This is a genomic window from Marisediminitalea oceani, from assembly GCF_003731635.1.
Classification (GTDB): domain Bacteria; phylum Pseudomonadota; class Gammaproteobacteria; order Enterobacterales; family Alteromonadaceae; genus Alteromonas; species Alteromonas oceani.
The window spans coordinates 6,232-63,902 of record NZ_RCUA01000073.1; the positions used below are offsets into that span (position 1 = coordinate 6,232).

Consider the following 57,671-nt stretch of genomic DNA (forward strand, 5'->3'; position numbering starts at 1 on the left):
GTCGTTTTCGACTAGCCCTCAGGGATCACTCTGAGAGGGTAAACTTCTATGCGGATTGGTATAAGACTGAAATGGGATTTATTGCAGGCACAGGGGCAGTGTTGAACCCGTCTGAACCTGGTACATCGGGCGGTGTTATCACTATCACTAGTCAAATAGAGGCGATTAACTAGGCGTCGCTTTGTCTTTCAAGCTCTATGGCATACTCCACTAATTCGGCATTGGAGAGATTGGCATCAAAGCTGTCTTTATCCTGAGCGAGAATTTTATCGATGAATTTCTCAACTATCTGTTGATGACCTTCATCCAGCAGGCGGTATTTTGTGAGGAGCCTTGTCTCTGTATCATTCATATCCAAGTTGTTCTTCCTCTTTCGTTGTTATTTACAACCCGCTTGTTGGCTGCCAGCACCTGTAATAGTGACAGGGGCATAAGCAACAAGCACTACTGAGTATAGTAGACAGCTAGGGCAGGAATTGCCAATCCGAGCCGCTCAGCAAAACGGCTTGTTAGCCGCAACGACCACGATTACAAAATGATACAGAGAAAAGGTTTCCGGTCCTTAGGACTTTGCGTACTATTGGCCTGCATTTTAATAACAATGAGCAGATTACCGGCATGATAAAACCAATTCTTGCACTCAGCACTGCTGCCCTGTTCAGCCTGCAGGCTGCGGCGACAGTGGTGGAAATTCGCACCAATATGGGCAACATCAGCGTTAACCTTTTTGACGAAGAAACCCCCGAAACCGTTGAAAACTTTCTTGAGTACGTTAACTCAGGGGCGTATGCCAATAACGTAGTGCATCGTTCTGAGCCAGACTTTGTTATTCAGGCTGGCGGCTTTACCTACAACAACACCCTGCCTCTCGACACTGTCGCTACCGGTGTTGCGGTGGTTAATGAGCCGGAGCTTTCTAATGTTCGTGGCACTATTGCTATGGCCAAACAAGCCGGCGATCCGAACAGCGCTACATCACAATGGTTTATCAATTTATCGGACAACAGCCAGAATCTGGATGTGCAGAATGGCGGCTTTACCGTATTTGGCCAGGTGATTGAAAACGGCATGGATGTCGCAGATGCGATTAGCGAGCTTCCTCGCTTTAATCTGGGCGGGGCAGCCAACTCTATTCCGCTGCAGGATTACACCAACGACGATGCCACCAACGGCCGTGAACCGGACGGTGATAACTTTGTGTTAATTACCGATATTGTGGTAACCGACGCAGCTACGGTGACCAACCCGGACTTAACGCCTGTTCCCAACACCCTGATCGACAATGGCAGCGAACCTACACCACCTTCAGGCGGCGGCTCCTCCGGTGGTGCAATGCATCCGCTGGCGTTGTTGGTTATTGCCGTAACTACCATTGTGTTCCGGCGCAGAACTAAACGCTAAGTCGTTAATAAGCCCTTTTTCCAGGCGAAAACAAAAAAGCCGCTCAGATGAGCGGCTTTTTGGCTTAAGGCAGCAACGTTTTTACGCTATGCGGATCACCACGGCTTGCCAGGGCTCAAGAGTGTAACCTGAGTCATCTGACTGCAGCGATGCATAGTTATTGATCATGACATTATCGCCAATCAGTGCCGGCTCCAATGGGCAATGCTGTTGACTGCCTGAGTAGTTAAGCAATACCAGAATCACTTCATCATCAAGTTTGCGGGTGTAGGCATAAATATGCTCATCATCTGGTAACAGCAATTCATAAGCACCGTATACCAAGGTCAAATTTTCCTTGCGTAAGCGGGTAAGCTGACGGAAGTAATTCAGTGGTGAGTCCGGGTCGTCTTCCTGGGCAGCAACATTGATCTCCGGGTAGTTACCAGTAATCTTCAACCAGGGTTTACCGGTTGTAAAACCAGCGTTGGCCGAATCGTCCCACTGGATAGGCGTTCGGGCATTGTCGCGACCACTTAATTTGTGTGACTCCAGCAACATCTCGGCATCGCCGCCCTCATTTTTAGTGAGGTTATACCAATTAATGGTCATGAGATCGTTGTAGTCATCAATGCTGTCGAATTTGGCGTTAGTCATGCCAATTTCGTCGCCCATGTAATAGTAGGGCGTACCGCGCATGGTAAGCAAAAAGGTACTGAGTAACTTGGATGACTGCACCCGGTGGGCGGGAGAATCATCGCCAAACCAGGTCACCTGACGCGGGAAGTCATGGTTGGTATGCCATTGGGTGCCCCAGCCTTTTTCGTCGAAGGTGGTTGCCCAGGCGCTCATGATCTCTTTGTACTTCACCAGGTTCTGGAAATCAGCGTTAACGATCTTACGTTGATCAACGCCCAGCTCCACATGCTCAAAGTGATAATTCATGTTTAGTTCCTGACGGTCTTCGTCCACCAGGTCATGAATATTATCCAGGTTTGTGCCCGGCCCTTCCGCTACGGTCATAATATCGTAATGCTGCAGCACCTCGCGGTTCATTTCGTGCAGATACTGATGTAAACGTGGGCCCTGGGCATAAACATCGATCATGGCATCGCCGTGCACGCCCTCGAATACCGGGTAGTCATCATGCTTGGAAATAAAGGTAATCACGTCCATCCGGAAACCATCGATGCCCTTTTTAAACCAGAAATGCATCATGTCGAAGATCTCTTCGCGCACTTTCGGGTTTTCCCAGTTTAAGTCTGGCTGGGTTTTATCAAAGTAATGCAAATAGTAAGCGTCGGTAGGCTGATGATAAGCCCACGCGCTGCCTTCTTCGTCGAAGAACGACCAGCGCTCCGGCGGCGTGCCTTTTTCGGCCGGCCACCAGTGGTAATAATCACGATAGGGGTTATCGCGCGATGAACAGGCCAGTTTAAACCATTCATGCTCGCTGCTGGAGTGGTTTACCACCAAATCCATCACCACCTTGATACCACGGGCATGGAAACCGGCCAGCAACTCCTCAAAGTCGGCCATGGTGCCAAACTCATCCATAATGTCCCGATAATCAGAAATATCGTAGCCATTATCGTTGTTGGGCGATTTATAAATCGGGTTTAACCAGACTATGTCCACGCCCAGCGAAGCGATGTAATCAAGGCGCTTAATAATGCCCTGCAGATCGCCCACCCCGTCACCGTTGGAGTCCTGAAAACTGCGGGGATAAATCTGATAAACAACGCCCTCTTTCCACCACTGGCGGTACATCTGTTTTAGTTGCATGATTGCTTCTCCTGATTAGCCAGGTGATCAGGTTTGGTGTTAATACGCAATGCCAAACCGGCACCGACCACAAATAAAATACCGGCCAGAGCCAACGCATTTCGCGGGTCCCCGCCAAGCAAAGAATCGTAGAAATAACCGACAGACAGCATTTCCATAATCTGCGGCAAACAAATCATGGCGTTAAGCAGACCCATATAAACCCCTACTCTGGCGGCAGGTGTTACGTCGGCAGCAATGATAAATGGCACAGTGATAACGGCTGACCAGCCAATCCCTACCAGCGCCATGCAGGCAAAAGTGGTATACAGGTCGGTAGTCAGCTGCATCGACAAGTAACCCACACCACCAATTAGCAAAAACAGCGCATAGGTTTTAGCATCGCCGATTTTGGTGACGACCTTAGCAATAACCAGCGCCATGATAAGCGTAGTCACGTTCATTACTGTAAACGCCATACCTACCTGCGCGGTGCCTTCCACAAAGCCGGGGCTGTCCGGATTAGGGGCATCGTAAACGTGACGGGCAATCGAAAGCGCCAGGTACTGCCACATCATAGGTAAACCAAACCAGGTAACCAGCTTCACCCACCACACAGCGCGCAACGACTTAGGCATATCCACCAGCGCACTCCACAACTCGGTAAACACGTGACCAATGCTTTTGTGCTCACGTTTAGCATGAAATGCTTCCATATCTTCAGGCGGGTATTCTTCGGTTTTAACAAATGACCAGGCCATGGAAATCAGAATAACCACTACGCCAATGGCAAAGGAATATTTCACAATTTCCGGAATTTGCTTACCGTCAGTCTCGGCTGAAACGCCAACAGAAATCATAATTAATGGCATTAGCCCGGCCAGCATCTGGCCGGCGGCAATCATGAAAGACTGCAAGGCGTAACCGGTAGGGCGCTGCTCATGGTTAAGCTTATCGCCCACCAGCGCACGGTAGGGTTCCATGGCGGTATTCATAGCAGCATCAAGGATCCAGAACAGCCCTACTACCATCCATAACTCAGGCACATAAGGCATAAACATCACGGCAATGGAGCCAACCAGCGCACCAATCATAAAAAACGGTTTCCGGCGACCAAAGCGGGTCCAGGTACCATCACTGATGGCCCCGATTAGCGGTTGGATGAGTAACCCTGTTACCGGACCGGCCAGCCACAGAATAGGCAGTTCGTGCTCTGCCGCACCGTGATAGCGGAAAATCGGACTCAGGTTAGCCTGTTGCAAACCAAAGCCGTACTGGATGCCAAAAAAGCCAAAGCACATGTTCCATATCTGCCAAAAGCTTAAGTTCGGTTTTAGTGAATCTTTCATATCAAGATCTCTGTTTGTAGTAAATGTTAGCGTAACAAACATGCTCCTGATTCTCACAAACTCGAAACATAAACATGTAACACGCTGATACTAGTGCAAGGTTTGATGTTGTGCGCGACTTTTAGCAGCCTTTCTGCGCAACATAAAACACACAAAAAATTAACTTCGCAAACTGAATCTTAAACGATTAAGAAGATTACGCAAGTTTTCTCCACACTTTCTTAAAGTTAAGTGTGTAACTCGTTATCCTGCAAACGAAAATATTAAAATTGGGGGGTAAGCATCCAAGCTTGTCGTTTCAAACGTTTGTCATATCAATAAAATAGAATGAGTGTTTATCAAACACAGCGGAATAGCCTTTCGATGAGCTCAGCCATATCCAGACGTTTATTCTACGGGCTGACCGGCACTTTTATTCTCCTTGCTTTGCTCGGTCAGCTTTCAACGGGTATTTATACGCCCTTTTTTGCAGAGCTAGCCCAGTTGCACGGCACAAAAATTTCTCTGATTGAAAAAAGCATAGCTATTTTTCTCATCGCGTTTGCCCTATCACAGTTGTTATCCGGCATCGCCTGCGACTACCTGAGTAAACCTCGTCTGCTGCAGTCAGGATTACTGTTATTTATACTGGGCACACTGCTTGTTGCCTATGCAAATAGTCCACTGCTCTTTCTGACAGGGCGGGTTATTCAGGGGCTTGGCGGCGGAGTTGGTGTGTCGGTAACTCGAGCCTTATCGAAACAGTTATTTAATCCACAACAACTGAATGTATCTCTTTCACTCACCAATATCGCCTTTGCCATTGCCCCGGCTATAGCACCAATGCTGGGGAATTTAACCGGTGAGTGGCTGGGGATCAGGTCGATATTTCTCGCAGTATTGGTTGTTGCGCTACTGGCTTTTGGGTTACTTTTGGCTTTTACCCCAACGCTGCACTTGCGGCGTACTCACGGCTCTTTACATGTAATGCGGGAAACCGTAACCCTGCTAAAAAACTGTCTGAACCCTATTGTATTAATCGGAACTGCCAGTGGATTACTTTATGGCATCGTATTCGGCTTTGTGACTATCAGTCCGTCACTGATTATCAATGTGCACGGTTACAGCAAAGGTGCTTTTTCGTTGTTTTCGCTGCTGGCTACCATGTGCTTTGTGCTGGGTAGCGTGGTAAATATTAAATTATCGGGCGTTTCTGCGCTGCGTAAATTCACCGCGTCCACATGGATGATACTGGGATTGTCTTGTACCACCCTGTTGTGGATTACAATAATGGGCACTAACAGCCTATGGCTCATTATAAGCTTTAGTTACCTCGTTTTCTTTCTGGCCGGGATTGCCATGCCCTGCAGCGTACTCCTGATGCTGGATTTTTCTGCCACCTCGGCGGGACTGCTGGCCGCACTAACAGGCTTTTTCCACCTGACCGGCGCTTCAGTTGGCGCATACCTGGTGGCTACAATACATCAACCACCCGCTTACGCCTTTTTACTGACAACCACGGCCTTAAGTCTTGGTAGTGTGATTACCTGTGCTTTTATCAGAGTTCAGCAATCAGACTAACGCAACTACTTACCGGGCTTAACTATCATGCCCAAAGGTAATCGGTGCCTGCTTATAGAAGACATTTAATAAATCATTGAAGGCTTTTATCTCTTCCACTGCCAGATACCGGGACGGCATCGATAATGTGGTGCTCACATACAGCGTATCCAGCTCATCACCCTCTTCAAACCGGTAAGAGCGGGTTAGCTTTCCATACTGATGTTCCAGGTTCAGATCCGGCGGAAAGCGGTTGAGCGCCCATTCATGAGGTACCTGAATTTTGTACTCAGACTCAACCAAAAAACCGGGATAGTACTGGCCATAAACTTCGTTGTTGAGCCATGATGATGAGAGTTCTCCGCGTAACCACGAGTCATTTTCAGCCAGAGAAATGCCCTGCTGAGGATTAAAATAAGGCTCGTAGGTGGTGTCAGAATGTGTGGTTAAACGGCTCGACATGGTATCAACGCCGGAGATCTCAAACACCGGCTCAGCATCTTCATTCGCTACTTCATGATAAACATCCACCATGTATTCAAGGCGTTTTGGCTGCGAAAGACCAGCCATGTTCTGACGCATTAACGATGCATACTCATTCAGAAAAGTGAGGGTAACGAGCTCTTGCTGGCCCCCCTCTGGCGTAATGGTAATATCCGACTGCGCTTGCAACTGCCAGCGATACCGGGGGCGTGGGATGGTTGTTAACGACGCATCGTTGGATAGGTTTAGTGCTACCCGCCCCTGGATCCAGTCTGACGTGCTCTGCCATTGCGTATATGGATCGGTTGGATCGAGGCAATATTGCTGGCCTGCAAAACTAAAACAAACCACTACGTGATCAAATAAACCGACGGCGGCCGCGCCTGCCATACCCGGCCGCTCTCGCTTGGTTGCCACCAATACCGGCTCAGCATCAATGTTAATGGCGCGGAGCATGGCTATCAGCAAGGCTGATTTGTCTTTACAATCACCAAAGCGGTTGTCGATGGTTTCGTCCACGTTATGGGGCACTATGTCATAGCCAGCTTCAGAACGAGAGACATAGCGAATATCGCGGGCAACAAACTCAAAAATACGCTGGATCAGCGCCTGCTTACCATCAGCACTATCAGCAAACTCATCAACCAGCGGCTGTACGCCCTGATTATTTTCGATAGCGTTGACAAAGCCAGGGCGCACTTGCGCTTTAACCGCCTGCCAGTCCGGCTCTGTAGAAAGGGTGATCTGGCCTAATTGATCGCCCCAGTTCACTACACTGTCAGACTCTGCCGCCACGAGATTAACGGCGTAACAGAACACTCGCGCGGGCTGCTGCTCACAACTTACAAGCTCACTGGTATTATCAAAATACAACCGGGCGCTGTCGTCCCACTGCGCCACAAAACTGTAATTCAGCATATCAGCAGTTTGCTGAGGGTAGGAACGAATACTCCAGAAGGGTCGCTCCGCTGTGAGAGTTTCCTCAATCTTATATGCAATCAGCGTGATGCCTCCCACTTCCACCGCCGGAAAAGACACTATCATCTTTTCTGTTTCCGTGAAGGTATTGTAAGTATCTTCTGCTATGACTTTCTGGTGAGATTCATTGACATAATTCACCTTACCAGCCGGTGAAATACTCGCTGCCGTCAGCACCGTGAGCTGTTCATTTAGCTGATTAAAGTAAATGCTTTCGTAAGCATTGTTCTGCACGGATGCCGTGGTAGGATAAAACCAGATTTTATGACCGTAAACGGTTACTTTGTTGTCCTTCACTTCAACTTTGTAGGTACGCTCCAGGCCGGTTAACGCACTGTGGGCATCGGGTTCCAGTTCACTGGCAAGCTGTTTGGCCCGCGCAATCAATGCATCCCCCTGCAGAAATTCAGCCGATACCGGCAGCGTTAATAACAAACTGAGTAATAGGAATAGCTTACTTCTCATCTGCGATCAGCCCTTTTACATCCCTTATAAATTGTGGCTTGTATTGCGTATATTTACGCGGAGCCACCCACATGTATCCCACCAGCTCGACCAGGCCCTTCTCCCGTTCTATAAGGTGTGAGATATACAGCTGCTTATCACCAGCCTCGGTATTTTCGCAGCTTACTACCGAACGCAGCAGCTCGGTGCCCTCTTGCAGTGAACGTGAAGCCGTACATTGTGCACCGGGCAGCACTTCAAGGTAAGTTGCATAGCGATTTTGCGCGACTTCCCTAAAGTCGTCATGTTCGGTGTAGGTAAATACGGCGTACCACATATTGTTTAATGAGGCAGGCCCTCGTAATTCGTATTCAGCCGTGCCATCGGTAACCGTACCAATCGGTACATTTTCCCAGCCTTCCTGATTCACCGTAAAGCGCACGCCAGCCTCAGGCACCACAATTTCGCTTCCCGGCTCAATACGGGTAGTCTCTACATTTACCAGCTTCAATTGCCCAAGCGCCCAGAACAGCCCGGCCCAAAGGGCTAAGAACAGCAAGCCTACTCCCCACTCGAGAGCGTTGAATCCGGCAAACCGGTGCATCATTGGTTCGCTCTCAAATGCTTGCCTGATGCGATTTAAACGATGATGTAGTAGCAAAAATAAAATAAACGCCACAGCCCATAAGACAAATTGCAGCGTCTGACTGTCAATGAGTTCGGCAACAACATAAGCACCAATATAAGCACCGCTGAACAGGCCGTTCCAGACTATGTTCTGCATTTTGCTCCAGCCCGGCAGTTGCCGCTGGGCTTCAATATCACTAAACGTTTTAAGCAGGATGTGCGAGGCGAAAGGTAACGGCAAACAAACCACCGGCGCAAAAAACCACAGGATCGGCGTAAACGGGCGACCGGTTATGCGCTTACAATCGCGGGCGGCCAGGGCAAACCATACAAACAGGTAACACCCCATGGTGACGATGGTCAGCAGACCTTCCAGACATACGGCACGATAGGGAGCTACCTTATGATAGGTACGGGGGGAGTCTGTCACATCCATGTCCTCTACTGCATGGGTAGTCCTCTACCCGATAAAAAAGGCGGCGCTATTTTTCGCCATGGTTAGTATTCTTTGTACAGCAATACATTAAACATCGCAGTTCAACCGCACAAAGCTGATTTTATTAAAGAAATAATAAAAAAGTTGCAGCCGAACGATTGCTTTAGTTTAGCAATCAGTTTACTCAAGGAGTAAGAGACCCGCAATCAAAAGCTGTAGAAGAGGTATAGGCAGAACAAAGAAAATGTTAAGTGGATGTCTGGATAGAAGGGTGTTAAAGGTTAATCTACAGGGAGCTAAGATCTTCTGCTGTCGGCAATGAAAGCAGAAGATCCAGGCACATATTACTGCTCTAAAAACTCATCGCTTAAGTAAAGTTCGTCGTTGCTGTTGATACCTACTTTGCGGTTGAGTACCGTTTGGGCAATTTCCTGCGCTTCTTTCAGAGAGTGCATCTTGTACGTGCCGCACTGGTACTCGTTCAGTTCCGGAATATCAGATTCGGCTTGTACATTCAGTACATCATTCATGGCCGCCAGCCAGGCTTTAGCTACGCGCTCTTCGTCTGGTGTACCAATCAGGCTCATGTAAAAACCAGTACGGCAACCCATTGGAGAAATGTCGATGATTTCAACGTCATCCGCATTCAGATGCTCACGCATGAAGCCAGCAAAAAGGTGCTCAAGGGTATGAATGCCTTTTTCAGACAACGCTTCCTGATTTGGTACCGTAAAGCGCAGATCATAAACGGTGATGGGATCGCCCTTTGGCGTCGTCATTTTTTTCGCAATGCGAACAGCCGGGGCTTGCATGCGGGTGTGATCAACACGGAAGCTGTCGAGTAATGGCATGATTAAATTCCTTGATTGATATCGGTAATGCGACCTTTGGTACGCACACAACCGTAAATAAGTTTAACGTCGGTCATTGTACATCAACTATCAGGGATAAACATACCGAAGCATCGCCGATGGGTGTACCCTGTAACCAAACCGGCAACTGTTAAAAGGAATGTTATGAAAAAGCTGATGATCGCACTAACGGGCGTTTTACTGCTAACCGCCTGCGACCGCAATGAAGTAGGCGATGTCTCATTAGGGCTGTTTACCACCAAGGACATTAAAATAGACATGTTCACCGACCCGTTGATCCCGGGGGTAACCTGCCATGTGGCCAGCATTGAGGCTGACCTGAGCCTTGCCGATCCCTCTGATAGCTCGATTGCCTGCCGCCAGACTGGCGAAATTACTGCTGCCATGATAGCGGCTATCGATAAATCCAAATCAGGTGACGTGGTGTTCAAAAAATCGAAAAGCGTACTGTTTAAAAATATGAAAATTCGCCGCATTTTCGATGCGCAAAACCAAACGCTGATGTACCTGGCCTATTCCACTAAGGAAACCTCGGGTAGTTTTAAGCACAGCTTATCGACCGTACCATTGTGGGGTACAGACGCCTATCAGACTGCGCCTGCTCCAACCAACTAAAACTAAGGGGACAAAAGCCCCCTTTATAATCACGGCGTAGTATTTTTAAGTGAAATGGCGTCTTCGTTAATGACCCGTACTTCGCGTTGCGGGAATGGGATCTCGATATCGTGTGCCCGCAATGTTTCAAAGACAATCAGCAGCAGGTCGCCGCCGACCCGGTTTTTACCGTCATCCACGCCTTCCATCCAGAACTCCACAAACATATTAACGCCGGAGTCGCCAAAACTGTCAATTTCACAATCAGGGCGTTCTTCAAAGGGAATATCCGGGCCGCTTATTACCTGAGGGTGTTCGCTTACAGCCTCTTTGATAATTTCGACCATGGCGCGAATGTCGGTTTTATAAGCTACCGAAAAATCGATACGGTATCGCTGTTTAGGATCTTTATGCGTCCAGTTAATTAATAACGAACTGATAAACTTCTCGTTAGGAACGAGGATATCTTTACCGTCATAGGTTTCAAGCACCGCATAGCGCATTTTAAATTCGCGCACAAACCCCTTGCTACCATCATCAAGCTCAACAAAATCACCAACGGTAAGGGAACGGTCCAGCAGAATAATAATGCCCGATATAAAGTTGGAGGCGATGGATTGCAAGCCCAGGCCAAGCCCTACCCCCAGAGCTCCACCAAACACGGCAAGAGCGGTTAGGTTGATGCCCATAATATTCAGCAATAACAGGAAAATAACGCAGAACAGCACCACCTCGAAAAGCTTGGAAAACACCTCTTTGGTGGTCACATCGAGCTTTTCGTGATTACGAATAATGTCTTTACCCATCACGCTGGATGCACGGCCAAGCCAGAACAATAACACCCCGAAAATAGTGACTCTGGCGACGCCGTAGGCTGACACGCTGACGTTACCCACATTTATCGAGATTGACTCCAAGGCTGCAATAACAGCAGGCAGCACATCAATCATGTGCAGAAAGACAATGGGTAAACCTACCCAGCGCAGAAAGTTCGCTATGCCCCGACTTTCAACAAACGCCCGAATGAATGAGTTGAGGAAAATCATAATCGCCACAACTACCGCGACTTCCAGCAGCCAGGCATCTAACTGATACTGTTTTCCCAGAATGGAGGTAAGCTTGAGCAGGGTAATAGTGAAAATGGGGAACAGCGTACCACCCAGACGGTACATTTTGAGTCGGATTATGTGTGTACCGTCAGCCGGTGCTTCCCTCGTCCAGCTAAATTGCCGACGCAAGCTTGAGGATATCAGCCAGGCAACACCATAAATCGAGACTATGACAATAACCTGGTACAAGAACGTTGGACTAAGAACGGCGTCCTGAGCAACCAAAAAGGCTTTCTTCAGCTCAGCGATAAAGGCTTCCATAATTTACCCTGCAGAGGATGTGCTTCGGGCAAGTTTTATCGTTAATCACTCTGCGGGTAAAGAAATATATTTAGAATTTGTATAAATAACTCTCTATGTGCGTACTTGTGGTATTGGCTAGTAAACTAACCGATACCACAAGCTGCCTGTTTAGATAAATTCACCTCAGCGAGGTTTTACATTCTTTAATTCATATTGTTGAATCAGGCTGTTCAGGCGCACAAACGAAGCAGGCTGCGAAAAGCGCATACGCTCAAGTTTACGCTGAGCTATCGCTTTACTGCCTTGTTTTAACAGCGTCTCAACGTAATTCAGGCGGATGTGTTCGGCAACGCCGGGCTGCTCAATGATTGTCTCATAAAGTACGATGGCTTCATCTGCCTCACCCTGTTTGGTTAAAATTTCGGCATAAGTATCAACAACCCCGTCGTTGGTGGGCACAAATTGGTAGGCTTGCTCAATCAACGCTCTCGCTTCGTCAAGTTCGGCCTGATTCATTTTAAGATACGCGAGATTATTCAATGCTACGTAATTGTAAGGGTCTGCTGCTATAGCTTCTTTATAGCTCGCTACTGCCTTATCCGGGGCTAATAGCATCTGATACTCTGCCATCAGCATTAGCGAGCGGATGTCTTTTTCATGCGTAGCGTTGTGTTCCTGTAGCAACGCTAACGCCTCGCTACGCTGATCCTGTGCCGCGTATATTCGGGTGATTAATGCGAGGTTATCAAAGCTTCGGTTCGCCTTATAGGCTACCAACGCATCATCGAGGGCTTCTGCAGGGCGTCTTTCCAGCAAACTGATGTGGGCGCTTATCCCCCGTACTTCTGGTTCATCGTAAAGTCGTTCGTCAATTTTACTCCAGGCCGCTTTGGCGTCCTCAAGATTACCCAGTCTGGCATTAAACAACGCCTGAAGGATGCGAATTTCCTGATTATCTTCCAATTGTAAAAAGCGGTTAGCTTCGGCCAGTGCCGCCGGATAATTGCCACGGATATTATTCACTGCAATGACACCTATAGCCGCTTTTTCCTGATTTGGAAAAAATTCGGACCATTGCCGGAAGTGTTCCTCTGCTGCGGAGACCTGATTGGTTTGTACCAATACATTACCTTTTAATTGCCACAGCGTTTGAGGGCTGTCAGCAGAGGGTGAAATATCCTTTATAAGCTTAAGGGCCTGCTCCTTTTGATCGAACTCAAGGGCCTTTTGGGCAGCCAGCATTCTTAGTGGCGGATTAGTCAGGCCCGACTCAAGAGAATTAATGAGTGCGGATAGATCCTGTTGGGCCTGATCTTTGTCCTGCGTGAGTAGAAATTGCCACGCTTTAAAAGCATTTGGGCTATCAGTCACAATTTTTCGTGCCGTGGCCAATGCGTTTTCCTGTTGCCCTTGTTTTTCGAGCAATCGCATCTTTAAAACCTTTGCTGGCACTGCGTTTGGCTGCTCACTAAGCGCCTCATCAATGGGCACCTTTGCACCCGTCAAATCACCTTCCGCCAGCGCAACCTCAGCGTCAATTATGAAGCTGCTGAAAGCCGTGTCCTGATTATTTTTTAACTCTTTGGCAATGGCTTTTGCTTCGTCATACTTACCATGTTTGATAAGCGCCATAGCAATCATCTGTTTAGCTTGTACCGGAACTTCCTGATCTTCCACAAGCTCGTCCACGCCAATTAAACCGTCGATATCATCTACCGATAAGCGCAACAAATTCAGTTGCACAATTTGCTCAGCGCTTTGCGACAAACTTTCCATTTGCTCAATCATTTCAATGGCTGCCGCCTCATCATCCGCTTTTAACATTTCAAGTGCCGCTTTGGATAACAAAGGAACATCCGTTGATTTAAAGTTATCGAGGCGTTCAATTACCGATTTTACCTGAGCACTGGTGCTCGAATTTACCTGACTTGCCGCCAGTAAACGCAACACACTGTGGTCGTCGGGCAGCAAGCTGGCAACCGTTGATAAATGCTCCACGGATTTATCGTAATTTTCGGTTTTGTACGCGGCAAAGCCGGCCACCACTCTTAACGTTGGGTCCAGTCGCCCGGTATTAATGGCGATCTCGGCATACTTCAGAGCCGACTCGTAATCATTATCGACAGCTCGCGCTATACTTTTCAGCTGATTCAGATACGGGCTCTTACTGTTGACCGCCAATAACTCATCCACGAGAGGTTCCGCCTGTTTAGCATCCCGTTGTTGAATCAGCAAACTGGCCAGAATAAATTTCACCCGTATATCAGTCGGCTCAACGCGAAGGTAATCTTTAAACGAATCAACAGCTTTAGCCCCCTGACCGGTAGACGTATACAGTCGCCCCAGTATTAACAGGGCATCACTATTAAGTGGCGAGCGATCTCTGGCTTTTTCAGCCTTACTCACCGCCTCCTCATATTTTTCGGCTGCCAGTAATGGAATAAGCTGAATGAGATCGTGGTAAACGCTGTTTACATTTAGCGCTGTGAAATTTTCTGACAGCAGCACGGCCTGCTTATTTTCTCCGATTGTCAGCAGTGATAAAGCTTTGCGGTAACCCACAGTCACTTTATCAACATTCGATAAACCACTGCTCTCCAGGGGTAATTCTGTCATCGCCACATCAGCGCGGGTTTGCTGAAATGCCTTAGATAAAAGGGGCAATACATCGGCCGGTTTATAGCCATAATCCAGTGCCCGGGAAAGCTCTTTTTCCGCCGACTCGTAATCCTTTTCCTGCAAATAAATTTTGCCCAGTTCAAATCGTGGCTGTGCTGCTTGTGGATCCAGTTGAATGGCATTCTTGAGCGCAATAATAGCGGCTTTATTATCGCCTTGTTCTAAATGCTGTTTTGCTTCACTAATATGCTCATCAGTGGTTTTCTGGCCGCAGCCAGAAACGAGTAGCAGTAGCGCAGAAATTGCAGCAATTCGGGTGACTGTAGACTTTTTCATATCGTTAGAATAGTTACCGAGTGTTTTTATTATATCCAGTTTTCAGCATACCACCTTAATGTCAGTTTTTTTAACAGAATTGTTTTACCGAATGATATATGCAGTTTTAAATATACACATAATCTTTTAATTTCAACAACTTAAAAAAAACTTAACGAAGGATCGATATTTGCATAACAAAATCTCGAAAAAAACCATGTGGAAAAGCAAAATGAAAATAAAAAACAAAGTGTTACAAACAGGGACTCTACTTTGTAGTCTTCTGGCGGCAGGTCTGGTTAATGCATCACCAGTAACGATGGAAGGTCAGGCTGTAAAGCCTATGATCGGTGCTGGCACTTCCAGTGATTACGGTTCTGGTGGAGCTCCGTTTGTACAGGCGGGCGAGTTTACCGGCGTAGTGAGCATTGAAATCGTCCGCGACGGTGGCGTTTACATTTGTACCGGTAGTGCCATCTCTTCTCGACACATTATTACTGCAGCGCACTGTATTGAACGTAATGACGGTTCAATTATGGATTTGTCTGCAGGCACAGTGAGTGCGGTCTTCTCTGACGGCGGTAATTTTGTTGATTATATTCCTAGCTCAAGCGTAGTCGCCCACCCTGATTATCTGGGTTTTGCTGTTTGTTCAGCATCCGATGGCGCTGGTTTCTCTGGAGTCTGCCTTAACGATGACATCGCTATTTTAACGCTTGAAGAAGATATCCCTGCTGGTGTTGAAATTTATGACTTTTACACTGGTGATGTCGACAGTGGCGATATATTCACGATGGTAGGTTATGGTACCACTGGTAACGGCTATGATGGCTACACTGGTAGTCCAGACTGGACTAATAAGCGTTACGGATTCAATATCCCTGAGATTTTCGACTGTGACGACGCCAGTATTGCTCCGGACCGTTCAGGTGGTTACGCTTCTTCTGCTGCTTGCCCTGCTGTATTTGGCTCAGAAGCTGAAGTTTGGTACGCAGACTTCGATGGTTATTTCACGGGTGAAATTAATGGCACCATGTACACAGATGTTTTGGTGGATCGTTTCTGTGCATTATACGGAATTGGCTGCGGTGCTTTCTTCGACTCAGATACTACTACTGGTTTATTTGAAGCAACTATAGGTGGTGGTGACTCCGGCGGCCCTTCATTCATATACGACTCAACGAATGACAAATTTTTGTTGGCCGCGAATAATACTTTTGGAGCTAACACTTCTCCTATCGCGGATGGCGCCTTTGGCGACCGGTTTGGTGGTAACCTGTACGCGCCTTATCTTGATTGGATTAACAGCATCACAAACGCAAATGCGCCTGCTACGCTGGCAATTTTGTTAAGTGGTCTGGGTATCATGGTTGTACGCCGCAGAAAAGCAAAATAATATTTCAGATAAAATTAATAGAGGGAGTTCAGTAACAACTGAACTCCCTTTTTATTTACCTCAACAAAACGCCCGTTTTTGCAGTTTGCCTTATCGGCGCCTCATACTGTCGCCACCGCCATTGATTGAAATAAACGTGACAACAGGTATTAGTATTGGCTAACAAGGATCCACTATGTGGAACAAGCAAACTCTGCACAGTATTGTCGAAACCGACGATCTGAAAGTCGCACCACAACGACAAAACGGCGAATGCGGCACGCCAACATGGATTTAGTGTGTACAGGTAAACGGGCAACTCTATGTTCGTGCATACAGCGGAGTATGCTCCAGTTGGTATCAATCTGCCGTCCAACAACAAAAAGGCCGGATTCAGGCTGCCGGTAATACTTTCGAAGTGCATTTTGAAGCAGTGGAAAGCACTATCAATGACGCCATCGACCAGGCAAACAGGAAAAAATATGCCAACAGTCGCTACTTGTCCTCAATGATCAGCGAGCGAGCCCGTGCTGCCACGGTTTGCATATCGCCTATTGCCTGATGTTAGTCAGGCTGAGCTAAGCCGTCGATACTCCGCACAATGGCTCTTTCAATGGTGTGCTGTTGTAATCTGATTGGCCAGTCCGCTGTTTTAGAGGAAGAGTTTTCATGCAGCAGTACTTTCAGCACCTCATCGCCTAATTTGGGCCGGTAATGAGCCGGCTCCCAGTACCAGGTCATTAATTGCCTGTCCTGCTCATAATTGAGTGGCTCCAAGGTTTGCTCGCCGGGCAGGCTGAAATCATAGACAGCATATTCCGGGTAACGCTCTCCTATGCCGGCTAAATCCCGCTTCCATTGTAAATAGCTTCCCCAGTGGCCGCTCTTGTAAATAACCTGCCAGTAAGACTGATGGTAAGGGTTTATAAAGAAGTGTAGTTCAACCTTTGGGTGCGCTTTCTTCATTTCCTCCAGAAAACTGGTTAGTAAGGCAATAGAATAAACCTCCCCGCCGGCCTGATAAGTCAGATGTTTGCGGCCAAAGCGCATAAACAATCCACCGAACTGATGCCTGAAGAAGCGTTTTTTACCTTCGGCCTTAATCGCATCGAGATAATAACCACCAGTATTACTGCCCAGACGGGTGATGTTGTTATATGTACCTCCTTGCTGGGCAATGGTCCTCACCGAATCGAACAGTGTATCGAGTGAAAACACCGCGGGATAGATACGCATGAATCTTTCGACAGCATCCTCCGGGCGCTGAGTAATTGTGTCGAGTAATTCCTCCTGAGACCACAGCCCGGGACTTTGCGAGTAATTATGCAGGAAATACCGGTAATCCAGGGCAATAATCAGTGTTGTCAGGTTGGGATTATAGCGAGCCTGACTCAAGGCATGACGCAGCGTTTCCGCCAGACCAGCGCCGGGGAGCGAGAGGTTATAGGCGTGACGCCCTTTGAGCACCTTAGATTCAGCAGCAATGCCAAGCTGAACCCTTGAATTACCTATTAATACAGTATCAGGCTGCAGGGCCAGTGCGCGGTAGGGAGTGACTTCTCTTACTCTTTCATCGGCCCGGGTCTTCTGCTGATTGAATCCTTTCAGCGCCGGGCTCCAATAAAAGCCGTAGGGATCCACGAGAAAGTTGAATCCGCCGACCAGTGCGAAGACAAGAACGATAAGTAGTGCTAATCGCGTTAGATAATTCATAGGCTAAAACTGAAAATACAGAAATTCACTCACCTGTGACAAAGTGAGTACCCCAGCCACAAACAATATCGCTGAAATAAGCGCCCAGCGCGTATTTGCTTTCCAGCCAATCCCACTGACCAGCTTAAACCCGGGCCAAAAAGTATCGCGTCGGTCATAAGATAACTTGCTCAACGAGCCAGCCACCCGACTAAAAATATCCTGAGTATTCGGCATCATCAGCACCACTATTAATAGACAGAAATTCCACACCCACACTTCAACAAAAGCGCTGCTTCCGGCGGAAGACTCGGTTATCCCGATCTGCGATAAAATCCCTGTTACGGATTCGCCTAAGCGGGTCCAGACCCCTTGGGGAATAGATACGCCGTAACCGCCAAACATTCCCTTTAACATAGTCATAGCGCCGTCAAAAGTAACCGCACGGAAAAAGACCCACCCAACGACCACACCCACAAAAGTTACGGCCCAACCTAGCATACGGGCCAAGCCATTCTGCAACGCATGCAACGCGGGACACAGGTAACGCCAGGCATGAAAAATAATCAGATAAGAACCATGCAGAGCCCCCCAGATTAAAAAGTTCCAACCCGCACCATGCCAGATCCCGCCAATGACCATAGTTAGAAACAAATTGCGGTATCGATTGAAATTACCGGCCCGGTTTCCTCCCAGGGCAATGTACAAATAGTCACGAAGAAAACGGGATAACGTCATATGCCAACGGCGCCAGAACTCAGAAATATTGACGGACTTATAAGGCGAATAGAAATTTAATGGCAAAATGATGCCAAACATTCTGGCCAATCCGATGGCCATATCGGAATACCCGGAAAAATCAAAATAGAGCTGGAAGGTATAGGCCAGGGCGCCGGCCCAGGCGGCAAAAAAGTCCAGTGTTACGCCATTATCCACATTAATAAAAGCAACGTTGGCATAGCCTGCTACACCATCGGCAAGTACCGCCTTCTTAAATAACCCCAGCGCAAATATCGACAATCCCAGTCCCAGATTTCTGGCTGTGATAGAGGCATGGCCATTGGCAAATTGAGGCAACATTTCTTTATGGTGGACTATGGGGCCCGCTATCAGTTGCGGAAAAAACGTCACAAACAACGCATAGTCCAACGGATGTTTTTCTACAGTTTCGCCACGATAAGAGTCCACCAGATAAGCAATTTGCTGGAAGGTAAAAAACGATATGGCCAGAGGCAATACCACACCGGGAAGCGGTAAAGGAGTGTCCAACAATAAGTTAACGTTCTCCAGAACAAAATCGGTGTATTTAAAGTAACCCAGCGACAATAAGTTCAGGAAAACGCCGAGATACAAGGTTACTTTTTCGCGGCTTTTACTGAGGCGTTTACCTAACTGGTAGTTGAGTACCATGGAGACCAGAATGATCGCCAGGTAAGCCGGATTCCACCAGCCATAGAAAAATAATGAGGCCAGCACCAGCACACAAACAACGGCTTGAAATGAAGCATACCGTCCAAACAACCACACCAGTAAAATGGTCAGCGGCAAAAACGCAAAGATAAATTCGTAGGAGTTAAACAGCATGCAATATCGCTTTTAGTTCTGTTTTTATAGGGTTACTGTTTGGTTAAGACATTACCCCAACTGGAAAAAGAGTTGAAGCCTTAATTGCATACTTTGCGTACACCGCCCCTTCTAAGCCATTGGCTTATTTGAGGTAATCCCAAGTCGCGTTACACTGGTGCGGTGAAAAAAGGACTTGCTGATGCATATTATAATTATTGATGATCACGAATTAGTCAGGGACGGCATTAAAAACCTGGTTGAGCAGGAATTTGGCTGGCATGTTTTGTTTGATGTTGCAGCGATAGAAGAGCTGCCGAATGCAGATGTTCTGGCAGATGTGGACGTAGCAATCATTGATATTTCACTGCAGGAAGCCTCCGGTTTTGACGTGCTGAATACCATTAAAACCAACTACCCTGATGTTCGCTGCCTGATGGTAAGCATGTATGAACACGTCGGCTATATTTCTAAAGCGCTGGAACTTGGTGCCGACGGCTACGTCACTAAAACTGCGGCAACCAAAGAGCTGATGTGCGCGTTGGATGTACTGGAAAACGGCGATAATTATCTCAGCACCGATTTAAGTAACAAGCTTGCTTTTGGCCACAACAACGCCTTTTCGGAACTCACTGAACGGGAAAGAGAAGTGTTTTTATTGCTAGCCAGGGGGTTGCAACCTAAACGAATTTCCAGTCAGCTTAATACTATGCCAAAAACCATCATGGTGCACCGGACAAACATTTATCATAAGCTGGGAGTAACATCACAGTTCGAACTACTGCGGATCGCGCTGAATGAAGGTATTCTGAGCCTGGATGATTTTATTCATGCACCCGGCGCATAAACTTTTCACCAGGACCTTTGTGGTACCAGCGCCATTGTCCAGGATGTCGTCTTTTACTTCATCCTTACAAAGCCTGTTCAGCTGTCGCTATTTGTTGATGGGACTGGTCTATACCTGTGTATTTCAAGCCTTCTGGCTGGTGAGCAGCGAATTTGAAACCGTAACCGCAACCGTCAGTTGGTATCTTCCCGCCGGCATCAGGCTTGCCGCCTTTTTAGTTTGCCCTTACCGGGCCTGGCCGGCATTGGTTATCGCAGAAAAGCTTGTTTTCTTTGCTTTGTTTTCACCCGGTGCGGCGCTTGACGAAAGTGCTTTTATGAGCGGTAGCTATGGCTGGCTGATTGTACATTTAGTGCTGTCGCCAGCCGCTGTAATGGTATGCGTATGGCTGTTCAGAAAGTATAACCGCCGGCCTTTTTTCGATAACGTCAATTCAGTGATGAGCTTCTTGCTCTCAGGGGTTACCTTAAGTGCTCTGCTGGGGCTGATTTTTCTGGGCCGGCGAGCAATAGAGAACAGCGAATTCAGGGACATATTCTGGCCTGTCTGGTTTGACTTTATCCTCGGAGATTTTGTTGGCATCCTGGTCCTGACGCCCATTATAATTATCCTGCTCCAGAGTAAACTAACCACTATACGAAGCAAACCACTTTTGCTATTAACGCTGTTGTGGGTAACTACCCTATTTTCAGTAATTCTGTCATTTCGCTCCGGTTTGGATTTTACCTATCAGCTAAAATACATCGCCATATTACCGGCCTTGTATCTCTCCTACCGCTTTGGCCTGCATGGCGGCGCGCTGGCCACACTGCTGATAGGATTAACCGCTTTCGTTGCTTCCTTAAATTCAGGTGAGTCCCCCCTGGAGCATCAGTTTTACATTGTTGCCATGTCTATTACCGTATTAATCTTGGGAGCTGCTGTAGAACAGTCGCAACAGATGACAGACCAATTACTGGCAGCCAACAAGGAAATGGAAGAGAAAAACCGACTGCTACAGGAAGCTATTAATGATATCCAGGCGCTGTCTAATCAATTGGTTGCCACCCAGGAGGCTGAACGCAAACGGCTGTCGCGGGATCTGCACGATGACTTTGGCCATCGAATCGTGGATTTACAACTTCAGCTTGGCCTGGTCGCATCTCGCATGCCAGCACAAAATAATTCTCTTAGTACCATCTCCTGCAAGCTTGATGAACTGTATAGCGCCATGAAACAGAGTATCGGCAGATTGCGTCCAGCCGGTATCGACACCCTGCCTTTGGAACACGTGCTGCGCAATAGCGACACCCTTAAATCAATGCAGCGGTCAGGTATTCACTGTCAGTTACATAGTCAGGGAACGTCACCATCGCTAAGCGATGAAGTGCGTATTAATATTTACCGAATTATTCAGGAGGCCCTCTCCAACATCGCTAAACATGCCGGTGCCACAGCGGTTGAAATCGATATTACTTATGCTGAAGAAGCTATTCACATTGAGGTTACCGACAACGGCATTGGCCTTACACAAACCCAACCAAAACCTTCATCACTTGGGCTTATTTCCATGCGGGAAAGAGCTCGATTTATCGGCGCTCAGCTCACCATCGATTCAGGCCAACAGCAAGGCACGCGAGTCATAATCGACCTTCCTTTAACGGTGTAGCCTAAGCAACCGGCTTAGTCTTGCTAAGAGTAATACCAATAGCGGCCTGAGCAGAAACGGTTAATAACTATCTTCGAGGTATAATTAAGGAGGTAGTATGAAAAGTAACATCATTTTATCCGGCCTGACGCTCTCGGCCGTACTGCTGGCTGGGTGCTGCACCACTGAACACGCGCAAACACAACCACCCCATCAGCATAGCGCAAGCTCTGAAGCCTATGCGGTAGCGCCCGAACAACCGGCCCCCGCCGCTATAACCGACTATTCTAAGCCACCACGTCAGCAAGTTCAGTACCGGCCGCATCAGGATCGCCTGCAGGGCGTGGATCCCTACATTCCCAGAGCCACGCCGGTTTCAGGATGGGCGCCACCGGCTCATACTTACCGGCCAGTGTTTACCCATAAATTACTCGGCGATTATGCTGAGCAAATGACTATGAAGTTAATTGAGAATATGCGCTATGTCTCAACTAATACACCGGTTGCAGTCACCTCTCTGGTAGATCTGGATAGTTCACTTTCCCACACCAACATTCTGGGCAACCAAATGGCGGAAAGCTTCATTACTGAGTTGCAGGAGTTTGGCATCCCTGTTGTCGATTATAAAACCACAGGTGTGATCCATGTTGGCGGTAGTGGCGACTTTGTATTCAGCCGCAACTTAGGCGAACTGGAGCGTAATCCCTACATAAAATAGATTTTATCCGGCACCATGACCTACAATGACCGCGGCATCATTCTTAACATCCGCATGGTCGACATTAACTCAAAAGTGGTGGTTGCCTCCTCGAAGGGCTTCATCCCTCAATTTGTGGTTGATTCACTTTACCCGCGTAATTACGTCGACGGCATAGTGCTTGACACCACCAGCTAACATCTGCTGTTATCATCGCAACAAACCAGGCTCCGGCAACGGAGCCTGTTCAGGCTTAACCTGCCCGCTCAGCCAATGGTTTACTCGCGCCGCTAAGGATGTGCTTTACCCACGTTTTTTTAACTATCAATTCAAACAAGACAAAGGCGGTAGCCAGGGTAAGAACCGTAATACTGATTAGCTTAACTATCCAGTACAGCGGCATTTCAGCAAAGGCCACCTGCAACCACACAACCAGTGGCAAGTGAATCAGATAAAGCCAGTAGGCCCGCGCCGACAAAAAACGAATGGCCGTATTTGGCTGACTAAATAGCCGCTTACAAACGGTCATTAATACTGCAATCAACAGCCACATCATGCTGGCATAACAGACTACAAACCCGGCTTTGAAGTAAAGATAGTATTCCTGTCCGGGATGCATTTCGTAAGCAGACAGATAAATCGCTCCCATTACGGCAATCCCAAGCGAGGTAAGTCGATGCCAGTTAATCTGCATGAAGTCTGCCAGTAAAAACTGGTGTTGGTACAAGCCCCATCCAAGCAGGAAAAAGCCACCATAAATTAGCAACAATGGCAGATGGGGCCACAGTGACTTATCCGGTGTATCGAGCCCCCAGTGATCCATCCACCACAGGCAGCCAGCCACCAGCAAACATCGCAGCATCAACCCCGAGCGGCTAGCACATAGCCAGACCAGAACTCGCCTGCCCACAACGGTCAGTGATTGCGAAGTCGCGGGCACTCGCTCAAGCAGCTTTATCAGCACCACAGCGATAGCGGTACACAGCATCAGGTAGTAAAGAAACCACAAGTGAGTACCGGTAAACATACCGGCAGGCAGCTCCGTCAGACTTTGCAGGCCCTGCCACAAGCCATCTGGTATATCGGCTTCACCACGCATACTCGCACCGCCCATTACCCAGCCTGAGACCAGTAATGGCCTGAGCAGAAACCAACCGGCGATAAAAGGTATTCCCAAGCGTACCGCGCGTGACGTCACTAACGCATTCACACCATATTTTTGCAGTGACATGCAGGTAAAAAACCCCGCAATCAAAAAAAACAGTGGCATCCGAAATGAGTGACTCACCAGGCTAAAAATACTGATTGCCGGGCTGGTATTAATATCCATTACAGCCCAGCCAATAAATACCGGCATAAACGATAATCCGGCGTGAAAAACCACCCCAAGTATCAGAGCAAAAGCACGTAGCGCATCGAGATATTCGATGCGTTCGGTAGACATGGTCATGTGGTATTACCTGCGCTTGAGGTTAGTAAAAGCCGATTTCGTCTATAACAAAATCATAAGCCGACTGCTGCATAGCAAAAGCCACTATGCTCAGGCTATTCAGCGTACTGGCATCCAGTGAGGTCTGTTCTGACCAGGCCCGTTTTAAACTGCTAAAAGGAAGCTTAACCTCATGAAATTTATTGTCTGCCTTAATCAGTACCGGCGCAGCATGATAATCAAAGTTTTCAACCTCTGCGCTATTGGCTGAGACTGACATAAGTCCCTGATTGATTTTAACCTTCAGACGGATCCCCTGATATCCGGAGGCATCCATAGGCTTTCCCTGAGCATCGAGTAGCAGAATCGAACTGGCCCAGGCGGGCTGCCCACGAGGAGGGATGAGATTACCAGTGAGATGCATTTTACCGCCCTGGACAGTCACTTCACTTTCGCTGCTGCCACCGGCAACCGTATCATTCATAAACTGGCGCTGCACTCCCAGGTTGTTTTGAGTCTGATGTTTAAAGTTATCCACCAGTTCCGGTAATTCGTTTGCAAAGGCGCAAACCGGAAGCAGTATGGACGCAATAGCAAATAATCCAAAAAAGTGGCGCATTGTCTGATTAAGCATATTCATAATAGGTGTTCTCCATTTAAACCGTTAAAGTAGTTTCTCCCCCCGGCAACTCAGGCAGTGCAGAGGGATTTAACGGATAAGAGCCAGGCAGCATGAGAAAGGTGACAAAAAAGATGAAAAAGTATTTTTTGAATTTTCTGTCACCTTTTATTCCCAGGCAGGCACATACACCCAAAGTAGCTATGAAAAGACAGCATGAATTTATTTAACAAGCGCTCCTCCGTTGCCGGGAAAGGCGATGCCACACTGGTTATGCTTTCGCTCGGTGGTAACCGGCAAGCCTATAGCGAGATAGTAAATCGCTACCAGACCCTGCTTTGTTCGCTGGCTTATTCGTCTACCGGCGATCTCAGGCATAGCGAAGATATAGCCCAGGAGGCTTTCGTTGAGGGCTGGCGTAAACTGGATACCCTGCACGATCCGGAAAAACTTAAGTCCTGGCTTTGTGGCATTTTGCGTTTTAAGGTCAGCCGGCACTATCGCAAAACCGTTAAAGAAACTCAGCACCAGGATATCCAGTTAACTACCGAACAGGACATTGTTGACGAGGCTGCTTTGGAGCAAACCGCGATCAGTGAACAACACCAGGCTTTGTTATGGCAGGTACTTGATCAAATGGAGCCGCTTTATCGTGAACCGATGATATTGTTTTACCGGGAAGAGCAGTCTGTGCAGCGGGTCGCCGAAGAACTGGAACTTAGCGAAGATGCCGTAAAACAGCGTATCTCGCGAGGCCGAAAATTGCTTAAAGAGGCCATGGCGGTCTTTGTTGAGGATACGCTTAAACACAGTAAGCCCGGCGCCGCCTTTACAGTAGCGGTTATGACCATGATCAGTGGTATATCGCCACCGGCGAAAGCAGTCGTTTTAGGTGGTAGTGCCGTAAAGACCGGCTTGCTGTTTAAGTTTGCCTCGTTCGCGGCCCTGTTAGCCTCGGTCTCCGGGCTGATTGGTTCATGGTTCAGCCTTAGAGCCAGCCTGGCCCAATCACGCACCAAGCGTGAACGGCATCTGGTGAAAAAATCGGTTACGCTGTTTTTTGTATTCGCCGCCCTCTACATTGCCGGCATGGTAGGGCTAAAAGCGCTTTGCTACGTATTCCCGCAACACGCTGTTACTCTGAGCCTGCTATCACAAACCGTTGTTGCCGGACTCGTGATCAGTTATGTGATACTGGTGAAAACAATGTTCGGCGCCATGAAAGATCTGCGCGCCCTCGAACGAATAACGCAGCCCGAGGCTTTTATGGCCAGTGCCCACCGGGCTGGCGCTAAACAGCGGGAATATATCAGCCCCTTCAGGCTACTGGGCGTACCACTTTGTCATTTTCAGTTTGGCATGCCTGAACATACCGACACGCCAGCCTATGGGTGGATTGCCGCGGGTACCCACGCCAGAGGCCTGCTATTTGCCTGGGGCGGCGTGGCGGTGGCGCCGGTGAGTGTAGGCATCATTTCCTTTGGTATTATCACCATTGGAGGCGTTGGTGTTGGCGTTATTGGTACCGGCACGGTTGCCTTTGGTGTACTGGCATTTGGAGCCTCAGCGGTTGGCTATCAGGCATTTGCTTCGTTGTCGGCAGTTGGCTGGCAAAGTGCCATTAGCGGTGGGATCTCAATGGCAAGAGAAGCTGCGATCGGGGCGGTAGCCATAGCAAAGCACGAAAACAATGAGATTGCTGGGGACATTGCCAGGCTCTCTGAATTCCAGTGGCTCTCAACATGGGTTCTCCTGGCCATTGCGCTATTAGTGATTGTTCCGGCCATCTGGCATGCCCGCGCCGTCACCCAACGAATGAAAGCTGATTAAATATGGGCGCCCATGTAGTGGGCGTTTTTATTCTTATACATGTGCGTATCCGCTTTATCCAGCAAATCATTGATGGTTTGCGCACAGTCGGGATAGACCGCCCAGCCAATACTCGCACTGAGGTTAAGTGAACAACCTTCAAATTCAAACTCGGGTTCCAGAGAACGCTCAAAGCGCCGGTGAATACTTTTCACTGCATCTTCCTGCTGGATATTGCTCATCAGCACACCAAATTCGTCGCCGCCAATACGGGCCACTTTATCCGTTGGCCGAAAAGCCTTTAATAACCGCCGGGCCAGTTCACTGAGCATGCTATCTCCCGCCCGGTGACCCAGTTCGTCATTGACCGCTTTTAGACCGTTCATGTCGATAATAAAAACGCCGAACTTTCGTCCCGGATAAGACTCGCACAAAGAGTATTCACGATTTAGTTGCTCCATGAAGGCCGAGCGATTTAACAGGTTAGTCATTGAGTCGTGCGTGGCCTGATAAACCAAATTGTCGGCAACAAAGCGGTGGCAGTAATAAAGCGTGGCGGCCATCTGCTCTGATACCAGCTTTAAAGCAGCAGTATCCCGCGACGTAAAGTGATGTTTCCTATGAGAAAAAACCTTGAGCACACCAACCGTATGGTCATGATGATGGAGGGGGATCAACAGCATTGAGGCAACACCGATTTCGGCACAGGCCGCCTGATTGGCCCGGCGGTTTACGGTAACATCATTACACAGCTGAACTTTACCGGTTTGCAGACAAAATCCGGACAAACTGTTATCGATCGGAATACTGTGTCCTAAAAAAGGCTCAGCCACCCCGGATGTCGCCCGGTAGACCATATCATTGCCTTCTTTAAATTCGATTGCCGCCCCATCACATTGCACCAGCACCAGGCAGTGTTTAACAATAATTTGCATCACACAAGTCAGATCCATGCCCACTTTGGCAATGGAGGTTTGCATATCAACAATCGTCGTCAGTTTCTGACACCGATCCTGCCAGCTGTCTGCAATACATTCGATTTCGGCTAAGGTCATTTGCCCCCCTGCGAGTGATTTTAAAAACCGCGCACATGCCTCTGCTCCCTCAGAAAACACTACCACTTGTTTATACAACCACTACGCAGATGCCTATAATTTATCCGGCTGGCGAAAAAATTACCAGTTTGACGCCTCAGTGAAATTCTCATAATGTGCTTAATTTGTAACTTAATAGCAACAAGTCTCATGCCAAAGCCCATTTCACTGTTATTTACCATTACCTTGTTTTCCATGAGTTTTGAAGGGGTTGCCCAGTCTCCGGAAACGCCTGTTACGGCGCTGTTTAACGCCATGCGCGCGCATGACGGCGAGCAACTGGCAGCGCAGTTCACCAACGGCGCGCTACTGCAACGTGCTGAACCAGGCGGTAACATAAAAAGTAACGACATCAGTCAGTTTGCCGGGTTTGTTACTCAGACCGACAAGTACCTGGATGAAAAGCTGTTAGCGGTTACCGTGCAACAAAGCGATAATCTGGCCGCTGTATGGACGCCCTATGTGTTTTATCTGGATGGTGAGCTGAGTCATTGCGGGGTAAATAGCTTCCAGCTCGTCAAAGTGGGCCCGAGCTGGAAAATTCAGTACTTAATAGACAACATGCATAGCGGCGACTGTGCATCTTTTATTAAACAATATAGTGCGGATGAATAGCTGCGGCCTGGCTGTTGCCGCAGCGGGTATCACTACCAATGGTTAGTCATCGCGGGTGAGGACTTCCAATAACTCAATTTCGAAGGTTAAATCACTGTTCGGCGGAATAATTTCACCAATCTGGCGCTCCCCGTAGGCCAGTTCTGACGGTACCCAAAGCCTTCGCTTCCCGCCAACCTTCATCCCCTGTAAACCAATAAACCAGCCCTGAATGACCTTGTTTTTTGATAGCACGGTCTGAAACGGGCGGCCCTTTTTATGCGACGAGTCAAACTCACTGCCACTAGCCAGCCAGCCCCGATAATGAGCTGTAATTAATGCCCCCTTTTCCGCAGCTTTGCCTTCACCAACCACCAGGTCTTCAATCTTCACTTCACGAGTCATGTCCAGTCCGGCCTAGTGTTTATCGGCGCGGCTTTGAAATTTGCGCTCTTCGGTATTGATTTTTATCCATTCACCGGTGCTGATGTATTCCGGCACCTGCACAACCAGCCCGGTGGATAACGTGGCCGGTTTGGTACGGGAAGTGGCTGAAGCCCCTTTAATTGACGGATCGGTTTCGGTGACTTCCAGTTCCACACTCATCGGTAAATCGAGGGCTACCGGCACGTCGCTAACGATGACTACCAGCAGACCATCGGTATCTTCGTTGATGAATAATACTTCGTCAGCAATACTTTCTTTATTAAGGTGGTACGGCGTGTAGTCTTCCTTATCCAGAAACACATATTCGTCACCGTCAATATAAGAAAACATAGCCGGCCGGCGAACCAAATCAGCCATTTCGAGCATGTCAGAATCTTTGAAGGTTTCATCGAACTTAGCACCACTCACCACGTCGTACATACGCATCCGATAGATACTGCCACCTGCTCGCCCCTGGGGCACAGAACGGTCAATGTCCCGCACAATACAGGTTTTTCCGTTAAACAGGATGGTGTTATTTTTTTTAATTTCACTTGCCTTTGGCATGATCACTTCCGCTCTTAATGGCCTGCCTGCTGGCATATGCCGGATTAGAAAACCTTATTTTCCGCGATTTTTGCTCCGGGGGAAAGTCTTAACCGGCGGAAAACCTGTCGGCTCCGTTTTTGTTACGTAGCAAAAGACCGGCTGTAATAACAAAGCTAAGCAGAATTTTACTTCTGCACGAAATGTGTCCATACTTTCCCGCATAAGAATAATAAGTGGTTGTAGTGAGACTCACCCTTGAATACCTGTTCCCAAACGGACAGGTTGCTTCGCTGTTTGTTCTCCCCCGCTATACAAAACAAAATACCTTTGTATGGGTAATCATCACGTATTTTGTTAATCGAAAGTTAGAATGCATATCACCAAGACTCATGTTGTAGCCGTATTTAGGAGCCTGCTAATGCACCGCAATAGCCAAAAAAACGCTGCGTATTCGTACGTACTTCCAGCTTTAATGATGATTGTACCAGCGACCCTGCTGGCTGCACCAAAGTCAACGGATGACGTTCGCCCCGGTACCGTTTTATATAAAAAGCTAAGCGGTGCCTCAGCCAGTGAACTAAAAGGCCTCAATAGTTTGCTTAACAGTCAGGGGTTACTGGCAGAAAAAACATTGCCTAACTCCGGTATTACCATTGCCACGTTCAACGGTAAAGGACGTGAAAAAGCAATTGCCAAAATATTAAAACACAGCGGGTTGGTAGAATTTGCTGAGGCCGATCAGGCCATGGCACCTACCGTCCAGCCTAACGACCCGAGCTTCTCTGGTCAGTGGCATCATAATAACATCAACAGCCAGCAGGCCTGGGATGTCACCACAGGTAGCAACAGTGTATTAGTAGCAGTTTGTGACACCGGGTTTGATGCCGATCACCCTGATCTGGCGGCGAACCTGCGCACCGACCTGGCTTACAATGCCGAAGAAGGCACCAGTTATATCGAAGACGCCAACGGTCACGGTACCGGCACGGCTGGCACCATAGGTGCAGTGGGTAACAATGGCACCGGCCTTGCCGGGGTGAACTGGAATGTCGATATAATTCCGGTCAGAATTGCCATTAGTGATACCAATAGCTCAGCTTATATTTCTACCATGGCAAAGTGTATTGAATACGCAGCCGACAACGGAGCTCGTGTGGTTAACCTGAGCTATGGCGGCATTCAGTCTGCCACCATCGATGCAGCCGCAAAGTACCTGCGCGATCGCAACGGTTTACTGTTTATGTCTGCAGGTAACTCCGGCACTGAGTACCCTACTTTTCCTGACTACACCAGCTTCGTTGGCGTAGGCGCCACCGATCAAAACGACAATAAAGCGTATTTTTCTGACTGGGGTACTTATGTAGATTTAACTGCACCGGGCGTCAGCATCGGCACTACCTATCTGAATGGTCAGTACGTTAACTACAGCGGCACATCTTTTTCATCACCTGTGGCTGCTGGCGTAGCCGCGCTTATGGTTGCAGCCAATCCGGGGATTTCAGCTGATGAGATTGAAAACGGTCTGTTCAGCACCGCTAAAGACATTGGTGCCAACGGCGACGATAATGTATTTGGTCATGGTCTCGTTGATGCCCAGGCAGCAGTAAACTATGCGATGAACCTGGGTAATTACACCGCGCCAGTGGCAAGCATCAGTCAAACTGCCACCTCTGTAAGCTTTGGCTCTGCGATCACTTTCAGTGGCGCGGGTTCAAGCGATGCCGATGGCAATATTGTGGCTTACCAGTGGAACCTGGGAGACGGTACGACCTCGTCTCAGGCTGAGGTTTCTCATGTATATGACGCAGCCGGCACTTATCAGGTTAGCCTGACCGTCACCGATAATGACGGCCTGACTAATTCTGCTACAACCCTGGTTCAGGTGACTAACGAAGTACCGGTGGCAGTGATTGATGCGATGACCACCAGTTACAACATCGGTGATACCGCCTTTTTCAGTACTTCAGGTTCATACGACAATGATGGCGCTATCACTCGCTACGAGTGGGACTTTGGTAACGGCGACACTGCTGCAGGCCAGTCGGTAAGCTATGCTTATCCAACCGGAGGCAACTATACCGTCACGTTAACCGTAACAGACGACGCCGGCGCGCTTAACAGTACCAGTATTAACGTTGCAGTTAATGATCCTATGGCACTTACTGCACCGGAAAACTTAATTGCCGCTGCCAACGGCCTTGACGTAACTTTGAGCTGGACCAATACGAACAATAACGCCGACTACTTCGTTATTGAGCGTGCCGTAAAGTTCCGTGGTAAAACACGTTATGAATCGGTGGGTACCGCAGTTGCAGGAAGCGCTGAGTATACTGATTCAGTGCCGTCTGCCGATAACTACTGGTATCGGGTAACCGCGGTGAACGCCAGCTACGAAGCTACCTCAGCAAGCATTCAGGTATCAGTTAGTGAATCGTCCGATCAACAACCTGCACCACAACCAGGCACACTGGCAGCGCCGGGTAACCTGTCGGCTTCTCAGAATGGCAACACTGTTTATCTAAGCTGGGCCGATAATAGCGGTGATGAGCAGGGCTTTTATCTGGAAAGAGGCGTTAAGCAGAAAGGTCAGATCCAGTTCGAGCGCATCGCGGTGGTAGGTCAAAACATTACCGCAGTAACCGACGATGCCGGCGTGTTAGCCAGCGGCAACTATGCCTACCGTGTGCAGGCTTACAAAGACGGTGAAGTATCAGCTTACAGCAATACCTTCGAGCTACGCTTAAAGTAAGCCGGTAAAGCAACATCAAAAAAGCCTGATAAGGTATCCTTATCAGGCTTTTTCTTTGCCCGAAATACGAGCTTGCTACTGAGGTTATGTGGTGACTCTTTTACGGTGTCGTCACGAAATCATCCAGCAGTACCAGCTGTGGCAATGCACCTTCCATTGCACCATTTACTGCAATGGCAGTATACACATTGCCGGCATCAAGCATTAATGAACCGGTAGCAATCGCTCCCTCTTTGGTTCCTGCCGCTGTCACGGTTACAAAATATTCGCCGGCTGCCAGGCTAACATAACCGGTTTCAGCCAGTGCGTCGGTTGAATAATCAACGCCCGCAAACGCCGGGTCTGCATCCGCAATTTCGCCGTCGCCGGTCACATAAATATCCACGCTGCCTGCCGCAGGTGAGGCATGGATAATACGAACTTTCGCTTCAGTCGCCACACGGCGCGGCATATCCATTAGCAGATCAAGCTCCGGAGCTGCCAGCTCATTATTTGCGATGGCCGTGTAAGACATACCTGTTTCCAAAGTAATCGCTGCATCATCGATGGCCACAATACTGTTATCAGCGTCTGCCACTACATCAATCAGGTAGTCTGCAGGCATCACTGACAGATAATCGGTGGCCATAGGAAATGCCAGAGCATCAATTAATACCAGTTCGTTATTAGCAATCACGTCAACCGCCGGGGCATCGCTTATACCGTGCACTACTCGAATATCAGCAGTAGTATTTACGTCCCACAATTTAACTGCGCCCTCGCCATCGGCAACCAGTAATGTTACCGGTGAGTCACCGCTGCCGGTGTTGTTGGTAGCAGCTACCAGTAAATCAGCACCATCGGCCAGCGCTACGGTACCGGAGTCAAACACGACATCCATACTTCCTGCCGGAGTGATTCGTATGCGGTATTCACCGGCTGGCACCTGCACTAAGTCAGTGGCATCGGTAAATTCAGCAGTGACCAGGGGTTGCTCATCAGCCAGTGCCGCATCCGGGGCAGTAACGTAAATATCTACAGTGGGCGCCGCTGATGCTGCATGGACAATCTGAACCTGCGCATTACCTGCGGTTACGGGCGTTTCAGCACTGGTTACCGGCAACAGCATCAGCGAATCATCCGCCACACTGCCTACGGCAAAAACATCATAATTGGTATCAGCTTCCAGTGTAACGTCCGCTTGCAGAACTTCAGCATCGTCTCCTGGCAGTATGGCGGTTACGCCAATATCGTAAGTGCCGGTTTCAACCTCAAAGCGGCCAGACGCAACCTGATAATCAACACCCTCAAGGTTATTAAGGATGGCATCATTGGCCGTAATGTTAACCAACGGCGCATCAGAAGCGGCGTGAATGACCCGCACATTGGCAAACTCAGGATCCGGTTGTACTACCTCATCGTCGTCATCGTCGGATAAGCAACCGGCTAAAAAAAGTGGTAGACTGCACGCTGCAAGGAGCGACATGGTCCTGTTCATAGTTAATTCCTCGTTGTTGTGTTGTGACAAATACGGTTACGAGGTCTTTTTGTGAAGGGATCATGCTCCTTGCAACTTTTGGCTAACATCATTTACATTTCGCAAATAGAATTTAGCCAACTGTCTAAACAGAACATTTTTCGGTGTATAAAGCCCTGCAAGCAATGTACAGGGCTTTATTTCATATCAGGCTTCTACGGTTTTACGCTTCGCCTGAGGATTGACTCTGCGACGACGCGGCGGACGAGACTGACCATCGTTATCAGCCGCTTTGCCAGAACGTTGGGAGTTATTACCGTTACGCTGAGGGTTGTTATTATTCCGTTGAGGGCTCTTACCGTCCCGCTGATGGCTCTTGCCAGTGCGCTGTGGTTTAACGGCCGCTTCTGACGAAGTATTTTTTGCCTTCTTTGGCTTTTTAATTTTTTTCGGTGGCAGTAATTTGCTTTCTGCCAGCGGTTGGTTTGGAGCAAAGCCATCCAGCGTAACACGCGGTATTAACTGTTGAATCAGACGCTCTATATCCTTTAACTGATCCAGTTCGTCTGCGCTTACCAGCGACCACGCCTGTCCGGCAGACCCTGCACGACCGGTCCGCCCGATACGATGCACGTAGTCGGCAGCGGTATTTGGCAGGTCCAGATTAATGACTACCGGTAACTCGCTGATATCAATGCCACGGGCAGCAATGTCGGTCGCCACCAGTACCTTTATACTGCCGTCTTTAAACGCTTTAAGTGCCGCTGTACGAGCGCCCTGACTCTTGTTGCCATGAATAGCAGCGCTGGGCAAACCAGCACTTTCCAGTTTGGCGGCAATACGATTGGCGCCATGTTTGGTGCGACTGAATACCAGCACCTGTTGCCATTTTTGTTGTTTTATCAGACTGGTCAGGGCCGGAATTTTTTTCGATTTATCGACGGCAACCAGTTGCTGCTCAATCTTCTCAACGGTGGTATTCGCCGGCGTGACCGCCAGTTTAATCGGATTACGGGTAATTGACTCAGCCAGTGTCATGACATTGTCGGCAAAGGTGGCCGAGAATAACAGCGACTGGCGCTGCGCTGGCAGCAACTTAAGGATACGCTTAATGTCGTGGATAAAGCCCATATCGAGCATACGATCGGCTTCGTCCAGTACCAGGATTTCCAGTTGCTCAAACTTCACTGCATTTTGCTGATACAAGTCCAGTAAACGGCCCGGCGTTGCCACCAGCACGTCTACCCCGGAGCGTAGTATTTTCATTTGCGGGTTGATACCCACGCCGCCAAACACCACGGCGCTCTTTAAACGCAGGTGGGTTTTATATTCACGGATATTGGTTTCGACCTGAGCGGCCAGCTCGCGGGTTGGCGTGAGAATAAGCGCTCGCACGTGATTGGCTTTGGTTTTCGGACCCGCCGCCAGGCGTTGCAGAACCGGCAGGGCAAAGCCTGCGGTTTTACCGGTACCGGTTTGCGCTGCGGCCAGCACATCGCGGCCGGTTAAAATAGCCGGAATCGCCTCTTGCTGAATCGGCGAAGGCGAGCTGTAGCCCTTCTCTTTAATAGATTTAAGAAGTGGGTCACACAGCCCTAGTTGACTAAAAGACATAATACCTCGGTGTATTAGTTAGTACGGAATAATGAGTCCATGCACGACTCGCAGTTGCACGAAAGAAAAAGGCTATCGGTGTTTACCTTGCTCATATCAGACGGTCAGAATGTGAATCTCTACGGGGACTTACTCGGACTAACGGAAGAAGCGTGAAGCAAATTGAAATAGTACCTTTCAAAGGCGGGCGCATAGTAACACCCTTTGGGTAAGCCTGCCAGTTTATTTTTTAAACAACTCCATAACCAGATGTCAAAGCGGCTCTTTGACCTGGTCAGGGAAATAGACATCATGTTCCCGGTATGAATACTGTGACTGTTCGTTTTCTATGCGAGTCGCTCTGGCGATCATTTCAGCCTGCTTATCAGGTTGTTGTTTTAAGTGATACACCGCCGCCAAAGCCAATAGAGCCTCGTGCTCGCCGATAAAGCGGTTTTCATAATCATTTGGATTATTTACTGGTAACTCTTGCCACCGTTGCAAGGCTTCTTTAAAACTCAGTTCCGCTTTACCGAGTTGCCGTAAACGCAGGTAGATATCACCCAGCTTGTGTTGTTCTCGGATGGTGTAATCATCAATTTTTCCATAACGCTCAGTTTTAGCTGCCAGCACCTGCTGCGAAGCAACCAGAGCCTGTTCCAATTGCCCGCCTTCCATCAGAACAGTAGCGCGCAAACTGTGCAAATCAATAACCCGATAATGCTTTGGCCCCAGCACTTCAGTTAACACTGGGATAGCTTCTTCAATCATCACCAGCGACGCATCATATTGGTGTTTCTGATATAAAATTCGGGCCAGTAAATACTTTGCCCTGAGCGTATCCTGATGGCGCTCTCCCAACATCCTGGTGGATAAGTCGAGATAGCGGATAGCCATTTCCTCACCGGCTTTATCGGTGGTTAATCCACCACTGTAAATGCTCACAAGGCGTTCCATTGAATACAATACCAATGTGTGTTGTTCGCCAAATGCGCGGGTAGCATCCTCAAGCGCACGATTAAAGTAGCTAATTGCCTGCTCTTCGTCGCCATAACGATAATAATCATTACCTAAGCTAGCTAAAGTAATAATAGTAACATCGTTATCTTCACCCAGATGTTGCACCGCCCTTTCCAGCACATCAAGGTGAATATCAATCGCCTTTTCAGGCTGTTCCATATCGTTATAGTAGCCCCCAAGGTTCAGTGTATAGCCAAGCGTTCGCCGTGCATTTTCCCCATGTACCTCTCGGGCTGCGTTTACAATTTTTTCGGCAATCGGCAAGCGTTCAGGGTGGCGGTCGGCCCGACTGTAAGCATTCGCCAGGGCATTCAGGGTGGTTAAATAAGCTTTAGTATCCTGCCCGGAGTGTTGCTCATAAAGTGCTACAGCGGTTTCTAACTGCACAATGGATTGTTTAATGTTGCCTATCTGCCAGAGCATATTGCCAATAGTCAGGCGAATCTCTGCGTTGACCAATGGCTGCTCAACCAACCCGGCCTGGTCGTCATCATTTAATCTGTCAATGGTCTTCTCAATGACCTCCATCACCGTTACTTCACTGCCTTTGGCATTATCAGGCTTGAGTTCGTAGAACATGTCGGTGATAAACTCTGACACTGACTCTGCTTTTTGCTGTGCCAGCTGCGCACTGTCGCGTTCTCGTTCGGCAACCTCTTTTTGCTGTGCTACAGCATTAGATTGCTGCCAGATAGTCACTGAAGTAACCAGCATTACCACCACCAGCGAGCATGTGAGTGCGGCGGAAATCATATTGCGCTGTAAATACAATCCACAGCGATACCAGGGACCCGGTGCAAACGCGGTTACAGGATAATGATGCAGATAGTTATCGATGTCCTTGCGCATATCACTGACCGACGAATAGCGATCCTGGGGCTTGAACTGCACCGCATGATAGATAATGGCATCAAGCACTCTGCCTCTGGGATACCCTGCTGAGCTGGCAACTTCAATGGGAGCCAGCCTTTCCAGTTGTTCCAACCGGGCTGAGGAACTATGAACTGTCTCAATGGGCAGACCTTCACTTACTAACTTATGCAGGATCAGGCCGAGGGCAAAAACATCTGTAGCCACACTGACCGGTTTTCCGGCCAGTTGCTCGGGGCTGGCGTAACTCAGGGTCATTGATTTTGACGCATCATCATTACTCACCGCTTTATCAATCAACCGGGCGATACCAAAATCCATCAGTTTAGGCTCGCCAGCGGCATCAACCAGAATATTCGCCGGTTTCAAATCACAATGAATAACCAGTTTCTGATGGGCATATTGCAGAGCATCACAGACTTTCAGGAAGAGTTGCAGACGAGCGCGCAGCGTCAGCTGACGTTCCTCGCAATACCGATCAAGCGGAGTACCATCGACATATTCCATCACCAGGAAAGGGATATCATTGTCGGTTGAGCCACCATCATACAAACGGGTGATATTGGCATGCTCGAGGTTAGCCAGCGTTTGCCGCTCTTCTATAAAACGTGCAGCTAGATACGGCTCGCGAACAGCGGTATTAATCAATTTAACAGCCACTTGCTTCTGAAACTGCTGATCCGCTCTTTCAGCGAGATAAACCGCGCCCATCCCTCCGCTGTCTATTTTTCTGATTAGCTGATAGTTACCGGCCATGGTACCGGTTAAATCAACACTGGAATCGACAACAGAGGACGCCGCCTGCTCAACAATGGCATTAAGTGAAGCGGTATTTTCTGCATGTTCGAGCATTCTCAGGATCGCATCACGAACTTGCGGCTGGTTGGCGAATTGTTCGCCGATAAAAGCATTTCGCTGACTTACAGGTAACTCCAGCGCTTTGTGGAAATAGGTTTCAATTTGCTGCCATTCAATTGTATCCATTTGCTTCCCTGTTCGAACATGCTTTAATAAACCTAATACATTTTGATTACTTTTTACACTCATCAAAACATAACCGCGTATGCTTGACCTTGCTGAAACACCAAAAGAAGACGTAACAGGACTGCTGGAACGCTGGCAATATGGCGATGCCAGCGCGTTAAATGCGCTCAGTGAACTACTCTATGGTGAGTTGCGCAGACTAGCTCAGTATTACGTAAAGCAAGAGCGCCCCGACCACACTTTGCAGGCCACGGCTCTGGTCAATGAAGCCTACATACGGCTGATAAATACCGAATTGCATTACACAAGCAAACATCACTTTATGAGCATTGCGGGGCGAATGTTAAGGCGAATACTGGTTGATTACGCCCGTTCGGCGAATGCTCAGAAACGGGGGCGGGCACATACCTGTATAACACTGGATGAAGGAGCGTTGGGAGAAAAAACCAACCAGGCCAATATTATTCAGCTAAACGATGCGCTTGAGCAACTGTCCCGTCAGGATGAACGCAAAGCGCAGGTAGTAGAACTGAATTTTTTCGCCGGATTAAGCGCTGAGGAGTTGGCCCCTATACTCAATATCTCTTCACGCACGGCCGAAAGAGATCTTAAATTCGCCAAAGCCTGGCTGCTACAGGAGTTAAGGGCCTGAACGAAAAAAGCGGCCCACAGGCCGCTTATGCAAAAGAGTCCGGATTAGCGTAATTAAAAGCTAACTGTTACGCCGGCCCAGAAGTTTCTGGCTCTGTCTTTGACGTTGTAATCGTCGGTAAAATTCACCTCACTCACTACACCGCGTCCGGTAAGGTACTCAAACTGACCATCATTGTTCAGGTCGTCATAGGTCACGGAATAAGTAGTAAAGTCTCTGTCGAGCAGGTTGTTCACTCGTAAATTCAGGATCACGCTGTCATTTAACTGCCAGCGTGCGCCTAAGTGCAGCATGGCGAAGTTTTTAAAATACAGTTCACGATCAAGAGTTGAATCATAACCACGATAACGATCCGAGCGGTACTCACCCTGCAGGTACACATTTAAATCGGCATTCACCTGCCAGGTGATATTACCGTTAGCCATATGCTCTGCAGTATTGGTAAGAGGTAAACCAGCCTCCGGCCCGCTTTTCTGTTCACTGTCAGTCCAGGTGTAATTTAAATACACAGACCAGTCTTCGGTAATGCCGTAACGGCCGGCCATTTCGATCCCCTGCAGCTCTACTTCGTCGATGTTAATACGCTGGCTGTAAGTGTCATAACCGAGTTCATCATATTCACCCAGATTGACACAAGGGCGAACACCGCCGGTCGTGTTACAGCTTTGTACGGTATTTCCTCTGGCGATCTTGTCTTCAAAATCAGTTTTAAAGTACGTGATATTGAAGTTGTGCTCGTCGCGGCTCCAGTAAACAGCGATTTCAGAGTTAACACTGGTTTCCGGTTGCAGATCCGGGTTACCGGCAAAGGGGCTGGTGCCCTGACCACCGAAGCCAATGATGCCGTCGTATAAATCGGTAGTTTGCGGTGTTTTATAACCCGTACTCACACCGCCTTTAACTGTCCAGTAGTCGGTGATGTTATACACTGCATAAATTCGCGGTGACGTCTGGCTGCCGAACACATCGTGCTCGTCATAACGGAAACCAGCGGTCAGCGTCATGTTATCGATAATCCCCCAGTTGTCCTCGGCGAACAGGGAATACATTTTTTGTTCCTGTACGGCTCCGGGCTCGCCGGACTCAAGACCAAATACGCCGTCTTTAAGCTCGCCGTCGATAACCTGCGCGCCCAATACAAAGTTATGGTCGCCGGCTAAGTCTTCAACCGGAATATCAAAGCGTAAATCGAAGGTATACTGACTGCTGTCGAGTGGACGTGCCGGACGCGGCAGAAACGTTTGTTCGGCCAGATCGCGGCGCTCTTCTTCACTCATGCCTTCGTACTCACCGGTACCATCGTACATCGCTTGTAGCAACTGACGTTCTGCCACGCTCAGCGGTAAGGTACGGCCATTGTTCTGAGTATCTACATAGGCAAGTGAAGCAGCAACAGTACCAAAGTTCAGCTTACCGTCGTAAGTTAATGACCACCACTGACGGTCGAATTCCTGTTCAGCGGCATAGCCAGCACGAGGATTAACCTGTCCACGACGGTCCTGCCATAAACTTTCAATGCTATCGCGGGTGCCTAACGGATAAAGGATTTCACCTGTATCGAGGTTAAACTCAGGCGTGTTGTCGTACTGCTGATGAGAGTCATCAAAATCGAAACCAATTTCGTGGCCATCAATTGGCGTGTAAGTAAGGCTGAAACCGTAATGTTTGCTGTCGTTATCAACAGTGCGACCACCGCCACCAAAACCCAGCGAGCGCATATGCACAACACCATTCGGATCAATTGCTGGTGCCAGCTGTGGCGTGGACGCCTGCTGCTCATAAACACTGCCACGAATGCCCAGGCTTAACAGGTTTTCAATCAATGGGCCGGTCACTGAGAAATCCGTAGTGATGTCGTCACCAAAGTCATCGTTGGTCTGCAGACTGCGGCCAAAAGTAATGTTGCCACCCCACTCACTGCGGTGCTTTTTGGTAATTACGTTAATAACACCACCCAGCGCATCAGCGCCGTAAAGGGTTGATGCTGGTCCACGAATGACTTCGATTCGTTCAATCGTGTCCAGCGGTGGCATATGATTGAATGCGTTACCACCAAAGTTGTTAGGATAAATATCACCATGGTTGTTCTGGCGACGCCCGTCGATCAGTAGCAACGTGTACTCACCGGTAAGACCACGCATGCTAACGCTGCCTTTGCCGGTTTTATCACGGGTCGTGCCGATATCAATACCTTCCTGAAACTGCACCGCATCGAGTAAAGAAGTAAACGAGCGGGTTTTAAGATCCTCTGCGGTGATCACAGAAATACTGGCAGGGGCTTCGGTAATTTTTTGTTCAAAACCGGTCGCTGATACCACTACGTGTTCAATATCTTCGCTATCTGGTACTGCAGTAGCCAGAGCGGCGGGCATCATTCCTAACTGGATGGCGAGTGCCAAACAAGAATATCCAAAACGAGATTTCATGAGTTTCCTATGTGTGTATGCATTGTTCAGTGTGTGTTGTTATGGGGGCTTATAGTAAACAACTAAAAAGAAAAGTCAATGCAAACGATAGTAATTCTCATTTAGATTGTTAAATAATTCGTATTTGGTTAATTTGGATCAAGGAAATCGGGCTTAGAGGAATAGTTTAAGACAATGGGAAAAACGGTGATTGAATAGCAACTCAAGCAAGCCAAAGCTCACTCAAGCTGCTATTACAGACTTATTCGCCAGTAAGATTGGTCAGCACAAAATCCCAGTTAACCAGTTGCCAGAAGGCATCCAGATAAGCCGGTCTGGCATTACGGTGGTCAATATAATAGGCGTGCTCCCAGACATCCACGGTAAGTAAAGGCTTCAGGCCTTCATGGGCAATCGGCGTGTCGGCATTAGCGGTATTCACAATTACCAGCTCGCCTGCGGCGTTAAGCGCCAGCCAGGTCCAGCCGGAACCAAAATTGTTAATGGCTTGCTGTGTAAACTCGGTTTTAAAGGCGTCAACCGATGCCCAGTTTTCCTCAATAACATCAGCCAATTCCTGCGCCGGCTCGCCACCGCCTTGTGGCGATAAACATTGCCAGAAGAAAGAATGATTCCACACCTGAGCAGCATTATTGAACAGTGGGCCACTGGCGTCTGAGATTATTGCTTCCAGTGACATATCGGCATAGGGCGTATCGGCAACTAAATCATTAAGTTTCGCCACATAAGTCGCATGATGCTTTGCATAATGATATTCGAGGGTTTCCTGTGACATCAGAGGTGCCAGGGCATCTTTTGCATAAGGTAAATCGGGTAAAGTAAAACTCATCTTCGTCTCCTGACTCAAATAGTGGATAGCGTAAATTTGACTAGTCGACACAAATACTAAAACCTCATGTATACTTGAGGTCAATAATTATTTTTGGTGAATGATGATGGATAACACATTAAGTGTTGGCGATGTGGCCAGGCGCAGCGGTGTGGCCGTTTCTACGCTTCATTACTATGAAGAAAAAGGGTTAATTCAGAGCTTGCGCACTCAGGGCAACCAACGACGTTACCACCGCAGTATTCTGCGCCGGGTGGCGATTATTCGTATTGCTAAACAGGCTGGTATTTCGTTACGGATCATTAAGTCGCATCTGGAAAAATTCCCTACCCGCGAAGTGTCTCCCTCTGACTGGCAGCAGATGAGCAGTGAATGGCGGGCGATGCTGAACGAGCGAATTCTGAGCCTGACCCAGCTCAGGGATAAGCTCGACAGCTGCATTGGCTGTGGCTGCCTCTCTTTACGTGACTGTCCATTGCGAAACCCTGAGGATAAGCTCGGCGAAGAGGGTCCCGGGGCCAGGCTCCTTGAGGAAGAGAAGCAAAATTAAACCTGTGGTTCAACAGGCTCTTTTAGCCAATATCAGCGATGCCAAGTTCCTGCCGCTTACGTTTGCTAAGGCCTAGCGCCACGAGGCGGTAGGACTCGCTGAGATAGTATTTTAAATCGTCATCAAGGGGGCCGGAAGTATCGGTTTGTTGGATCCACTTCATGCCGCGACTAGCCAGGTAAGGCGCCGGGATATACCCCTCGGCCTGACATAAAAATTCGAAGTTAAGTGGTGAGGTTTTAAAGGTATAGGCTGGCGTGCCGGCTTTCGAGCGACTGCCTATGGCAAACACTTTACCGCCGACTTTCCAGACTTCGGAATTCCCCCATTGCACCACATGCGTGGTGGCTTTAAAGGTCCGGCAAAAGGCATTAAAGGCGTGATGGTCCATGGTTAATCCGTTGTCAGGAGCTGCGGTATGCAGATTGGCTGGCAAGGCTCACTACTCAGCTAAACACATACACCAGATTGCGCCCTTCCCGCTTGGCGGAATACAACGCCTGATCGGCCTGTGAGTAAAGATGCTCCCAGTCGTAGAGCACCTCATGAGAGACTGCAATACCAATACTGACGGTAATACTAACCTGTTTATCATCCCGTTTAAATTGCAGCTCAGATACTTTGTGCCTTAGTCTGTCGGCAACGCTCTGGGCCCGCTCGGTACTGACACCAGGCAACAGGATTGCAAATTCCTCACCGCCCATTCGACCCACAATATCGGTTTGTCGCAAGCCTTCGGCTAACATTTTTCCAACCCGGCTTAACACTTCATCGCCAAAGGTGTGACCAAACTGGTCGTTCACTTGTTTAAAGTGATCAATATCAACCATCAGCAGGGAATGACAGGCCTGATCATCTCCGGATAATGATTTCGCGGCTTTCTGTACAAAGGCGCGGCGGGTAGGTAAACCGGTTAATTCATCTAAGTTGGCAAGTTTCTGCCATTGCCGCCGCTGGTTCATTACATGCAGTAACGGCAGCACCAGCGCGGTAGCCACGGTTAATACCAGGTGAGAAAGCAGAACAATATTGAACAGATAACGGGTATCAGAGTCCTGGGCGGCCAGCGTTTGAACCAGAATAACAATGCCTTGTAAAAACAGTACAAAAGCATGCAGCAACAGCAGTACCCGCAGAACCAGATAGACGCTTTTATAGGGAGACTTACGCTGATAAAACAGTCCCTCGGTCATCACAAACATCAATGCCATGCCCACGGAAGCCACCACGTTAACCATCGCGGAATAGAAACCAGCCACAGTAATCAGTGCGCTGCCAACCACAAAGATACTTCTCACCCGGCGGTAAAACTTTATCGAGCCCGGCGACAACTCAAACTTATTCAGCCCGCAATAGAGCCCGAAAGAAGCCGTGAACAATAACAGACAAGCCAGTGTGTTAACGGCCTGCAACCCTTCTGCAGCATGAGCAATAACAGACGCACCAATACCTGCCGCAAAAAGGGCACATGAAACAGACCAGTACAGATACGACTGATTGCGCTGTTGCGCCCTGTACACAGCGAAAAAATAAACGCTTACCAGCACGTTGATGACAAAAGCCATCATTATGCCGATGGGAAGGCCGGACGACATGAAGTATTAAATCTCCACCAGACACCAGAGTTGCAATATAGCCAAAAGTATAACAACTTGGCAGCCTGCCACCTCGACCGTTAGGTATCAGCCTGTTACTATAGGTTTAATTTTCTATACCTAAATGTCCACGACATGCAGTAATTCACTTTTCACCAACTCCAGACTTTCCGGCGCCAAGTCCTTGACTATTTGCCGGTTGGCGATATTCTCAACCATCAGATTAACGCCAGTCAGAACTCGACATTACTATGCAAGTGGATGCAATAAAAGTTCGCCGTCTGTATCTGGAAGTTGCGACCCAGATAGAGCAACAAATTCAGAACGGGCAAATTCGCCCGGGAGAACGCTTGCCTTCCGAACGGGATCTGGCCAGTCGCTTTGAAGTGAGCCGACCTACCATTCGCGAAGCCATGATTGCACTGGAGATAGCAGGTTTGGTAGAAATCAAAACCGGCTCGGGCATCTATGTTCTGGCCCAGACGGAAACACTCGTCCCTCGCAGCCTTGATGATGTTCCGGGCCCTTTTGAAGTACTCGAAGCGCGCCTGTTGATAGAGCCTCAGGCTGCCAGCCTAGCTGCCGCCCGGATCAGCAAAGCCCAGTTAAAAAGCATCGAACAAGCCGTGCAGATCATGGGCGATGCCAACTCATCAGAACACCAAAAAGAGCAGGCTGATGAACTATTTCATGTCACCATCGCCCAGGCCACCGATAACAGTGCCCTGGCATCAACGATAAAATGGTTGTGGGAACTCAGAAATCAGTCTGCACTCAGCTCACGCTTCCACCAGCGCGTACGGGAGCTGGGCGTGCAACCCTATGTGGAAGAGCACCGCAAAATTCTCAATGCGCTGAAACTCCGCGACCCAGAACGCGCCAGAAATGCCATGCATTATCATATTTCTAATGCCATCGAGCAGGATATGTCAGTGCTAGAACTGAATGACAGCGAAATTGGCTAGTCGGCACTTCCAGACTTCATTAGCGGACTTCCTTACGATTGTACTTTTCCCGGACACCAGGTTCTGGCTCTCCGGCAACGTTGGAGTTTCAAGGCGGGCTTCAACCTATCGAATGTGATGATTTGGTAAGGCCGATTCAACTCACCCAATGCAGATTTGATATCCTATTTATATTCAATAATGCCGGTTTTAACGACCAGTCAACCAGAAATATTACTTCTTCAGCTAACTCCTTAGTTGCTCCAGTACGTGAATTGCACCGCGTAGTTCAGCGAGAGATTTCATCCGACCAATATAAGAATAGCCGGGCTTAACGCCTTCCTGACCCATTTCGTCTTCGAGTAAATGGCCGTGATCCGGTCGCATGGGAATAGCATAGCCCTCTGAGCCACGCTGCTGCTCCACCTCGAGCAATGCGCGGATTAGCCCTATCATGTCATTGTCTCCATTGAGATGATCTGACTCATAAAAAGAGCCGTCGTCCTCGCGCCTCACGTTACGCAGGTGAACAAAGAATATATTGGCGCCGAATGCACGTACCATATCCACCAGGTTATTATCTGCACGCGCCCCGTAAGAACCCGCGCACATAGTCAGGCCATTACTGGGGCTGGGCACTGCCTCCAGCAACGCTTTCGCATCTTCCGCGGTAGATACAACCCGAGGCAGACCAAATAAAGAAAATGGTGGATCGTCCGGGTGAATACATAATTTGATACCGTAGGCTTCAGCGGTAGGCATAATATCTTTGAGAAACCGGAATAAGTTTTGCCGGTACCCTTCGGTGCCAATTTCGTTAAATTGTTGAATGGCCAGCTTTATACTTTCTCTGTTGTAAGAACCCTCGCCCCCTGGCAGTCCGGCAATGATATTGTTTTCCAGCAAAGTCCGCTCGGTTTCACTCATAGCTGAAAAGCGCTCTTTCGCCCTGGTTATTTGTGCCAGTGTATAATCATTTTCTGCGCCAGGGCGCTTTAAAATCATTACGTCGTAAGCCACAAAATCTGTCATTTCAAAACGCAGCGCCTGGCTGGCATTGGGCAGCGTGTAACTTAAGTTGGTGCGCGTCCAGTCGACCACCGGCATAAAATTATAACAGATCGTATAAATGCCATTTTTACCCAGGTTAGCCAGTGACTGCTTATAATTACTGATGTAACGCTCATAATCGCCGGTCCGGGTTTTGATGTCACTATGTAGCGGCACGCTTTCCACCACACACCATTCAAGACCAGCGTCTTTAATCATCTGATGTCGGGCTTTGATTAGATCTGCCGGCCAGACTTCGCCGGTAGGCACTTCATGTAAGGCCGTTACGATACCAGACGCCCCCGCCTGCCTGATTTTACTTAACGTAATAGTGTCATCTGGTCCGAACCAGCGCCATGTTTCCAGCATAAAAGTATCCTCATGAGAGGTTTAAACAGTAACTCGACTCACATTTGCCTCATCAGCCATAAATTTTGGTTAGGTGGCCTTACCAATATATAGAAGTAATCACAGTTTTCAACGAATAAAATTGTCATTAACACAGGAGAAATAAGCCCACAGAGGATACTGCGCTCTTAAGGCGCCGGTTTGCCGTATGGCTCCGATCGCAGCTCGGCCTGGACACAAAATCAGTGAAACCTTATGCGCGTCATGTAACTTTAACTACATATTCACTCCACAATATCGCCATTTATCTGCAACTTTATCATTTTTGAAGAGTCTGACAGTTCGTGACCGGCATGCCCTTATACCTCGATGATCAAAGCACAATTTGATTAACAATGATGTTAATATTTAGCCAAACCATGAAATTAATGCATAGATAGAAATGATTGAACGTTTTCACCTGCAATTGCTAACAGCGGTTGATGAGTGCGGCACCCTTACGCTCGCTGCCGACAAGCTGCATCTGAGTCAGTCGGCACTGAGCCACAGCATCAAAAAGCTGGAGCAGCAGTTGGGTACTGCGGTATGGGAAAAAGACGGCCGTAAACTACGGCTCACTCAGGCTGGCCGGCAAATCCTCATCCTCGCCAAACGCCTGTTACCCCAGTTTGAACATACTGAATTGTTACTTACCCAAATCGCTAAAGGCCAGCGCGGTTCGTTGCGAATAGGCATGGAATGTCATCCCTGTTATCAATGGCTGTTAAAAGTAGTGAGTCCTTTTCTGAAAACCTGGCCAGGCGTAGAGGTGGATGTAAAACAGGAGTTTCAGTTTGGCGGTATGGGCGCCTTATTTGATTATGACATTGACGTGCTCGTTACCCCGGACCCCCTGTTCAAAAGCGGTGTAACCTTTATACCGGTGTTTGATTTCGAGCAGCGCCTGGTGGTAAGTCAATCACACCCGCTGGCCACTTTGCAGCAGATAGAACCAGCGGATTTGCAACATGAAACCCTGATCACCTACCCGGTAGAACCGCAAAGACTGGATATCTTCAGTCAGTTTCTGGCACCGGCCGGATGCACCGTAAAACGCCACAGGCATATAGAGGCTACCGAGATCATGTTGCAGATGGTCAGTGCCGGGCGCGGTGTCGCAGCATTACCGGGCTGGTTGGTTGATACTTATGCGAATTCGCTAAAACTGGTAAGTTTACGGCTGGGCCCGAAAGGGATCATGAAGCATATTTATCTGGGTATGCGTAATAATGACGTTAATATCGATTACATAGCCGACTTTGTACGTCTGGCAAAGCAAACTGAAAATCAGGTTGATAAAGGCTAAATTACGTTTAAAGCCAACTGACAAGCGGTTATTTTTGATACACTGAATGTTCATCTTATCCGACGACTGACCCTGAAGCCATTCATCATTGCTATGAAGCAGTATCATCCTACCCGTTACGCCGGCTGGCTGGCTTGTTTTACCCTGCTGACCTATCTGCTGTCAGTGGCAGGCCTGCTGTCTGCTGATGTCGCTACAGTCTTGGCGTGGCTTACCCTGTTTACGATGTTACCCGCTGTCAAAGCGTCGGCCAGAAAGCAGTCTGTTGTATTGTTTTTACTGGGCGTAACGGGCCTGGCTACCGGCTATTGGCTGGGCGCGGAAATTAGCTGGCGAAGCGTGTTCGCGGCCAACGTACCGCTGTTAACCATGTTTGTAGCCATTACGTTCTTGTCTCTAACCAATGCGCCAGACAGTGACGAACGTTTACCCACTGGCAACAAAGCGGCAGCCGTCACTGCATTTGGCACCACGTTACTCGGTGCTGTCATCAACATGTCAGTGATTTTTGTGTTTGGTGACAGGCTAAAGCGCGGTGGTAAATTAACCGATGCCCAGCAAATTGTTCTGGCGCGCTGTTTTACCGCAGCGGCCTGGTGGTCACCGTTTTTCATTGCCACCGGTGTAGCATTGATGTATGCACCCGGCATGGCATGGAAAGCCACGGTGGCACCCGGGGCAATCATGGCACTGTTGGGGATTGGCTATACGCTGGTGGATGTACATCGCAGGTCCACAGCGCCTTTTGAAGGTTACCCTCTTAAAACTGAAAGCCTGATAATTCCAGTGTTAATGGCAATAGCCGTACTGATACTGCACCATTTTTTCCCGCAGATCCGGATTATGATCCTTATTAGTTTATTGTCGGTGCTCGGCGCTTTGCTGTTTATGCAGGAACGTCCGCGATGGCTAACGTTAAAAGACTTTGTGGATAACCGGTTGCACAGTGCGGGCCCGCAATTTGCGCTTTTTCTTGCTGCCGGAGTGTTTTCGGCCGGCATTAAAGCCATGATAGCGCTGTATCCTAATCTTATAGATCTGCACCAGTTCAGCTTTGATGCCAGTATGTTTGCTGTCGGTCTGGCACTGATGATCATTGCCGGACTGCTTGGCGTGCACCCGGTGATCAGTATTGCGGTAGTCAGCCCGGTACTCCTGCCGTTAAACCCTAACACCACCAGTCTGGGCTTTATGTTTCTTTCCACCTGGGCCATATCCACCGGCTCAGGGCCTTTGTCGGGAATAGGCCTTATTCTTACCGGCCGTTACGGCGCTTCCTCGCGGCGAATCATCGCTAATAACTGGCATTACATTATCACCATGTGGGCACTTGCCTGCCTGGTGAATGCCGTATTACTAGCGTAATTTAGCGATATTGCTTCACCAGAATTTGACCCTGCCTTAAGTATCTTTGCAACACACTTTATTGCAACACTTAAGGAAACCCATGAAAAAACACACTATTGCAGCCACTCTGATGGCTTTTTCATCACTGTGCAGCACAGCAGTACAGGCTGATAACCTGGATTACGACTTCGTACAACTCGGTTATGCCGCTGGCGATTATGCCGACATCGCACCATTTGACTTAAAAGGCCCTGAATTTGAAGCCAGTTACGAAGTTGGCCACAACTTATTTATTACCGGTAAATACCGCAGTGCCGACGACAAAATAAGTCAGTACACGCTGGATGAAACCAACTGGCAGGCCGGCGCCGGCTATTACTACAACTTTCGCCAGGACACCGTTTTTGATGCCAGACTGTATTATGGTGAAATCGACTTCAAGCTCTCAGACAGCGAGGATTCAGCCAAAGACGGTACGCATTTTTTCAGCCTTGCCGGAAATGTACGTCATCAGCTAACCGATGCCGTTGAATTATTTGGCGGACTGGAAGTACAAAAATGGCACAAAGGCTCAAACCAGAAAGCGTACCGACTAGGCGCTCAGTACGCTTTCGGTGAAACTAAACAGTTCGTTCTGGGTGCAGAGTACACCAAATTCTCTGACTCTGAGTGGTGCAAGTTATTCGCCCGCTACGTTTTTTAATCTATTGCAGGTCGTCTTTTTCCACCTGGGCGACCTGCCCTGCAACTTTGTTTTCATACTATGAAAAGTCTTCACGTTACCATTTGGCAACAGACAGCCGTTTTTGTTAAATCTGCGCGCAAATCTTCATCAATCATGAAAAAAACTCTCAATAAAACAGCAGTTAGCAGGCTTTTTTTAGCTGGCATGCAGTTTGATAAAGCATAAGTAAGTACTGATAAACGGTTGCCAGCTACACGCCGCTTGTCAGCAAATTCGATTAACACAAAGAGGACACTGTGATGAAAAAAACGATTATTGCTTTATCAACTCTGACCGCCCTGACATCTTTCGGCCTGAGCGCCCAGCAAACGCCCGACGAAATTAACCAGTCCGGCATTTATGTGGGCGGTAACTATGGTTATCTGCGAGTCGAAGGCGAAGATGATTTCGACGATGATAAAGATGTATGGCAGGGCATCCTGGGTTACAAGTTTAATACCTGGGTAGCGGTTGAAGGTTCTTACATAGACTTTGGAGACTATGGCTCATCTCTGGCTGGCGCCGAGACCGACGGCTACACCCTGGCCCTCAAAGGGATGGTACCTGTGGCAGGTGGGTTATCAGCCTATGCCAAATTAGGTCAGCTGTGGTCGGATACTGATTACCGCCTGGCTGGCGTAACAACCTCTGAGGACGATGAAAGCCTGTTTGTTGGCGCGGGTTTAAGCTACGCATTTTCGCCCAACCTGCTGGTTAACGCCGAATATGTGGTGTACGACACCGAACTCGACGCAGAGGCTGCCTTCGATGACATTGACGATACTAACTTTGAAACTGACCTGAAGCAGGCCAGCATTGGTATTGAGTACCGTTTCTGATCAAGCCGGCGAATTATTCGCCGCACTGACATTGTTGCCGCGCTGACATTGCGGGCAAAAATAGATCCTGCGGCTGCTTCGTTCAGCGCGCAGGATTGTTTCATTACAGCGCCTGCATGACTGCCCCTCCCGGTCGAAAACCATAAACCTTTCCGCTTCATATTCAGCTGCAGAATGCTGTGCACGGACAGATGCAGAGATGGACGTAGTATAGCCTCCCGTTTCATACGAACGGTAAGTAATCTGTAACGTTTGTTCTGCCAGGTGATTGATTTGCTCATCACTCAGGTCAGCGGGCTTCTTATCAGGATGAATACCGGCAAAGAACAAGATTTCGCTGCGCAGGTAATTACCCATCCCAGCCAGAAAACTTTGGTCGAGATAAAGTGCCGCCAGGCTTCGCTTGCAAAACTGCGAACTGGTTACTCTTTGTTGTATCACTTCCGGCGTGACCGTTTGATTGAGAATATCAGGGCCAAGTTTGCGCAAAAACGGGTGTTCACTGAGTTTCTCGCTTGGCCACACACTGATATCGGATGCACTGTAAAGCAGTGCGCTATGCTCGTCGGTATGTAAGCCAAGACGAAGCGAGCGATTAGTTTCAGGCAACTCATCAAGGGGCACAATTACCCAGCGCCCATACAACTGATTGTGAGAATAAATACTCAGGTCGTTGTCGAAGTGCAGCAACATAGCTTTTCCCCGACAGCTCACCTGTGTTACTAGCTGGCCACTCAGTTCAGACTGAAAAGGCTTCAATGACTCCAGCCCTACGGTAACTTTGTTGATTTTCTGGTTTTGTAAAACATTAGCTAAGGCATCAGCGCTTTGGCGGATCTCTGGGCCTTCTGGCACGGCTTATTTCCCGAAAGAGCTTTAAGATGTGCCTTATACGTGAAAGGGCAGGAATTTGGATGAAAGGTTCAGGCCTGCCACTGCCAGTCTTCGTGGAGCAGTCCCAGAGCCTCCACAAAGTGAAGATAGTCGGTACGCCCCATAGCCCGGGCAACCGTTTTAAACTGAGATTTTGCCTTAATACCTTTTACCTGCAACAGTTCAAGGCGTTTATCGGCATTGCCGTCAAACTGTGAATCAAGGATTTTCGCGGCTTTGCTGTGGGCATCCCAGTATTCAAGAACATACCCAATCAGCCGCTTAAAGATCCCGGGCATTCGCTTATCTTCCAACGGCCCGGCCAGACCAGCGTTAACCACCGCTTTTTGAAATGAAGACACGGTTTCTGACTGCACCGCCACCTCAAGTGCTTCCAGTACGCGCTGGATGTCTTTTAATAATTTCACATGTACCAGACTGCCATACTCACTTCCATCGAGCATTTCTATATCAGTTAGCAGCATATCCAGATTAACCAGATGTCGTTGTGTTGTTCCCATGATCCATAACGATGTGATGAAGGCGACGCGCCGGCAAACCTGAAGAATACCACGAACTTTAATCAGGTTTCACCGGCTTTCCATCATTCGTTATTAAAAGCCAGACACTTGAACATGCTTATGCCTGGAAAGTGACAGCAAAAAGAGTTTTAACTCCCGCCATCAACACCCTGCGCTTGTTAAAAATGTTAATTTTTTGTACCACCTCTAATTAAAAAGATAGCTTCGACTAACTTATTCAGTTTTTGGCGCCATTTAAATTAGAAGATATAAACATTTAAAAACATATAGTTATTCAATTTTTGTTTTTTTCAATCAAGTGCATCTGATTTTTTAATTATGCAAACTCACTTTCCTCGTTAACACTTATAAATGTTAACAAACACACTATTTGTACATTGTTCACATTCGAAACGAGGAAGGACAAATGAAATTGAAAAAGACTTTATCTTTGGCGGCAGCCGTGGCCATTGCGATGTCACCAGTAGTGCTGACATCCCCCGCCTATGCTGATGCTGCAAAGCCAAAAGCCAACAGTTTTTGGTGGCCGGATCAGCTCGACCTGAGTCAGCTGCGCGCCCACGGGGTAGAATCAAACCCGTACGGTGAAGACTTTGATTACGCCAAAGAGTTTAACTCGCTGGACCTGGAAGCGGTAAAAGCCGATTTACGTAAAGTATTGACCGACTCGCAGGATTGGTGGCCGGCAGATTACGGACACTACGGTCCCTTCTTCATTCGTATGGCCTGGCACGCTGCCGGTACCTATCGTATCCATGATGGCCGTGGTGGCGCAGGTGGCGGACAACAGCGTTTTGATCCGCTGAACAGCTGGCCGGATAACGTAAATCTCGACAAAGCCCGCCGTTTGATCTGGCCGGTAAAGCAAAAGTACGGTCGTAAGATATCCTGGGCCGACCTGATGGCATTAACCGGTAACGTAGCGCTGGAAGACATGGGCTTTAAAACCTTCGGTTATGCTGGTGGCCGTGAAGACGACTGGGAGCCAGACTACGTTTACTGGGGTCCGGAAGAGAAAATGCTGACCGACGAACGTCGCGATAAGTTTGGCAAACTGAAAGGGCCTTTAGCAGCCGTTGAGATGGGTCTGATTTACGTTAACCCGGAAGGCCCACATGGAAACCCCGATCCGCTGGCAGCCGCCAAAGACATTCGTATGTCGTTTGGTCGTATGGCGATGAATGACGAAGAAATTGTTGCGCTGATTGCCGGTGGTCACACCTTCGGTAAAGCCCACGGAGCTAAAAAGCCAGCTGACTGTGTGGGCGCAGAGCCTGCGGCGGCCGACATTGAAGAGCAGGGCTTTGGCTGGAAAAACAAATGTGGCAAGGGCCATTCTGAAGACACCACAAGCAGTGGCCTGGAAGGCGCCTGGACCGTCACTCCAACCCAGTGGACAACAAACTACCTGGATAACCTGTTTAGCTTCAACTGGGTGAAAACCAAAAGCCCGGCGGGTGCTACCCAGTGGATCCCAGATGATCCGGCCGCAGCTAACATGGTTCCTGACGCTCATGTGAAAGGTAAGCGCCATGCACCGATCATGTTTACCACTGATATCGCGATCAAAAAGGATCCGGAGTTCCGTAAAATTGCTGAGCGTTTCCGCGCCGATCCGGCAGAATACGAACTGGCCTTCGCCAAAGCCTGGTTTAAGCTGAATCACCGTGACCTGGGCCCTCGCGCCCGTTATTTAGGTGATGAGGTGCCTGATGAAGTGCTGGTATGGCAGGACCCAATCCCAGAGGTTAACCATGATCTGGTTACTGATGCCGATGTACGTAAACTGAAAGCGGACATTCTGGACACCGGTTTAAGCGTATCTGAGCTAGTAAGAGTAGCCTGGGCTTCAGCTGCAAGCTTCCGCGGCACCGACATGCGTGGTGGTGCAAACGGCGCCCGCGTTCGTCTGGCTCCACAAAATGGCTGGGCAGTAAATAATCCGGCCGAACTCGATAAAGTGCTGTTAGAACTTGAACAGGTAAAGCGTGACTTTAACCGTAAAGCTTCAGGCAACAAGCGTATCTCTACCGCAGACATTATTGTTCTGGCCGGTGCTGCGGCCATTGAAAAAGCCGCAAAAGATGCAGGTCACACTATCACAGTACCTTTCGAGCCAGGCCGTATGGATGCGTCGCAAGAAATGACCGACGTACAGTCATTCGCTGTACTGGAGCCTACTGCTGATGCGTTCCGTAACTTTTACGACCCGGAAATGAACTACATGTCACCAACCGAAATGCTGGTTGAACGGGCTGACTACCTCAATCTGTCGGTACCAGAAATGACCGCTCTGCTTGGTGGTATGCGAGCGCTCGACGCCAACTACAAAGGTATGGAGCATGGTGTTCTCACCAACACTCCGGGTAAACTGAACAATGCGTTCTTCACCAACCTGCTGGACATGGGTACCAAGTGGAATAAAACCGATGAGGAAGGTGTGTATGAAGGTGTTGACCGTTCATCAGGTAAAGCCAAATGGACTGCCACACCGGTGGATCTGATTTTTGGCTCTAACTCTGAACTACGCGCTATCGCTGAAGTTTACGCAGCAGCCGATGCTGAGCAGAAATTTGTTGCTGACTTCGTTGATGCGTGGGTGAAAGTGATGCAAAACGACCGCTTCGATCTGAAGTAATCCGTCATTAATATGTAATTAACAGGTGGCTTTCAGCCACCTGTTTTTTTATGCAACTTACTATGGCAGGTATCCGGCGACTTCCAGCACCTGTCGTACCTGCCCTTCTGTAATTCCGCTTGGACAAACACCGCGATTGATCAATTCTTCACGAATCACCGATGGATCGCAGGGCGATACCACCTCGACTTCTTTTTTGATGTACTTAGCCAATTGCTGTTGTAGTTGTCGGGTTAAACAAGACATAAATACCTCTTATACGCTTTGCCTGAGTCAGACACCATCCAGGATTGGCGAGCCAAAAGTCACTTAATTACTGCTAGGCGACATTATGCTTCACTGCAGCATAATCCGGGCCACAGTAATATTTATCATTCGAATCAGAGATTTGGAAAAATATGGCAATCAGGCGAATAGTCAGAGTGTCAAAATATTCGACAAATGTGTCCACCATGAAGAAAAACTGCCACGATTTTGTAGATAAAACGCTATAATCGCCAGCCTCTGCATACACTGACACTTGCTATGAGCCACTCTTCACAAAAAATCGGCCGCTGGCATGGCGCTGGCTTGTTAACCACCACTCTGCTCGGTACCAGTGTGTTTATCCTGCCACAGATGACCATAGGGCTCGCCGGTCACTATGCATTATTAAGCTGGGTACTGCTTATTCTGGCCATCCTTCCGGTGGCTATGGTATTTGCCAAACTGTCCTCACAGTATCCCCATGCCGGTGGTCCGGCTTTCTTTGTGGAAAAGGTTTTTGGCGTAACCGCTGGCAGAACCATTGGGATGTTGTTTTTGTTTGTAGTGCCCATCGGGGCACCCGCCGCCATCATCATGACCTACTGGTTTATTGAAACTCTGTTGCAACTTAACGCCGCCTGGTCGCTGCCGGTGCAGCTGGCGATTGTCGGACTGCTGCTGATGCTGAACTATCGGGGCGTTCAGTTTTCTGCCACCTTACAGCTGGGCCTGACACTTATTATCACACTGGTGGTTTGCGCCCTGCTTATTGGCGGCAGCCTTATGCCAGCTCCAGCGACTCTGACTTCTTCCGCTTTTCAGCTGGACAGCACATTAGCTGCTATGGGTCTGGCGTTCTGGAGCTTTTTAGGCATTGAAGCTTTATCCCACCTGGCTAATGATTTTCGGGATCCGAAACGGGATCTGGTTCCGGCAATTATGCTTGGCACGCTGTTAGTTGGCGTTATCTATATTGGCTGCACTTATCTGCTGCTCGATGTCAGCACAGAAAATACCCTGGCCATGGTGGCCGTGTTCGACCAGATTGTTGGCGGTAATGGTGCTTACGTGATTGGTGTACTGGGCGTTGCCGGTGGCCTGGCTACGGTGAATGTTTATACGGCCAGTTTGTCCCGGCTAACCTGGAGCCTGAGTCAGGACGGCGTGTTGCCCGCATACTTTAATACCCTTAACCGTTATGGTGTGCCGCAGCGGGCTTTGCAGGCTATTTTACTGATCATGTCGATGACGCTGATCATCACCCACTTTTCAACGCACAATCTCGAAGATTTGATTGGTTGGGTGAATGGTGTTTTTGTGCTGATTTATCTGGCCAGTATGCTGGCCGCGCTGAAACTGCTGTCGCCAGCGCATCGTCCGCTAGTGTATTTTGGCTGCCTGTTCTGCAGCATTATCGCCCTGGGTCTGGGCAGTAAAATGCTTTATGCCCTGGCTTTATTTACCCTGTTTGCGCCCTTGCTGTGGTATCAACAGCGGCATCTCAGTTTGAAACGCCCTGGTTGTTAAAGGGCGCTGACGGTCGATGGCGATGCGAAGCCCATGGGCCGCGCGTCACTTTTAGGTACTTTATTAAGCAAGTTACCGCGCCAGTGGCCGCAAGCCTGCTCGGTGCTGCTAGCTTCCTGAATAATACTTAACATTTTCACAATGGCGTCGGCCATAGCAAAATTGCTGTTCGTGGCGGCCAGTACCTGGCGTTTCATATCGGGTTGGGTGATTTTCAGCGACTTGATCACTTTGCTTTCTTCCAGATGGTACATTGCAGAAGATGGTAAAATCATCAGTCCTTCGCCCTGAATAACCTGACGCAGTCCGGTCATTAGTTGCCCTGAATAGGCTTTATCGTGCTTAAGAGCTACGCCTGTGTCGTGTTCATATTTCTCTATCAGGCGTCCAAGGGCATCTTTAGGCCCCGGTGTTAGCAGTTCGAACTGGCTTAATTCCCAGAAACAAATCGTGTCGCGGTTTTGCAATAACTGATAATAGGCAGAGGCCTCGTTAACACCCACCACCAGATACATAAACTCTTCAATTAGCGGGTAGGCCGACATAAAACGTGGTTCAACTTCCTGCTCGTAGGTCAGCGCGATATCAACCTGATTGGTTTTCAGCCACTCTTTTACCGCGTAGGACGGGCCAGTACTTATCTCCAGTTTTAGCTGGGGATGAAACTCATTAACCATGGCAATTAACGACATCGACAGTACATTGCCAATAGAAGGCAACATACCAACACGAACAACGCCATGCTGATTTGCGGCTAACTGATGTAATTCCATTTTAGCGGCATTGATGTCTTCGATCAGTTTCTTCGCGTGTTTTTCGAAAACCTCGCCGGCTGCCGTCAGACTCACTCCTTTAAAGCTTCTCTCAAACAGGGCACTACCCATTTCCCGTTCCAGATTGGCCAATTGCTGACTGATCGCAGGTTGTGCGATATCCAGTTCCCTCGCTGCAGCGGCAATACTTCCTTTTTGAACCGTAACAAGAAAATACTGAAGCTGTTTGGAATTCATTTATTCGGCACTCACCTTAAATTATGCGTTAATTATCAAATATTTGTAAAAATCTCTAAGTTTTTACGCGCAGGATTTTTCTATTTAATTTTCAGCAAGTTACATGCCACCAAGTGGTCAAGTTTTTGAATTTCAAGGTTAAACATTTGCAACATTATACTTTAGTATAATTTATTTATTTTCACTATGCACTAGTTAAGCTATTGTTTTAGAAAAGATTAACTCGTAGCTATATATTTTTCTTATAACCCTCAATATTCTTTTTTCTTCCGACAATAGCGGTTCTTTTTTTAATCTCATCGTGGCGTTAGCAAAATCTAACCCACTCATAAAATCTACCATTGTCTATTTCTGGTGCTTTTGTGAGCCAACTTGGGGCATTCCCTCCCAAAGTTTTCTTCAGAGGCTCAATTCTGCACCACAAATGAACATTCAATTCTT

Annotated in this window: 45 protein-coding genes and 2 pseudogenes; 20 read left to right on the forward strand and 27 right to left on the reverse strand. The window is 48.5% G+C overall.

Features of this window, described 5'->3' with window-relative positions; genetic code table 11:
* Window positions 1-169 precede the first annotated feature (169 nt).
* Entirely contained in the window at window positions 170-352 is a 183-nt protein-coding gene (locus D9T21_RS18850) for a hypothetical protein (protein ID WP_123326760.1), read from the reverse strand.
* Window positions 353-618: 266 nt separating this feature from the next.
* Between D9T21_RS18850 and D9T21_RS18855 the strand changes: the two genes are divergently transcribed.
* On the forward strand, window positions 619-1,401 hold the full coding sequence (locus D9T21_RS18855) for a peptidylprolyl isomerase (protein WP_123326817.1): 783 nt from the start codon (window positions 619-621) through the stop codon (window positions 1,399-1,401).
* A gap of 81 nt (window positions 1,402-1,482) precedes the next feature.
* Here the strand turns inward: D9T21_RS18855 and D9T21_RS18860 are convergent, their stop codons facing one another.
* A complete protein-coding gene (locus D9T21_RS18860; protein ID WP_123326761.1) occupies window positions 1,483-3,165 on the reverse strand; it encodes a glycoside hydrolase family 13 protein in 1,683 nt (560 codons plus the stop codon).
* Window positions 3,156-4,493 (reverse strand): MFS transporter, encoded by a 1,338-nt coding sequence (locus tag D9T21_RS18865; protein WP_105934818.1) that lies wholly within the window; start codon window positions 4,491-4,493, stop codon window positions 3,156-3,158. Before D9T21_RS18865 ends, D9T21_RS18860 begins: the two co-directional genes overlap by 10 nt.
* A 363-nt stretch (window positions 4,494-4,856) precedes the next feature.
* Here D9T21_RS18865 and D9T21_RS18870 point away from each other — a divergent pair, with 363 nt between their 5' ends.
* Entirely contained in the window at window positions 4,857-6,053 is a 1,197-nt protein-coding gene (locus D9T21_RS18870) for an MFS transporter (protein WP_123326762.1), read from the forward strand.
* 18 nt (window positions 6,054-6,071) lie between these two features.
* Here D9T21_RS18870 and D9T21_RS18875 read toward each other — a convergent pair whose 3' ends face one another.
* From D9T21_RS18875 to luxS, 3 genes are all read right to left on the reverse strand, one after another.
* Window positions 6,072-7,958 carry a DUF3857 domain-containing protein gene (locus D9T21_RS18875; protein ID WP_123326763.1) on the reverse strand — a complete coding sequence of 629 codons (1,887 nt, stop codon included), beginning with the start codon at window positions 7,956-7,958 and terminating at the stop codon, window positions 6,072-6,074.
* Window positions 7,948-8,994 (reverse strand): DUF4234 domain-containing protein, encoded by a 1,047-nt coding sequence (locus tag D9T21_RS18880; RefSeq protein WP_164464761.1) that lies wholly within the window; start codon window positions 8,992-8,994, stop codon window positions 7,948-7,950. Before D9T21_RS18880 ends, D9T21_RS18875 begins: the two co-directional genes overlap by 11 nt.
* Before the next feature lie 350 nt (window positions 8,995-9,344).
* Window positions 9,345-9,851 carry an S-ribosylhomocysteine lyase gene (gene luxS / locus D9T21_RS18885; protein WP_123326765.1) on the reverse strand — a complete coding sequence of 169 codons (507 nt, stop codon included), beginning with the start codon at window positions 9,849-9,851 and terminating at the stop codon, window positions 9,345-9,347.
* Window positions 9,852-10,016: 165 nt separating this feature from the next.
* Here luxS and D9T21_RS18890 point away from each other — a divergent pair, with 165 nt between their 5' ends.
* Window positions 10,017-10,487 carry a CreA family protein gene (locus D9T21_RS18890; protein WP_123326766.1) on the forward strand — a complete coding sequence of 157 codons (471 nt, stop codon included), beginning with the start codon at window positions 10,017-10,019 and terminating at the stop codon, window positions 10,485-10,487.
* 29 nt (window positions 10,488-10,516) lie between these two features.
* On the opposite strand, the gene D9T21_RS18895 is transcribed toward D9T21_RS18890, so the two are convergent.
* Window positions 10,517-11,836 (reverse strand): mechanosensitive ion channel family protein, encoded by a 1,320-nt coding sequence (locus tag D9T21_RS18895; RefSeq protein ID WP_123326767.1) that lies wholly within the window; start codon window positions 11,834-11,836, stop codon window positions 10,517-10,519.
* A gap of 165 nt (window positions 11,837-12,001) precedes the next feature.
* Window positions 12,002-14,773: an XrtA/PEP-CTERM system TPR-repeat protein PrsT gene (gene prsT, locus D9T21_RS18900; RefSeq protein ID WP_123326768.1), complete on the reverse strand. Its 2,772-nt coding sequence runs from the start codon at window positions 14,771-14,773 to the stop codon at window positions 12,002-12,004.
* Window positions 14,774-14,942: 169 nt separating this feature from the next.
* Between prsT and D9T21_RS18905 the strand changes: the two genes are divergently transcribed.
* Window positions 14,943-16,148, forward strand: a complete 1,206-nt coding sequence (locus D9T21_RS18905; protein WP_123326769.1) for a trypsin-like serine protease — start codon at window positions 14,943-14,945, stop codon at window positions 16,146-16,148.
* Between the two features lie 292 nt (window positions 16,149-16,440).
* A pseudogene (locus D9T21_RS23300) lies at window positions 16,441-16,689 on the forward strand (DUF2255 family protein); the annotation flags it as partial.
* 2 nt (window positions 16,690-16,691) lie between these two features.
* Here D9T21_RS23300 and D9T21_RS18915 read toward each other — a convergent pair.
* Both D9T21_RS18915 and D9T21_RS18920 read right to left on the reverse strand, forming a co-directional pair.
* On the reverse strand, window positions 16,692-17,840 hold the full coding sequence (locus D9T21_RS18915; protein WP_123326770.1) for a hypothetical protein: 1,149 nt from the start codon (window positions 17,838-17,840) through the stop codon (window positions 16,692-16,694).
* Window positions 17,841-17,843: 3 nt separating this feature from the next.
* Window positions 17,844-19,403, reverse strand: coding sequence for an MBOAT family O-acyltransferase (locus tag D9T21_RS18920; protein WP_123326771.1), 1,560 nt, complete (start codon window positions 19,401-19,403; stop codon window positions 17,844-17,846).
* A 181-nt stretch (window positions 19,404-19,584) separates the two neighbouring features.
* Between D9T21_RS18920 and D9T21_RS18925 the strand changes: the two genes are divergently transcribed.
* From D9T21_RS18925 to D9T21_RS23230, 3 genes and pseudogenes are all read left to right on the forward strand, one after another.
* On the forward strand, window positions 19,585-20,229 hold the full coding sequence (locus D9T21_RS18925; RefSeq protein WP_123326772.1) for a response regulator transcription factor: 645 nt from the start codon (window positions 19,585-19,587) through the stop codon (window positions 20,227-20,229).
* A complete protein-coding gene (locus D9T21_RS18930) occupies window positions 20,201-21,877 on the forward strand; it encodes an MASE1 domain-containing protein (protein WP_123326773.1) in 1,677 nt (558 codons plus the stop codon). Before D9T21_RS18925 ends, D9T21_RS18930 begins: the two co-directional genes overlap by 29 nt.
* 97 nt (window positions 21,878-21,974) lie before the next feature.
* A pseudogene (locus D9T21_RS23230) lies at window positions 21,975-22,751 on the forward strand (FlgO family outer membrane protein).
* Between the two features lie 55 nt (window positions 22,752-22,806).
* Here D9T21_RS23230 and D9T21_RS18940 read toward each other — a convergent pair.
* Both D9T21_RS18940 and D9T21_RS18945 read right to left on the reverse strand, forming a co-directional pair.
* Window positions 22,807-24,003, reverse strand: a complete 1,197-nt coding sequence (locus tag D9T21_RS18940; RefSeq protein ID WP_123326775.1) for an acyltransferase family protein — start codon at window positions 24,001-24,003, stop codon at window positions 22,807-22,809.
* Between the two features lie 22 nt (window positions 24,004-24,025).
* On the reverse strand, window positions 24,026-24,622 hold the full coding sequence (locus tag D9T21_RS18945) for a CIA30 family protein (protein WP_206427302.1): 597 nt from the start codon (window positions 24,620-24,622) through the stop codon (window positions 24,026-24,028).
* Between the two features lie 195 nt (window positions 24,623-24,817).
* Between D9T21_RS18945 and D9T21_RS18950 the strand changes: the two genes are divergently transcribed.
* Window positions 24,818-26,431 carry an RNA polymerase sigma factor gene (locus tag D9T21_RS18950; RefSeq protein WP_123326776.1) on the forward strand — a complete coding sequence of 538 codons (1,614 nt, stop codon included), beginning with the start codon at window positions 24,818-24,820 and terminating at the stop codon, window positions 26,429-26,431.
* Here D9T21_RS18950 and D9T21_RS18955 read toward each other — a convergent pair.
* The gene (locus tag D9T21_RS18955; RefSeq protein ID WP_123326777.1) at window positions 26,428-27,465 is read right to left on the reverse strand and encodes a sensor domain-containing diguanylate cyclase; all 1,038 of its coding nucleotides are present in this window, start codon (window positions 27,463-27,465) and stop codon (window positions 26,428-26,430) included. The two genes, D9T21_RS18950 and D9T21_RS18955, sit on opposite strands and share 4 nt — an antisense overlap.
* Before the next feature lie 189 nt (window positions 27,466-27,654).
* On the opposite strand from D9T21_RS18955, the gene D9T21_RS18960 reads away from it, so the two are divergent.
* Window positions 27,655-28,119: a nuclear transport factor 2 family protein gene (locus D9T21_RS18960; protein ID WP_123326778.1), complete on the forward strand. Its 465-nt coding sequence runs from the start codon at window positions 27,655-27,657 to the stop codon at window positions 28,117-28,119.
* Window positions 28,120-28,161: 42 nt separating this feature from the next.
* Here the strand turns inward: D9T21_RS18960 and D9T21_RS18965 are convergent, their stop codons facing one another.
* Together D9T21_RS18965 and efpL are read right to left on the reverse strand one after the other, a co-directional pair.
* Complete coding sequence (locus D9T21_RS18965; RefSeq protein WP_123326779.1) at window positions 28,162-28,503, reverse strand: FKBP-type peptidyl-prolyl cis-trans isomerase; 342 nt, start codon at window positions 28,501-28,503, stop codon at window positions 28,162-28,164.
* A gap of 12 nt (window positions 28,504-28,515) precedes the next feature.
* Complete coding sequence (efpL, locus tag D9T21_RS18970) at window positions 28,516-29,091, reverse strand: elongation factor P-like protein EfpL (protein WP_123326780.1); 576 nt, start codon at window positions 29,089-29,091, stop codon at window positions 28,516-28,518.
* A gap of 454 nt (window positions 29,092-29,545) precedes the next feature.
* On the opposite strand from efpL, the gene D9T21_RS18975 reads away from it, so the two are divergent.
* A complete protein-coding gene (locus tag D9T21_RS18975) occupies window positions 29,546-31,822 on the forward strand; it encodes a S8 family serine peptidase (protein ID WP_206427303.1) in 2,277 nt (758 codons plus the stop codon).
* Window positions 31,823-31,922: 100 nt separating this feature from the next.
* Here the strand turns inward: D9T21_RS18975 and D9T21_RS18980 are convergent, their stop codons facing one another.
* The 3 genes from D9T21_RS18980 to D9T21_RS18990 form a co-directional block, all read right to left on the reverse strand.
* On the reverse strand, window positions 31,923-33,299 hold the full coding sequence (locus D9T21_RS18980) for a DUF4397 domain-containing protein (protein WP_123326782.1): 1,377 nt from the start codon (window positions 33,297-33,299) through the stop codon (window positions 31,923-31,925).
* 186 nt (window positions 33,300-33,485) lie between these two features.
* The gene (locus tag D9T21_RS18985; protein WP_123326783.1) at window positions 33,486-34,892 is read right to left on the reverse strand and encodes a DEAD/DEAH box helicase; all 1,407 of its coding nucleotides are present in this window, start codon (window positions 34,890-34,892) and stop codon (window positions 33,486-33,488) included.
* 252 nt (window positions 34,893-35,144) lie between these two features.
* A complete protein-coding gene (locus tag D9T21_RS18990; RefSeq protein WP_164464763.1) occupies window positions 35,145-37,745 on the reverse strand; it encodes a serine/threonine-protein kinase in 2,601 nt (866 codons plus the stop codon).
* A gap of 79 nt (window positions 37,746-37,824) precedes the next feature.
* Between D9T21_RS18990 and D9T21_RS18995 the strand changes: the two genes are divergently transcribed.
* Complete coding sequence (locus D9T21_RS18995; RefSeq protein ID WP_123326785.1) at window positions 37,825-38,397, forward strand: ECF-type sigma factor; 573 nt, start codon at window positions 37,825-37,827, stop codon at window positions 38,395-38,397.
* Window positions 38,398-38,450: 53 nt separating this feature from the next.
* Here D9T21_RS18995 and D9T21_RS19000 read toward each other — a convergent pair whose 3' ends face one another.
* Both D9T21_RS19000 and D9T21_RS19005 read right to left on the reverse strand, forming a co-directional pair.
* On the reverse strand, window positions 38,451-40,823 hold the full coding sequence (locus D9T21_RS19000) for a TonB-dependent receptor domain-containing protein (RefSeq protein WP_123326786.1): 2,373 nt from the start codon (window positions 40,821-40,823) through the stop codon (window positions 38,451-38,453).
* A 241-nt stretch (window positions 40,824-41,064) separates the two neighbouring features.
* Window positions 41,065-41,652: a superoxide dismutase gene (locus D9T21_RS19005; RefSeq protein ID WP_123326787.1), complete on the reverse strand. Its 588-nt coding sequence runs from the start codon at window positions 41,650-41,652 to the stop codon at window positions 41,065-41,067.
* A 106-nt stretch (window positions 41,653-41,758) separates the two neighbouring features.
* Here D9T21_RS19005 and soxR point away from each other — a divergent pair, with 106 nt between their 5' ends.
* Window positions 41,759-42,202, forward strand: a complete 444-nt coding sequence (gene soxR, locus D9T21_RS19010; RefSeq protein ID WP_377907674.1) for a redox-sensitive transcriptional activator SoxR — start codon at window positions 41,759-41,761, stop codon at window positions 42,200-42,202.
* A 22-nt stretch (window positions 42,203-42,224) separates the two neighbouring features.
* Here soxR and D9T21_RS19015 read toward each other — a convergent pair whose 3' ends face one another.
* Both D9T21_RS19015 and D9T21_RS19020 read right to left on the reverse strand, forming a co-directional pair.
* Entirely contained in the window at window positions 42,225-42,593 is a 369-nt protein-coding gene (locus D9T21_RS19015) for an MmcQ/YjbR family DNA-binding protein (protein ID WP_123326789.1), read from the reverse strand.
* 55 nt (window positions 42,594-42,648) lie between these two features.
* Complete coding sequence (locus D9T21_RS19020) at window positions 42,649-43,797, reverse strand: GGDEF domain-containing protein (protein WP_123326790.1); 1,149 nt, start codon at window positions 43,795-43,797, stop codon at window positions 42,649-42,651.
* A 251-nt stretch (window positions 43,798-44,048) separates the two neighbouring features.
* Here D9T21_RS19020 and D9T21_RS19025 point away from each other — a divergent pair, with 251 nt between their 5' ends.
* Window positions 44,049-44,762, forward strand: a complete 714-nt coding sequence (locus D9T21_RS19025) for a FadR/GntR family transcriptional regulator (protein WP_123326791.1) — start codon at window positions 44,049-44,051, stop codon at window positions 44,760-44,762.
* Between the two features lie 225 nt (window positions 44,763-44,987).
* On the opposite strand, the gene uxuA is transcribed toward D9T21_RS19025, so the two are convergent.
* Window positions 44,988-46,160 carry a mannonate dehydratase gene (uxuA, locus tag D9T21_RS19030; protein ID WP_123326792.1) on the reverse strand — a complete coding sequence of 391 codons (1,173 nt, stop codon included), beginning with the start codon at window positions 46,158-46,160 and terminating at the stop codon, window positions 44,988-44,990.
* Between the two features lie 421 nt (window positions 46,161-46,581).
* Between uxuA and D9T21_RS19035 the strand changes: the two genes are divergently transcribed.
* From D9T21_RS19035 to D9T21_RS19055, 4 genes are all read left to right on the forward strand, one after another.
* Window positions 46,582-47,484, forward strand: a complete 903-nt coding sequence (locus D9T21_RS19035; RefSeq protein ID WP_123326793.1) for a LysR family transcriptional regulator — start codon at window positions 46,582-46,584, stop codon at window positions 47,482-47,484.
* 93 nt (window positions 47,485-47,577) lie between these two features.
* A complete protein-coding gene (locus D9T21_RS19040; RefSeq protein ID WP_123326794.1) occupies window positions 47,578-48,849 on the forward strand; it encodes a hypothetical protein in 1,272 nt (423 codons plus the stop codon).
* A gap of 82 nt (window positions 48,850-48,931) precedes the next feature.
* Window positions 48,932-49,534: a DUF481 domain-containing protein gene (locus D9T21_RS19045; protein ID WP_123326795.1), complete on the forward strand. Its 603-nt coding sequence runs from the start codon at window positions 48,932-48,934 to the stop codon at window positions 49,532-49,534.
* Between the two features lie 281 nt (window positions 49,535-49,815).
* A complete protein-coding gene (locus D9T21_RS19055; protein ID WP_123326797.1) occupies window positions 49,816-50,394 on the forward strand; it encodes a porin family protein in 579 nt (192 codons plus the stop codon).
* Here the strand turns inward: D9T21_RS19055 and nei are convergent, their stop codons facing one another.
* Both nei and D9T21_RS19065 read right to left on the reverse strand, forming a co-directional pair.
* On the reverse strand, window positions 50,395-51,249 hold the full coding sequence (gene nei / locus D9T21_RS19060; protein ID WP_123326798.1) for an endonuclease VIII: 855 nt from the start codon (window positions 51,247-51,249) through the stop codon (window positions 50,395-50,397). It lies immediately after the preceding gene.
* Window positions 51,250-51,317: 68 nt separating this feature from the next.
* Complete coding sequence (locus D9T21_RS19065; RefSeq protein ID WP_241155758.1) at window positions 51,318-51,788, reverse strand: hypothetical protein; 471 nt, start codon at window positions 51,786-51,788, stop codon at window positions 51,318-51,320.
* Window positions 51,789-52,215: 427 nt separating this feature from the next.
* On the opposite strand from D9T21_RS19065, the gene katG reads away from it, so the two are divergent.
* Entirely contained in the window at window positions 52,216-54,447 is a 2,232-nt protein-coding gene (gene katG / locus D9T21_RS19070) for a catalase/peroxidase HPI (protein ID WP_123326799.1), read from the forward strand.
* Window positions 54,448-54,507: 60 nt separating this feature from the next.
* Here the strand turns inward: katG and D9T21_RS19075 are convergent, their stop codons facing one another.
* Window positions 54,508-54,693, reverse strand: a complete 186-nt coding sequence (locus D9T21_RS19075; RefSeq protein WP_105934921.1) for a hypothetical protein — start codon at window positions 54,691-54,693, stop codon at window positions 54,508-54,510.
* A 279-nt stretch (window positions 54,694-54,972) separates the two neighbouring features.
* On the opposite strand from D9T21_RS19075, the gene yjeH reads away from it, so the two are divergent.
* Window positions 54,973-56,220 carry an L-methionine/branched-chain amino acid transporter gene (yjeH, locus tag D9T21_RS19085; RefSeq protein ID WP_123326801.1) on the forward strand — a complete coding sequence of 416 codons (1,248 nt, stop codon included), beginning with the start codon at window positions 54,973-54,975 and terminating at the stop codon, window positions 56,218-56,220.
* Here yjeH and D9T21_RS19090 read toward each other — a convergent pair.
* The gene (locus D9T21_RS19090) at window positions 56,217-57,230 is read right to left on the reverse strand and encodes a LysR family transcriptional regulator (RefSeq protein WP_123326802.1); all 1,014 of its coding nucleotides are present in this window, start codon (window positions 57,228-57,230) and stop codon (window positions 56,217-56,219) included. The genes yjeH and D9T21_RS19090 overlap by 4 nt on opposite strands.
* Between the last annotated feature and the right edge of the window lie 441 nt (window positions 57,231-57,671).

What these genes read in the sequence shown, in the direction of transcription:
- D9T21_RS18940 (WP_123326775.1), bottom strand. Translation starts at nt 24,003, where the DNA reads ATGACCATGTCTACCGAACGCATCGAATATCTCGATGCGCTACGTGCT.
- D9T21_RS19045 (WP_123326795.1), top strand. Translation starts at nt 48,932, where the DNA reads ATGAAAAAACACACTATTGCAGCCACTCTGATGGCTTTTTCATCACTG.
- D9T21_RS19005 (WP_123326787.1), bottom strand. Translation starts at nt 41,652, where the DNA reads ATGAGTTTTACTTTACCCGATTTACCTTATGCAAAAGATGCCCTGGCA.
- yjeH (WP_123326801.1), top strand. Translation starts at nt 54,973, where the DNA reads ATGAGCCACTCTTCACAAAAAATCGGCCGCTGGCATGGCGCTGGCTTG.
- D9T21_RS18965 (WP_123326779.1), bottom strand. Translation starts at nt 28,503, where the DNA reads ATGACTCGTGAAGTGAAGATTGAAGACCTGGTGGTTGGTGAAGGCAAA.
- D9T21_RS19015 (WP_123326789.1), bottom strand. Translation starts at nt 42,593, where the DNA reads ATGGACCATCACGCCTTTAATGCCTTTTGCCGGACCTTTAAAGCCACC.
- D9T21_RS18895 (WP_123326767.1), bottom strand. Translation starts at nt 11,836, where the DNA reads ATGGAAGCCTTTATCGCTGAGCTGAAGAAAGCCTTTTTGGTTGCTCAG.
- D9T21_RS18950 (WP_123326776.1), top strand. Translation starts at nt 24,818, where the DNA reads ATGAATTTATTTAACAAGCGCTCCTCCGTTGCCGGGAAAGGCGATGCC.
- D9T21_RS18960 (WP_123326778.1), top strand. Translation starts at nt 27,655, where the DNA reads ATGCCAAAGCCCATTTCACTGTTATTTACCATTACCTTGTTTTCCATG.
- D9T21_RS19000 (WP_123326786.1), bottom strand. Translation starts at nt 40,823, where the DNA reads ATGAAATCTCGTTTTGGATATTCTTGTTTGGCACTCGCCATCCAGTTA.
- D9T21_RS18925 (WP_123326772.1), top strand. Translation starts at nt 19,585, where the DNA reads ATGCATATTATAATTATTGATGATCACGAATTAGTCAGGGACGGCATT.
- D9T21_RS19020 (WP_123326790.1), bottom strand. Translation starts at nt 43,797, where the DNA reads ATGTCGTCCGGCCTTCCCATCGGCATAATGATGGCTTTTGTCATCAAC.
- D9T21_RS18980 (WP_123326782.1), bottom strand. Translation starts at nt 33,299, where the DNA reads ATGAACAGGACCATGTCGCTCCTTGCAGCGTGCAGTCTACCACTTTTT.
- D9T21_RS18975 (WP_206427303.1), top strand. Translation starts at nt 29,546, where the DNA reads ATGATGATTGTACCAGCGACCCTGCTGGCTGCACCAAAGTCAACGGAT.
- D9T21_RS18995 (WP_123326785.1), top strand. Translation starts at nt 37,825, where the DNA reads ATGCTTGACCTTGCTGAAACACCAAAAGAAGACGTAACAGGACTGCTG.
- D9T21_RS18920 (WP_123326771.1), bottom strand. Translation starts at nt 19,403, where the DNA reads ATGCTGTTTAACTCCTACGAATTTATCTTTGCGTTTTTGCCGCTGACC.
- luxS (WP_123326765.1), bottom strand. Translation starts at nt 9,851, where the DNA reads ATGCCATTACTCGACAGCTTCCGTGTTGATCACACCCGCATGCAAGCC.
- katG (WP_123326799.1), top strand. Translation starts at nt 52,216, where the DNA reads ATGAAATTGAAAAAGACTTTATCTTTGGCGGCAGCCGTGGCCATTGCG.
- D9T21_RS19040 (WP_123326794.1), top strand. Translation starts at nt 47,578, where the DNA reads ATGAAGCAGTATCATCCTACCCGTTACGCCGGCTGGCTGGCTTGTTTT.
- D9T21_RS18850 (WP_123326760.1), bottom strand. Translation starts at nt 352, where the DNA reads ATGAATGATACAGAGACAAGGCTCCTCACAAAATACCGCCTGCTGGAT.
- soxR (WP_377907674.1), top strand. Translation starts at nt 41,759, where the DNA reads ATGGATAACACATTAAGTGTTGGCGATGTGGCCAGGCGCAGCGGTGTG.
- D9T21_RS18855 (WP_123326817.1), top strand. Translation starts at nt 619, where the DNA reads ATGATAAAACCAATTCTTGCACTCAGCACTGCTGCCCTGTTCAGCCTG.
- D9T21_RS19025 (WP_123326791.1), top strand. Translation starts at nt 44,049, where the DNA reads ATGCAAGTGGATGCAATAAAAGTTCGCCGTCTGTATCTGGAAGTTGCG.
- D9T21_RS18860 (WP_123326761.1), bottom strand. Translation starts at nt 3,165, where the DNA reads ATGCAACTAAAACAGATGTACCGCCAGTGGTGGAAAGAGGGCGTTGTT.
- D9T21_RS19035 (WP_123326793.1), top strand. Translation starts at nt 46,582, where the DNA reads ATGATTGAACGTTTTCACCTGCAATTGCTAACAGCGGTTGATGAGTGC.
- D9T21_RS19065 (WP_241155758.1), bottom strand. Translation starts at nt 51,788, where the DNA reads ATGGGAACAACACAACGACATCTGGTTAATCTGGATATGCTGCTAACT.
- D9T21_RS18930 (WP_123326773.1), top strand. Translation starts at nt 20,201, where the DNA reads ATGATTTTATTCATGCACCCGGCGCATAAACTTTTCACCAGGACCTTT.
- D9T21_RS18890 (WP_123326766.1), top strand. Translation starts at nt 10,017, where the DNA reads ATGAAAAAGCTGATGATCGCACTAACGGGCGTTTTACTGCTAACCGCC.
- D9T21_RS18990 (WP_164464763.1), bottom strand. Translation starts at nt 37,745, where the DNA reads ATGGATACAATTGAATGGCAGCAAATTGAAACCTATTTCCACAAAGCG.
- D9T21_RS19090 (WP_123326802.1), bottom strand. Translation starts at nt 57,230, where the DNA reads ATGAATTCCAAACAGCTTCAGTATTTTCTTGTTACGGTTCAAAAAGGA.
- uxuA (WP_123326792.1), bottom strand. Translation starts at nt 46,160, where the DNA reads ATGCTGGAAACATGGCGCTGGTTCGGACCAGATGACACTATTACGTTA.
- efpL (WP_123326780.1), bottom strand. Translation starts at nt 29,091, where the DNA reads ATGCCAAAGGCAAGTGAAATTAAAAAAAATAACACCATCCTGTTTAAC.
- D9T21_RS18955 (WP_123326777.1), bottom strand. Translation starts at nt 27,465, where the DNA reads ATGACCTTAGCCGAAATCGAATGTATTGCAGACAGCTGGCAGGATCGG.
- D9T21_RS18875 (WP_123326763.1), bottom strand. Translation starts at nt 7,958, where the DNA reads ATGAGAAGTAAGCTATTCCTATTACTCAGTTTGTTATTAACGCTGCCG.
- D9T21_RS18985 (WP_123326783.1), bottom strand. Translation starts at nt 34,892, where the DNA reads ATGTCTTTTAGTCAACTAGGGCTGTGTGACCCACTTCTTAAATCTATT.
- D9T21_RS18945 (WP_206427302.1), bottom strand. Translation starts at nt 24,622, where the DNA reads ATGAATATGCTTAATCAGACAATGCGCCACTTTTTTGGATTATTTGCT.
- D9T21_RS18915 (WP_123326770.1), bottom strand. Translation starts at nt 17,840, where the DNA reads ATGAATTATCTAACGCGATTAGCACTACTTATCGTTCTTGTCTTCGCA.
- D9T21_RS18870 (WP_123326762.1), top strand. Translation starts at nt 4,857, where the DNA reads ATGAGCTCAGCCATATCCAGACGTTTATTCTACGGGCTGACCGGCACT.
- D9T21_RS18865 (WP_105934818.1), bottom strand. Translation starts at nt 4,493, where the DNA reads ATGAAAGATTCACTAAAACCGAACTTAAGCTTTTGGCAGATATGGAAC.
- D9T21_RS19055 (WP_123326797.1), top strand. Translation starts at nt 49,816, where the DNA reads ATGAAAAAAACGATTATTGCTTTATCAACTCTGACCGCCCTGACATCT.
- prsT (WP_123326768.1), bottom strand. Translation starts at nt 14,773, where the DNA reads ATGAAAAAGTCTACAGTCACCCGAATTGCTGCAATTTCTGCGCTACTG.
- D9T21_RS19075 (WP_105934921.1), bottom strand. Translation starts at nt 54,693, where the DNA reads ATGTCTTGTTTAACCCGACAACTACAACAGCAATTGGCTAAGTACATC.